Source organism: Azospirillum sp. NS33 (assembly GCF_059703765.1).
The window spans coordinates 108,578-160,992 of sequence record NZ_BAAKJB010000004.1 but is presented as its reverse complement, the minus strand read 5'-3'; the positions used below and the strand labels follow the sequence as shown (position 1 = coordinate 160,992).

58 protein-coding genes and 1 tRNA gene (2 of these 59 running past the window's edge) are annotated in these 52,415 nt (G+C 72.7%); 15 read left to right on the top strand and 44 right to left on the bottom strand.

Translation table 11 applies throughout. From position 1 onward, the window contains the following. The 5 genes in view from AC6H2I_RS05975 to sctD are tightly spaced (at most 37 nt apart) and all read right to left on the bottom strand, a layout consistent with a single transcriptional unit that may run on beyond the window. Positions 1–2,652 carry the 5' portion of a type VI secretion protein IcmF/TssM N-terminal domain-containing protein gene (locus tag AC6H2I_RS05975; RefSeq protein ID WP_497499668.1) on the bottom strand. Its footprint begins 198 nt before the window's first position, so only the first 2,652 of its 2,850 coding nucleotides appear in the window; it begins with the start codon at positions 2,650–2,652; its stop codon lies off the left edge, out of view. 1 nt (position 2,653) lies between these two features. Continuing rightward, complete coding sequence (locus AC6H2I_RS05970; protein WP_497499667.1) at positions 2,654–3,157, bottom strand: hypothetical protein; 504 nt, start codon at positions 3,155–3,157, stop codon at positions 2,654–2,656. 5 nt (positions 3,158–3,162) lie between these two features. Beyond that, complete coding sequence (locus AC6H2I_RS05965) at positions 3,163–3,402, bottom strand: EscF/YscF/HrpA family type III secretion system needle major subunit (protein WP_497499666.1); 240 nt, start codon at positions 3,400–3,402, stop codon at positions 3,163–3,165. A gap of 37 nt (positions 3,403–3,439) precedes the next feature. Beyond that, positions 3,440–3,661, bottom strand: coding sequence for an EscE/YscE/SsaE family type III secretion system needle protein co-chaperone (locus AC6H2I_RS05960; RefSeq protein ID WP_497499665.1), 222 nt, complete (start codon positions 3,659–3,661; stop codon positions 3,440–3,442). A gap of 3 nt (positions 3,662–3,664) precedes the next feature. Next, positions 3,665–5,059 (bottom strand): type III secretion system inner membrane ring subunit SctD, encoded by a 1,395-nt coding sequence (sctD, locus tag AC6H2I_RS05955; protein WP_497499664.1) that lies wholly within the window; start codon positions 5,057–5,059, stop codon positions 3,665–3,667. 131 nt (positions 5,060–5,190) lie between these two features. Between sctD and AC6H2I_RS05950 the strand changes: the two genes are divergently transcribed. Beyond that, a complete protein-coding gene (locus tag AC6H2I_RS05950; protein ID WP_497499663.1) occupies positions 5,191–5,661 on the top strand; it encodes a type III secretion system chaperone family protein in 471 nt (156 codons plus the stop codon). Next, entirely contained in the window at positions 5,661–7,436 is a 1,776-nt protein-coding gene (sctC, locus tag AC6H2I_RS05945; protein WP_497499662.1) for a type III secretion system outer membrane ring subunit SctC, read from the top strand. Before AC6H2I_RS05950 ends, sctC begins: the two co-directional genes overlap by 1 nt. 23 nt (positions 7,437–7,459) lie before the next feature. On the opposite strand, the gene AC6H2I_RS05940 is transcribed toward sctC, so the two are convergent. The 14 genes from AC6H2I_RS05940 to AC6H2I_RS05875 form a co-directional block, all read right to left on the bottom strand. After that, the gene (locus AC6H2I_RS05940; protein WP_497499661.1) at positions 7,460–7,879 is read right to left on the bottom strand and encodes a type III secretion system chaperone; all 420 of its coding nucleotides are present in this window, start codon (positions 7,877–7,879) and stop codon (positions 7,460–7,462) included. A 13-nt stretch (positions 7,880–7,892) separates the two neighbouring features. After that, positions 7,893–8,369, bottom strand: coding sequence for a type III secretion system chaperone (locus AC6H2I_RS05935; RefSeq protein WP_497499660.1), 477 nt, complete (start codon positions 8,367–8,369; stop codon positions 7,893–7,895). Between the two features lie 15 nt (positions 8,370–8,384). Continuing rightward, a complete protein-coding gene (locus AC6H2I_RS05930) occupies positions 8,385–10,841 on the bottom strand; it encodes an inositol phosphate phosphatase SopB (protein WP_497499659.1) in 2,457 nt (818 codons plus the stop codon). Between the two features lie 163 nt (positions 10,842–11,004). Further along, entirely contained in the window at positions 11,005–11,571 is a 567-nt protein-coding gene (locus tag AC6H2I_RS05925) for a DUF6692 family protein (protein WP_497499658.1), read from the bottom strand. 5 nt (positions 11,572–11,576) lie between these two features. Further along, on the bottom strand, positions 11,577–12,032 hold the full coding sequence (locus AC6H2I_RS05920) for a DUF305 domain-containing protein (RefSeq protein WP_497499657.1): 456 nt from the start codon (positions 12,030–12,032) through the stop codon (positions 11,577–11,579). Positions 12,033–12,050: 18 nt separating this feature from the next. Further along, positions 12,051–12,428, bottom strand: a complete 378-nt coding sequence (locus AC6H2I_RS05915; protein ID WP_497499656.1) for a c-type cytochrome — start codon at positions 12,426–12,428, stop codon at positions 12,051–12,053. 13 nt (positions 12,429–12,441) lie between these two features. Continuing rightward, positions 12,442–12,518: transfer RNA gene (locus AC6H2I_RS05910), tRNA-Pro, on the bottom strand. Between the two features lie 69 nt (positions 12,519–12,587). Continuing rightward, positions 12,588–13,049 carry a MerR family transcriptional regulator gene (locus AC6H2I_RS05905; protein WP_497499655.1) on the bottom strand — a complete coding sequence of 154 codons (462 nt, stop codon included), beginning with the start codon at positions 13,047–13,049 and terminating at the stop codon, positions 12,588–12,590. Between the two features lie 25 nt (positions 13,050–13,074). Then, on the bottom strand, positions 13,075–13,407 hold the full coding sequence (locus AC6H2I_RS05900) for an integration host factor subunit alpha (protein WP_497499654.1): 333 nt from the start codon (positions 13,405–13,407) through the stop codon (positions 13,075–13,077). Between the two features lie 111 nt (positions 13,408–13,518). After that, on the bottom strand, positions 13,519–14,493 hold the full coding sequence (locus AC6H2I_RS05895) for a beta-ketoacyl-ACP synthase III (protein WP_497499653.1): 975 nt from the start codon (positions 14,491–14,493) through the stop codon (positions 13,519–13,521). Positions 14,494–14,498: 5 nt separating this feature from the next. Further along, positions 14,499–15,551: a phosphate acyltransferase PlsX gene (plsX, locus tag AC6H2I_RS05890; protein WP_497499652.1), complete on the bottom strand. Its 1,053-nt coding sequence runs from the start codon at positions 15,549–15,551 to the stop codon at positions 14,499–14,501. A gap of 142 nt (positions 15,552–15,693) precedes the next feature. Then, positions 15,694–15,876, bottom strand: coding sequence for a 50S ribosomal protein L32 (gene rpmF / locus AC6H2I_RS05885; protein ID WP_497499651.1), 183 nt, complete (start codon positions 15,874–15,876; stop codon positions 15,694–15,696). Between the two features lie 109 nt (positions 15,877–15,985). After that, the gene (locus AC6H2I_RS05880) at positions 15,986–16,585 is read right to left on the bottom strand and encodes a YceD family protein (RefSeq protein WP_497499650.1); all 600 of its coding nucleotides are present in this window, start codon (positions 16,583–16,585) and stop codon (positions 15,986–15,988) included. A 143-nt stretch (positions 16,586–16,728) separates the two neighbouring features. Continuing rightward, positions 16,729–17,283 carry a ubiquinol-cytochrome C chaperone family protein gene (locus AC6H2I_RS05875; RefSeq protein WP_497499649.1) on the bottom strand — a complete coding sequence of 185 codons (555 nt, stop codon included), beginning with the start codon at positions 17,281–17,283 and terminating at the stop codon, positions 16,729–16,731. Between the two features lie 233 nt (positions 17,284–17,516). On the opposite strand from AC6H2I_RS05875, the gene AC6H2I_RS05870 reads away from it, so the two are divergent. Further along, the gene (locus AC6H2I_RS05870; RefSeq protein ID WP_497499648.1) at positions 17,517–17,981 is read left to right on the top strand and encodes an outer membrane protein assembly factor BamE; all 465 of its coding nucleotides are present in this window, start codon (positions 17,517–17,519) and stop codon (positions 17,979–17,981) included. A gap of 100 nt (positions 17,982–18,081) precedes the next feature. Here AC6H2I_RS05870 and AC6H2I_RS05865 read toward each other — a convergent pair whose 3' ends face one another. The 7 genes from AC6H2I_RS05865 to AC6H2I_RS05835 form a co-directional block, all read right to left on the bottom strand. Then, positions 18,082–20,193 carry a sodium-translocating pyrophosphatase gene (locus AC6H2I_RS05865; protein ID WP_497499647.1) on the bottom strand — a complete coding sequence of 704 codons (2,112 nt, stop codon included), beginning with the start codon at positions 20,191–20,193 and terminating at the stop codon, positions 18,082–18,084. A gap of 319 nt (positions 20,194–20,512) precedes the next feature. Then, on the bottom strand, positions 20,513–20,965 hold the full coding sequence (locus AC6H2I_RS05860) for a hypothetical protein (protein ID WP_497499646.1): 453 nt from the start codon (positions 20,963–20,965) through the stop codon (positions 20,513–20,515). Positions 20,966–21,210: 245 nt separating this feature from the next. Beyond that, entirely contained in the window at positions 21,211–22,209 is a 999-nt protein-coding gene (gene thiL / locus AC6H2I_RS05855; protein ID WP_497499645.1) for a thiamine-phosphate kinase, read from the bottom strand. Then, positions 22,187–22,756 (bottom strand): transcription antitermination factor NusB, encoded by a 570-nt coding sequence (gene nusB / locus AC6H2I_RS05850; RefSeq protein WP_497499644.1) that lies wholly within the window; start codon positions 22,754–22,756, stop codon positions 22,187–22,189. Before nusB ends, thiL begins: the two co-directional genes overlap by 23 nt. Before the next feature lie 53 nt (positions 22,757–22,809). Further along, positions 22,810–23,274 (bottom strand): 6,7-dimethyl-8-ribityllumazine synthase, encoded by a 465-nt coding sequence (gene ribH / locus AC6H2I_RS05845; RefSeq protein WP_497499643.1) that lies wholly within the window; start codon positions 23,272–23,274, stop codon positions 22,810–22,812. A 6-nt stretch (positions 23,275–23,280) separates the two neighbouring features. Then, a complete protein-coding gene (gene ribB, locus AC6H2I_RS05840; RefSeq protein ID WP_497499642.1) occupies positions 23,281–24,414 on the bottom strand; it encodes a 3,4-dihydroxy-2-butanone-4-phosphate synthase in 1,134 nt (377 codons plus the stop codon). After that, complete coding sequence (locus tag AC6H2I_RS05835; protein ID WP_497499641.1) at positions 24,411–24,998, bottom strand: riboflavin synthase; 588 nt, start codon at positions 24,996–24,998, stop codon at positions 24,411–24,413. The genes ribB and AC6H2I_RS05835 overlap by 4 nt, the downstream gene beginning before the upstream one ends. A 97-nt stretch (positions 24,999–25,095) precedes the next feature. Between AC6H2I_RS05835 and AC6H2I_RS05830 the strand changes: the two genes are divergently transcribed. Then, positions 25,096–25,602, top strand: coding sequence for a hypothetical protein (locus tag AC6H2I_RS05830; protein WP_497499640.1), 507 nt, complete (start codon positions 25,096–25,098; stop codon positions 25,600–25,602). Here the strand turns inward: AC6H2I_RS05830 and AC6H2I_RS05825 are convergent. Next, complete coding sequence (locus AC6H2I_RS05825) at positions 25,590–26,600, bottom strand: esterase-like activity of phytase family protein (protein ID WP_497499639.1); 1,011 nt, start codon at positions 26,598–26,600, stop codon at positions 25,590–25,592. The genes AC6H2I_RS05830 and AC6H2I_RS05825 overlap by 13 nt on opposite strands. Positions 26,601–27,001: 401 nt before the next feature. Here AC6H2I_RS05825 and AC6H2I_RS05820 point away from each other — a divergent pair, with 401 nt between their 5' ends. Continuing rightward, on the top strand, positions 27,002–27,601 hold the full coding sequence (locus tag AC6H2I_RS05820; RefSeq protein ID WP_497499638.1) for a sensor histidine kinase: 600 nt from the start codon (positions 27,002–27,004) through the stop codon (positions 27,599–27,601). Between the two features lie 23 nt (positions 27,602–27,624). Further along, entirely contained in the window at positions 27,625–28,191 is a 567-nt protein-coding gene (locus AC6H2I_RS05815; RefSeq protein WP_497499637.1) for a hypothetical protein, read from the top strand. 7 nt (positions 28,192–28,198) lie between these two features. Here AC6H2I_RS05815 and AC6H2I_RS05810 read toward each other — a convergent pair whose 3' ends face one another. From AC6H2I_RS05810 to AC6H2I_RS05790, 5 genes are read right to left on the bottom strand one after another with little or no spacing between them, the layout of a single operon-like run. Next, on the bottom strand, positions 28,199–28,654 hold the full coding sequence (locus AC6H2I_RS05810) for a MaoC/PaaZ C-terminal domain-containing protein (protein WP_497499636.1): 456 nt from the start codon (positions 28,652–28,654) through the stop codon (positions 28,199–28,201). After that, entirely contained in the window at positions 28,651–29,133 is a 483-nt protein-coding gene (locus tag AC6H2I_RS05805; protein ID WP_497499635.1) for a GNAT family N-acetyltransferase, read from the bottom strand. The genes AC6H2I_RS05810 and AC6H2I_RS05805 overlap by 4 nt, the downstream gene beginning before the upstream one ends. Then, positions 29,126–29,920 (bottom strand): PhzF family phenazine biosynthesis protein, encoded by a 795-nt coding sequence (locus AC6H2I_RS05800; RefSeq protein WP_497499634.1) that lies wholly within the window; start codon positions 29,918–29,920, stop codon positions 29,126–29,128. Before AC6H2I_RS05800 ends, AC6H2I_RS05805 begins: the two co-directional genes overlap by 8 nt. An 8-nt stretch (positions 29,921–29,928) precedes the next feature. Beyond that, the gene (locus tag AC6H2I_RS05795) at positions 29,929–30,336 is read right to left on the bottom strand and encodes a GNAT family N-acetyltransferase (protein WP_497499633.1); all 408 of its coding nucleotides are present in this window, start codon (positions 30,334–30,336) and stop codon (positions 29,929–29,931) included. Between the two features lie 4 nt (positions 30,337–30,340). Continuing rightward, positions 30,341–30,586: a DUF1127 domain-containing protein gene (locus tag AC6H2I_RS05790; protein WP_497499632.1), complete on the bottom strand. Its 246-nt coding sequence runs from the start codon at positions 30,584–30,586 to the stop codon at positions 30,341–30,343. Between the two features lie 248 nt (positions 30,587–30,834). On the opposite strand from AC6H2I_RS05790, the gene AC6H2I_RS05785 reads away from it, so the two are divergent. Then, positions 30,835–32,229 carry an aminotransferase-like domain-containing protein gene (locus AC6H2I_RS05785; RefSeq protein WP_497499631.1) on the top strand — a complete coding sequence of 465 codons (1,395 nt, stop codon included), beginning with the start codon at positions 30,835–30,837 and terminating at the stop codon, positions 32,227–32,229. 72 nt (positions 32,230–32,301) lie between these two features. On the opposite strand, the gene AC6H2I_RS05780 is transcribed toward AC6H2I_RS05785, so the two are convergent. Further along, on the bottom strand, positions 32,302–32,637 hold the full coding sequence (locus AC6H2I_RS05780) for a hypothetical protein (protein WP_497499630.1): 336 nt from the start codon (positions 32,635–32,637) through the stop codon (positions 32,302–32,304). Between the two features lie 282 nt (positions 32,638–32,919). On the opposite strand from AC6H2I_RS05780, the gene AC6H2I_RS05775 reads away from it, so the two are divergent. Beyond that, positions 32,920–34,227 carry a methyl-accepting chemotaxis protein gene (locus AC6H2I_RS05775; RefSeq protein WP_497499629.1) on the top strand — a complete coding sequence of 436 codons (1,308 nt, stop codon included), beginning with the start codon at positions 32,920–32,922 and terminating at the stop codon, positions 34,225–34,227. 40 nt (positions 34,228–34,267) lie between these two features. Here AC6H2I_RS05775 and AC6H2I_RS05770 read toward each other — a convergent pair whose 3' ends face one another. From AC6H2I_RS05770 to AC6H2I_RS05755, 4 genes are all read right to left on the bottom strand, one after another. Next, on the bottom strand, positions 34,268–35,440 hold the full coding sequence (locus tag AC6H2I_RS05770; RefSeq protein ID WP_497499628.1) for a glutathionylspermidine synthase family protein: 1,173 nt from the start codon (positions 35,438–35,440) through the stop codon (positions 34,268–34,270). A 184-nt stretch (positions 35,441–35,624) separates the two neighbouring features. Then, the gene (locus tag AC6H2I_RS05765; RefSeq protein WP_497499627.1) at positions 35,625–36,470 is read right to left on the bottom strand and encodes a DUF1194 domain-containing protein; all 846 of its coding nucleotides are present in this window, start codon (positions 36,468–36,470) and stop codon (positions 35,625–35,627) included. 141 nt (positions 36,471–36,611) lie between these two features. Further along, positions 36,612–38,048 (bottom strand): FAD-dependent oxidoreductase, encoded by a 1,437-nt coding sequence (locus AC6H2I_RS05760; protein WP_497499626.1) that lies wholly within the window; start codon positions 38,046–38,048, stop codon positions 36,612–36,614. Between the two features lie 35 nt (positions 38,049–38,083). After that, the gene (locus tag AC6H2I_RS05755; protein ID WP_497499625.1) at positions 38,084–39,196 is read right to left on the bottom strand and encodes a polysaccharide pyruvyl transferase family protein; all 1,113 of its coding nucleotides are present in this window, start codon (positions 39,194–39,196) and stop codon (positions 38,084–38,086) included. A 211-nt stretch (positions 39,197–39,407) separates the two neighbouring features. Between AC6H2I_RS05755 and AC6H2I_RS05750 the strand changes: the two genes are divergently transcribed. The 4 genes from AC6H2I_RS05750 (at position 39,408) to AC6H2I_RS05735 (ending at position 42,845) form a co-directional block, all read left to right on the top strand. Then, positions 39,408–41,363, top strand: a complete 1,956-nt coding sequence (locus tag AC6H2I_RS05750; protein ID WP_497499624.1) for an acetoacetate--CoA ligase — start codon at positions 39,408–39,410, stop codon at positions 41,361–41,363. 35 nt (positions 41,364–41,398) lie between these two features. Next, positions 41,399–41,899 carry a hypothetical protein gene (locus tag AC6H2I_RS05745; protein WP_497499623.1) on the top strand — a complete coding sequence of 167 codons (501 nt, stop codon included), beginning with the start codon at positions 41,399–41,401 and terminating at the stop codon, positions 41,897–41,899. A 228-nt stretch (positions 41,900–42,127) separates the two neighbouring features. Then, positions 42,128–42,403, top strand: coding sequence for an HU family DNA-binding protein (locus AC6H2I_RS05740; RefSeq protein ID WP_497499622.1), 276 nt, complete (start codon positions 42,128–42,130; stop codon positions 42,401–42,403). Positions 42,404–42,431: 28 nt separating this feature from the next. Beyond that, a complete protein-coding gene (locus AC6H2I_RS05735) occupies positions 42,432–42,845 on the top strand; it encodes a Ros/MucR family transcriptional regulator (RefSeq protein WP_497499621.1) in 414 nt (137 codons plus the stop codon). Positions 42,846–42,954: 109 nt separating this feature from the next. Here AC6H2I_RS05735 and AC6H2I_RS05730 read toward each other — a convergent pair whose 3' ends face one another. Further along, the gene (locus AC6H2I_RS05730) at positions 42,955–43,476 is read right to left on the bottom strand and encodes a GNAT family N-acetyltransferase (protein ID WP_497499620.1); all 522 of its coding nucleotides are present in this window, start codon (positions 43,474–43,476) and stop codon (positions 42,955–42,957) included. Between the two features lie 568 nt (positions 43,477–44,044). On the opposite strand from AC6H2I_RS05730, the gene rpoH reads away from it, so the two are divergent. Beyond that, on the top strand, positions 44,045–44,932 hold the full coding sequence (gene rpoH, locus AC6H2I_RS05725; RefSeq protein WP_497499619.1) for an RNA polymerase sigma factor RpoH: 888 nt from the start codon (positions 44,045–44,047) through the stop codon (positions 44,930–44,932). Positions 44,933–45,776: 844 nt separating this feature from the next. Here rpoH and AC6H2I_RS05720 read toward each other — a convergent pair. Beyond that, positions 45,777–46,061: a hypothetical protein gene (locus AC6H2I_RS05720; protein WP_497499618.1), complete on the bottom strand. Its 285-nt coding sequence runs from the start codon at positions 46,059–46,061 to the stop codon at positions 45,777–45,779. A 433-nt stretch (positions 46,062–46,494) separates the two neighbouring features. On the opposite strand from AC6H2I_RS05720, the gene AC6H2I_RS05715 reads away from it, so the two are divergent. Both AC6H2I_RS05715 and AC6H2I_RS05710 read left to right on the top strand, forming a co-directional pair. After that, positions 46,495–47,178 (top strand): LuxR C-terminal-related transcriptional regulator, encoded by a 684-nt coding sequence (locus tag AC6H2I_RS05715; RefSeq protein WP_497499617.1) that lies wholly within the window; start codon positions 46,495–46,497, stop codon positions 47,176–47,178. Between the two features lie 222 nt (positions 47,179–47,400). Beyond that, complete coding sequence (locus tag AC6H2I_RS05710) at positions 47,401–47,946, top strand: GNAT family N-acetyltransferase (RefSeq protein ID WP_497499616.1); 546 nt, start codon at positions 47,401–47,403, stop codon at positions 47,944–47,946. Between the two features lie 31 nt (positions 47,947–47,977). Here the strand turns inward: AC6H2I_RS05710 and AC6H2I_RS05705 are convergent, their stop codons facing one another. From AC6H2I_RS05705 to AC6H2I_RS05685, 5 genes are all read right to left on the bottom strand, one after another. Then, complete coding sequence (locus tag AC6H2I_RS05705; RefSeq protein ID WP_497499615.1) at positions 47,978–48,214, bottom strand: hypothetical protein; 237 nt, start codon at positions 48,212–48,214, stop codon at positions 47,978–47,980. After that, positions 48,214–50,499 carry a chemotaxis protein CheA gene (locus tag AC6H2I_RS05700; RefSeq protein ID WP_497499614.1) on the bottom strand — a complete coding sequence of 762 codons (2,286 nt, stop codon included), beginning with the start codon at positions 50,497–50,499 and terminating at the stop codon, positions 48,214–48,216. Before AC6H2I_RS05700 ends, AC6H2I_RS05705 begins: the two co-directional genes overlap by 1 nt. After that, on the bottom strand, positions 50,496–50,912 hold the full coding sequence (locus AC6H2I_RS05695; protein ID WP_497499613.1) for a response regulator: 417 nt from the start codon (positions 50,910–50,912) through the stop codon (positions 50,496–50,498). The genes AC6H2I_RS05700 and AC6H2I_RS05695 overlap by 4 nt, the downstream gene beginning before the upstream one ends. Then, positions 50,909–51,775 carry a CheR family methyltransferase gene (locus AC6H2I_RS05690; RefSeq protein WP_497499612.1) on the bottom strand — a complete coding sequence of 289 codons (867 nt, stop codon included), beginning with the start codon at positions 51,773–51,775 and terminating at the stop codon, positions 50,909–50,911. Before AC6H2I_RS05690 ends, AC6H2I_RS05695 begins: the two co-directional genes overlap by 4 nt. 115 nt (positions 51,776–51,890) lie before the next feature. Then, a protein-coding gene (locus AC6H2I_RS05685) for a HEAT repeat domain-containing protein (RefSeq protein ID WP_497499611.1) crosses the window boundary here: on the bottom strand, positions 51,891–52,415 show its 3' portion. Its footprint extends 84 nt past the window's final position; the window shows 525 of its 609 coding nt (coding positions 85–609); its start codon lies beyond the right edge, outside the window — the gene reads right to left on this strand; it ends in the stop codon at positions 51,891–51,893.

Sequence of the window (52,415 nt, the reverse complement as noted above, 5' to 3'; positions counted from 1 at the left end):
CATGGCGGTCGCGATGAAGCCGTCCAGCCGGGCGAGCGCCGCGCCGTCGCGGCCATCCAGCGCCGCCCCCAGGGCGATCCAGCGCGCCAGCAGAGGGCTGTCCGCCATGGCATCGGCGAAGCGGGCGTCCGCCAGCACCCCGGCGACCTCGCGCCCGCGGTCGCGGAACGCCGCCAGGCGGCGGCGCTGCTCGGCCAGGTATCCCTTCGGATCGGCCTGCGCCGCCGCTCCGAAGGCCGCCCGCAGCGGTGGGGAGCGGCCGTCCCAGCGCTCCAGCCCGACGCCCGCCCGGTAGGGGCCGACCGCCTCCAGCTCGCGGTCCAGGGTCTCCAGCCGGCGGTTCGCCCAGGTCAGCAGCACCCAGGCGGCGGAGTGCGCGGCGTCCTGGAGGCCGGCACGCTCCAGGGCGTCGACGGCACCCAGCAGGGCGACGGCGGGCACCTCGGCGTCGCCGGGCGGGGCCGCGGACAGGCGCCAGGCATCGGGAACCAGCGCCGCGAGGTGCGCCACCATCCCGGCGTCGGCCCGGTCCGCCAGCGCCTCCGCCCAGCCCTCGGGCAGGCGGTCGGCGAGCGCCATCAGGGCGGCGCGCTCCCGCCCCAGCCCGGCCATGCGGGCGACCACCGCGCCGTCCCAGGCGAGCCGCGCCATTTCCGCCGCGGCCGGCATCCGCAGCACCGCACGCGGCGGCACCGGATCGGTGAACAGGGCCATGCCGGCGGCAAGGCGGGTCGCGGCGGCGGTCCGCGCCAACGCGTCGAGCGGCGGGCGGGCGGCAGTGTCGAGACGCTGGAGACGCCGTTCCCCGGCCTCCAGCGCCGGCCGGCCGAGCAGCCGGAGCGACGCGGCGCGGCGGGTGTGGGCGCGCACCGCCTCGATCCGGGCGGCCATCGCCCGCACCCCGTCCACCGCCTCGTCCAGGGTGTCGGCGCGGCGTGCGAGGTCCTCGTACGGGTCCGGCGGCGCCAGCACGTCGGCGCCGCCGGGCGCGGCGATCCCCTGCAGCGCCGCCAGGACCAGGGCGTCGAACCGCTCCTGGGCCTGGGCCGCCCACCGCTCGACGGGCACGGGGTGGGCCGCCGCCGCCGCCGCGACCGCCGGGCGCACCCGCGGGTCCGCCCACACCGCCGCCTCGCCGCCCAGCGCCTCGGCGGCGAAGCGGCCGAAGCGGTTGCCGGCGTCGCGCTCTCCGGCGGCGAGGGCACGGAAGGCATCGAGGCGGCCCTCGAACGCGGCCAGCCCGTCGAGCCACGCCGCCAGGTCCACGACGTCCGCCCCACCGGCGGGCGGGCTGCGCAGCCCATCCCAGCGGCGCACCAGCTCGTCGTGCACCGCCGGAACGAGCCCGGCCAGCGCCGCCGCCGCGGCCGCCGCACGCTCCGCCCCGGCGTCGCCGAGCCAGGTCAGCGGCAGGAAGACGAAGCGGCTGGGCAGGGCCAGCGCCTCGGCCGCGGTCGCCACGGTGGCCGGGGCGGGCGAGGAGGCGTCGGCGAGCCGCACGCCCAGGTCATGCCAGCGCGCGGCGGCGGCGGCGGCGGCGGCGTGGTCGCCGCGCACGCCGTACGCGACGCCACCGGCCGCCGCCACCAGGGCGAGGGCGACCACCGCGGCGGCGGCGGTGCGGCGCACGCCCCCGGTCGCCACCGACAGGCTGTGGTCGGGCAGGATGCGCCGTGGCAACAGGTCGGCGCACAGGATGGGCCGGGCCGGCAGCCCGGCATCGGCGACCAGCGCCCCCGTGAAGGCGATGCCGCGCGGCAGGAACCGCCGCCGGCCCCGGGTCAGCCCGTCGACGAAGGCCGCCAGGGGGGCCCGCAGCGCCGCCATCTCGTCGGGAAGGTCGAGCCCCGGGTCGTCGGGTCCGCGCAGAGGGCCGGTGCGTTCCAGGGCGGCGCGGTCCAGCCCGGCCAGGACCGAGGCGATGGCGCGGTCGACGAAGCGCCCGGCGCCCGCGAAGGCGGTGTCGCCGGGCAGGGTCCAGCCCAGGATCTCGTCGTGGCGGCGCACCGGCTGGGCCGCCCAGAACGGGGCGAAGCCGGGCAGCAGGTCGCATTTCGTGACGATCAGGTGCACCGGCAGACGGCGGTGCAGCACCCGGCACAGGGCGTCGATCCGGTCGTGAAGGCGCTGGCCGTCGCGCAGCAGCTCGGGGATGCTGCGGGCGCGCGCGCCGTCCAGGTCGGCCAGCGACAGGGTGATGACCACGCCGCCCCACGCCGGGCGCGGCCGCACGGCGCGGACGGCGCGCACGAACCGCCGCCATCCTCCCCGCTCCTCCGGGCTGCCGGGCTCGGCGAGGATGACGCCGGCGTCGGGAACCAGGGCCACGGCGCGTTCGAGGGACCGAATCTCGATCGGCGGCCGGGGCGAGTCCGAGCCGGCATCGCCGCCCTCCCCGGCAGCGAACCCACACGCCTCGAGCAGGCACCGCCGCCCGCTGCCGCTGCGGCCAATGAACAGGAACCATGGAAGGGTCTCCCGCCACAGCTCCCCCGGCAGCGTGGCCAGCGCCCCGCCGCCCGGCTCGCTCGGCACCAGGGCGGCGGGCGGTGTGGCGGCGGGCGCCGGCGCGGGTGGCGGGGCGACCGGAACGGGCGGCGCGGCACCGCGCGGCGATGCGCCCCAGGCGAACGGGCGGAGCGGCAACCGCACCCTACCCTCCGGCCAGCAGCCAGGCGCCGCCGGCCAGCCCGGCGGCGGCGAGCGCGGCGGCGACGCGGGCCACCCACCGCCAGGGACTCAGGCGACGCGCATAGGGCAGCCGGTGCACGTCGGCGTAGGCGGCCGGGCACAGGGGCGCCAGCGGGTCGTTGCGGTCGGCACCGGCCAGCCGCTCCACCAGGCGCCGCCGCTCCTCCTCCAGGCGCGGCGCGCGCAGGAGATCGATGGCCACGAGGTACAGACGGCCATGCTCGCGCGCCAGCCCGGGGCCGACGAGCAGGCGGTCGACCCGGTCCGCCAGCGCGTCCTGGACGCGGTGGCGCGCCGCCTCGGTGTCGCCCCCCGAGACGTTGGCGAAGGTGCGGGCGAGCCACGCCACGTGTTCGTCGCCTTGTCCGTCGTCGACGGCCATGGCGGCGTTCGGACGCAACGCCGCCCGGAACGAGCCGACCAGCCGGTGCGCGGGCACCGGCTGGTCACGCGCGACCGGCAGCAAGCGGCTCACATCTTCTGGACGACGCCGCGCAGCGCGTCACCGAGGTTCTTGATCAGCGCGCTGTGCGTGCTCACCAGATTGCTCCACACCGTGGACTGCCGCTGCAGCTCGATCATCTGCGCGACGTTCTGCGGGTCCATGGATTCCGTCGTCTCCTGGAGCTTCTGCTCGGCGTCGACCGCCTTCTGTCCCATGGTCTGGCTGATCGACTCGAAGTTCAGCCCGGTTCCGGACACACTGCTCATGGCGCTCTCCCGTTGATGGGGGTTGGAAAAAAAAGGGTCAGGCCTGGCGAAGGTCCGTCCAGACCTTCGGAACGACCTCGCAGGCGGCGTCCAGCGCCGCCTTCATGGCGGTTGCCGCGGCGTACTCGGCCGGCGCCAGCCCCTGGTCGATCCGCCGCCTGGCGGTGGTGGCGGCGGCGGAGAGGTCGCCGACGATGCGGTCGCGCAACGCGCCTTCGCCATCGGCTTCGAGGCTGTGTTCGAGGTCCAGCAGCTTCATGGATCACGGGTCCTTGCGGTTGAGGGGATACTCGATGCGACGTCCGTCGTCCGACAGCACCAGGGCATCGGACCGGATCTCCAGAATGCGCAGGCCGTTGGGGAGGTCCTCCCCTTCGACGTAGCCGCGCCCGCCCTCCAGGATGAGGAAGGGCCGCGGTCCAAGCACGACGCTGCGCAGCGGCAGGTCGAGCGCCTCGTTGACGGTCAGGGCGGTGCGCACGGGAACGCGGTCCCGGGCCGACGCGGCGACGCCGGCGGCCAGCGCCGCCACCCGTTCGGCCTCCGCCGGCGACACCTCGCCGGACAGCGTCAGCCCCTTGGCGTCGCCGGCCACGGCGACCTCGGACAGGCCGGCATCGCGCAGCCGGTCGCGCGCCTCGCCGATCAGCTCCGACACGACCACCGTCCGCACCTCGATGCCGCTCAGCCCCGACAGCTCGCGCCGGATCTCCGCCACAGCGTCGGTCAGCGCGCGCCGCGAGTCCGCCACCCCGTCGATGCGCACCGCGCCGTCCATCGCCACCTCCACCGGCAGGTCCAACCCGTGCCCGGCCAGCGCCGAGCGCACCGACACCGCGAGCTGGTCGACCGCCACCACCTTCAGACTGACCGGCAGCGTGCGCATCCGTTCCGCAAGCGCGGCGCGGCGCTGCGCCGTGTCGATCCAGCCCTCCACCTGCAGCCTGCCGTCGCCGTCCTCGGCGATGCGCACCTGCAGCCCCGCGCCGCTCTCCCGCAGGGCGGCCTCGACCAGCGTCCGCGGCTCCGGCGCCGGCGGTTCCGGCGCGCCACGGCGCGCCAGATGCGTCACCCCGAAGACCGCGGCGACCAGCAGGGCCACCCCCGCCACCAGCACCGCGGGACGGAGCCGGCGGGTCGGCGGTTTGCCGTCCCCCCCGCCCGTCGCCATGCCCCTCGCCGCGCCCGCCGCCACCGCGCCCGCCGCCACCGCTCCCGATGGCGCGGCATCCGACAGGGGCAAGCCCGCCGCGCGCTGCCCCGTGGCCGGGGCCTCCGGGGACACGTCTTGCCCCGGCTCCGGGTCCGGCGTGGCAGCGGTGGACGGCGGTGTCTGCGGCACCGGGTCCGGCCACGCGCTGCCCGGCTTCCCGGCGCAGAGCTGGATCGGCCCCAGTGACACCACGTCCAGCAGCGGCAGGGCGGCCACCCCCGACAGCGCCCGGCCGCCCAGGCGGACCGCTCCGTCGAGCGGCTCGATGCGCAACCCGCCGCCTTCGACAAGGACGCGGGCGTGCCGGCCGGCCACGCCGTCGTCGAACAGCAGCACGTCGCACGCCTCGCCGGACCCGACGAGGATCGTCCCCGGCGCCAACCGGGCCTCGGCGCCGCGGTGGGCGCCGCTCAGCACCTTCAGCACCAGCTCAACCGTGTCCATCCACCCTCTCGCCTCGCCGCGGCGCCCCCTTCCGCTTTCCTTAGTGACAGTCTCCGCCGTTTCGTTCCAACGGAACCATCGGGCCAGCGGAACCATCGGGCCCCTATCGCCACTAAGCCTTACGGACGGCAATGTCGAGAGGCACGACGGTGACGGTGGACGAACTTGTGGGACAGATGCTGGCGTCGCGTGGCACGACCGCCGGACGCGACGCCGGCGGCGCGACCTTGCTTCTGGTCGACGGGCACGTCGTGCGGTGCGCCGCCCGCGCCGCGGACGGCCTGGAGCTGAGCGCCTCGGTCGGTCTGCTGCCCGCCGAGGACGCCGTCCGCGAGGCGCGGCTGGCGCGGCTCGCCCGCCTCAACCTGGCGCGCCAGGTCGAGGCACGGGAATCCCTCTGCCTCGGCCTTGACGGGCGGGAGGTCGTGCTGTACCGCTGGCAGGACGGTGTGTCCACGTTGCGAGCCTGGGAGTTCGAATCCATTTTGGAATCGTTTGGCGACGCCGTGGCCTTCTGGGCCCGCTCGATGCGCGAAGACGCCACCCCCGCCGGGCCCGCGCCGTCGTCGCCCTTCCCCCCCTTCGACATCCGGACGCGATGATGCCGTCAGGACGTTGGATTGCTGGTGTCGCCGCGGTTCTCTTCACGCTCGGGATGACGCTGGGTGGCGCAACAACGGCCACGGCGGCGTCGCCGCCCTGGCCGGCCACCTCCTACTCCTACTACGCGAACAACGAACCGCTGCCCGACGTCCTGCGCAATTTCGGGCGCAGCGTCGGGGTCCCGGTGGAGGTCAGTCCGGACATCCCGGGCACCGTCAGCGGCGGCCTGTTCGCCCCCACGCCGACCGACTTCCTCGACCGGCTGGCCGCGGCCCACAACCTCGTCTGGTACTTCGACGGCACGACCCTCTACATCAACACCGCCGCGGAGCAGGAGCGCCGCACCATCCGGGTGCCGGACGGCGACCCCACGGCGTTGCGCGCCAGGCTCGAGGCGCGCGGCCTGTACGAGCCGCGGTTCGGCTGGACCGCGTCGCCCGACGGCCGCTCGCTGTCCCTGTACGGGCCGCCGCGCTACGTCCAGCAGGTCGCCGCCGCCGCCGCGGTGCGCCCGCCACCGGCGCCGCGCGTGATCGAGGCCGACGTGCGCGTCTTCCCGCTGCAGCACGCCTGGGCCCAGGACCGCACCTTCTACTACCGCGACAAGCAGGTGGTTGTGGCCGGCGTGGTGACGCTGCTGCGCAACCTCCTGGACGGCTCCGCCGGCAGCCCGGTGACCGTCACGGCGCTTCCCGCGACGGTGCCCGGGCTGAGCGGCAGCGGCCGGCCCGCCCCCGTCGATGCCGCGCCGGCCGTCGCGGTGCCCGCCAGCCCCTACCCGCCCGGCGCGTACGGTGATCCCGGTGCGTACGGCGACCCCTTCGCGCCGGCCCCGCCGGTTCCCCCGGCGCCGGAGATCAAGGCGTCGATCCAGGGCGACGCCCGGCTGAACGCCGTGGTGGTCCGCGACCGCGCCGACCGCATGGGGATGTACGAGCGCCTGATCGCCAACCTCGACGTCCCGGTCGCGCTGGTCGAGATCGAGGCGGTGATCATCGACGTCAGCACCACCCGCAGCTCCGAGCTGGGCGTCTCCTGGGTCGGCACGCTGGGCAACGTCTCCGCCGGGTTCGGCAATCTGGAGAGCGTCAACCCCGACAGCAGCAACATCGCCGTCGGCGTCGGCAGCAACCTCAACTTCTCGACGCTGCTGGCCAGCGGTGTCGACCGCTTCCTGGCCCGGGTCAACGCCCTGGAGGCCGACGGCGACGCCGAGGTGCAGTCGCGGCCGTCGGTGCTGACGCTGGACAACCTGGAGGCCCAGCTCGACCTCAACCAGACCTTCTACGTGCGGGTGGCGGGGCGCGACGCCGTCGACCTGTTCCCGGTGTCGGTGGGAACCCTGCTGCGGGTCACCCCCCACGTCATCACCGGCATCGACGGCCGCCGCAGCATCCAGCTCGTGCTGGGGATCGAGGACGGCTCGCTGCTCGACCGCGAGGTCGACGACATCCCCGTCGTCCAGCGCAGCACCATCAACACCCAGGCCGTGGTCGGCGAGAACGAGAGCCTGCTGGTCGGCGGCTATTATCACCGCACCCGGTCCAACGGGCGCGAAGCCGTGCCGGTGCTGGGCGACCTTCCCCTGGTCGGCCTGCTGTTCAGCCAGCGCTCGCGCGCCGACAACAATTCCGAGCGCATGTTCCTGATCATGCCGCGCATCGTCCAGCTGGGCGGCACCCAGGCCGGCGCGGTGCCGCCCGCCGGCCCGCGGGCGCTGGTGCCGATGCCGCCGACCGTCCGGCCGCCGCCGCTGCCGCCGCGCCGCCCCTGACGGGACCGCGTCCCCCCGCCGCCTCAGGCGGCGGGGGCGAGGATCTCCGTGCGCCAGCGCTCCACTTCGTTCAGCACCCCTTCCACCACCCGCGCCAGGCCGTCGACGTCGCACCGGGCGAGATCGACCCGGCGGTGCACGACGACCGCCTCGGTCCGCGCGTCGACCGACAGGGTGGCGCCGCTGGTGGCGCCGCCGAAGAGGTTGGCGGCGAGCAGGCGGCGCAGGAAGGGCAGCCGGCGTTCGTCCTCCGGCACCGGCCCGACGGCGCTCATCACGTCCATCAATCCCGGCAGGGAGTCGTCGACCATGAACAGAACCTGGGTCATGTCGTCGACCGGCAGCAGAGCCACGCCCTGTCCGTCGAACGGCAGGGGCGCCACCCCGAGCCGGGTGGCGAGATCGTCCAGCAGCGTCTTGGCGGACTCGGGAACGGTGGTCATCGCTGGGCGCTCCTCAGCCACGGATCATCAGGAACGGGTCGGGGCCGGCCGGCAGGCCGCCCGGTCCGCCGGGGGTGTCCGGCTCGCCGCGGGTCAGGGCGCGCAACCCGTCGCGGCAACGGTCGCGCGCGTCGAGCAGGGCGCGCACGCCGGCCGTCAGGCGCTCGGCATCGGTGTCGGCGATCGGAAACGCCGTGTGCAGCACGACGTCGCCGAGGTTGGCGTCCAGCGCCAGAACGGGCTGGTCGGCCACCGCCCGCGGCGCGTTGCCGGCCAGCAGGCTGAGCAGGATCGCCTCCTCGTCGCCCGCCGGCAGCGGCCCCAGGGTGGTGTGGACGTAGAGGGTGTCGCCCCGGGGCTGGAACTCCAGCTCCACCTCGCCATCGAAGGTCAGGCGGCCGGTGCCGTGCGCGTCCTCCGGAAAGGGCGGCACACCGTTGCGTTCGGCGAAGGCGGCGTAGAGGCCCGCCAGATCGTGGGGAGCGGTCATCGCGCGTGGGCTCCGTTAGCTCTTGAAGAAGTCGGACAGGCCGATGAACTGGAAGTCGTTCTTCGCCAGCCCGATCTGGCTGTACAGGGCGTCGACGCCCTTCAGTTTGGAACCGGGACCGCCGGTGTTCAACGCCTGGATCTCGCGGCTGCCGCTGGATTCGACGAACGCCAGCAGGCGGCGCTGCTGTTCCGGCGTGCGCTCCTGGTCGGTGCGCGGCACCCGGCTCTCCAGGACCATGGTGGCCACCAGCTCCTTGGCCTCCACGTCCAGCTCGCTGGTGCGGTCCTTGCCGCTCTTGCAGTTCCACGCCAGCTCGGCGCCGGACCGGTTGACCAGCACGGCGAGGCGGCTGACCATCTTGTAGGGCTCGTTGCCCTCGGTGGCGTAGGACCCGTCGAGCCACATGCCGGCCACCTGCTGGGCCAGGCCGACGGTCTCCTCGCGGCGGCGCTGCAGGGGCTCGATCTGCGCTTGCAGGTCGGCGATCACGCCCTCCACGTCCGGGCGCATCTCCTCCGCCACGGTATCCCGTTCGGCGACGGCGATGTCGCGCTGGGTGGACAGGGCGGCGATCCGGCTGTCGAGGTCGTCGACGACGGCGCCGATGCGTCCGCCGATGCGGCCGCTCTCCAGCACCGCGTTGCTGCCGATGAGCTTGGCCATGGACGCGGTGTTGAGCTCCGGGTTGGCGGTGCCCCAGCCACCCAGCACCCCGCTCAACGAGCCGACGCCGCCGGCGTTGACGCCGAAGTTGAACATGGTGGCGTCGACCGTGACCCAGGCCTGGAAGGCGGCGCCGTCCTCGTCGCGCAGCGTCACCTCCATCGCGCCGGCCTCGTTGAGCGCCTGCCAGGCCGCCGCCTGCTCGCGCATCATCCGCTTCTCGTTGGCGTGGCCGACGTTGGTTTCGCTGTTGCCCAGGCCGCGGAACGCGTCGGGGGTGAGCAGCGACAGCGACACCAGGTCCACCTGCACCGGGTTCTCGGCGGAGCTGGTCTTGGCCGCGGCCATCTTGCCGGCGTCGCCGGTGACCATGGCGGTGACCGTTTCCATGGCGCGGTTGCGGTTGGCCTCGGCCCGCTCGCCCGGGTCGCCGATCCCATAGGCGCAGTGGACGCCGTGGCGGTAGCCCTTGAACAGGACCGTCCCGTCCTCGCCCCGCAGCTCCGAGCGCCAGAGGTTGACGGTGTGGTTGGCCTCGGTGCTGTCGTGGCAGCAGACGCCGCGGCCGCCATAGGCGTCGAAGACACCGCCCATCTCGGCCGCCGGTGTCTGGGTGCTTTGAAACTCCACGACGCGCCCCTGGTGGACCACGTTGACGGTGCGGTCGACGGTGCTCCAGGTCTGGTCGTTGAGGGCGTGGAGATAGTGGCCCTGGAGCGACTTGTTGATGGCGCCGACCCCCGCGTCCTCCCCCATGGCCTTGAAGGTGGCGGACAGGAATTCGGTCAGCATGCCCCGCTCGTTGAGGTGCTTGGAGCTCTCCGGCGGCATCCGGTCGAACTGCACGCCGTCACGGCAGAGCTGGCGCACCACCGCCTGGGCAGTGCCGAAGAAGGACGCGATGGCCCGGGCCTTGGATCCCGACAGGGACGTGCCCATCAGCTCCTTGACCTCGTCCTTGGCCAGCGGCGTGGTGTCCTGCCAGTCCTCGCCGAGGAAGGCGTCGCGCCGGTCGACCAGATCGGCCCGCAGGTCGCGCAGTTGCTCGATCTTGCCGCCCAGCCCCAGCAACGGCGCCTGCAGCCCGGTCGGCTGCGGCTCGGTGCGCAGCCGGTCCTCCATGCCGGCGATGCGTTCGTCGACCAGGCGGATGGCCGCGTTCACCTCCATGGCCTTGGCCTGGCCGATGGTCGCCCGCGTCGCCGGGTGCTCCGCGGCGGTGGTCTCGAGGTATTCGGCACGGGCGATGAGCTGCTTGGCCTGCAGGTCGAGCAGGCCGACCATCTCGCCGGTGGTGGCCTGCGCCTGGCCGGTCAACGCCCCGGCCTGGTGGTCCAGCCGCTCCATGGTGCCGCGCATCAGGGTGGCCATGCTGCGCAGCGCCGTCGTGTACTCCGCCATGGCGCCGCGGCCCTGGGGTTCCTCGCCGATCAGCCGCTGGGCGTCGACCACATCGTCCAGAGCGTTCTCGCACTCCCGCCGCAGCATGCCGGTGGTGTGCGCCGCCACGTCCCGGGCCAGCATGCCGGCCGCCGAGGTCTCCGGGTTGGCGCGCGCCAGGGCGGCCGTCCGGACCTCGTCGGTCGGCGTGAACTGGGTGGTCTGCGGGCGCACCCCGGTCAGGCGGTCGGCGAGGCTGCGCAGCAGCGACGGCGGCGAGGTGTCGACGGTGCGGTGGGTGTTCGCCCGCCCGGTGAGCACGGTGTCGCGCCCGAAATCATGGCGTGACTGCGGTGCATCCAGCGTCACCCCACCACCGAACCCCCGCACGGCGTGGCCGATGCCGTCTCCGATCCCCATGCCCATCGCGTTCTCCCGCTCTCGCCGACCGCCGGCAGCCGTGCCGGCCCTCTCTGCGACGTTGGTAACGCGACGGGCCGATCGGTTCCCGGTATCGTCGGCCCGGTCGTGCCGAGCGGCTCCAGCGGGTGCGCCCGCCGGCCCGCGGCCAACGGCGCGCCGGAGCGGGTCAGGGGGCGGCGCATTCCCAATAGCCGCGGTACCCGACGGTGAGTTCGTCGCCGATGGCGAACACCATGGTCGCCTCGCGCATCGCCAACCCTTCATCAAGCGGAGCCGGCTCCCCCGACGCCAGGGTCACGCCGATCCGGACCGGTCCCGCTTCCATGGCCAGTCCGCCCGACGGGGTTTCCACCGGCCCGGCCGCTGCGACCTGGGTGGCGGCGGGACCCAGCGGGAGCAACGATCCGTTGAGCTTGACGACGCCGCGGGTGGCGTCGCCGTCCGCGCCCACCCCCGCCGCCAGCACAGGCTCGCCCGCGCTGGTGTAATGAAACGCGCAGCGCGGGCCGGCGCCGACCGCCGTGTCGATCTCCGCGCCGTTCAGGGTCACCGGGTCCAGCGTGGGAATGTGCGCGCCCCTCAACACGACGTCCGCGTCGGCGATCGCTGCGGCGTCGGCGGGCCGTATGGCGGACACGGCGTCATCGCGCGCCCCGGAGTCTCCACACCCGGCCAGGGGCAGCAGGCCCGCCACCAGCACCAGCAGGGTTTTCCGCAATGTCGCCGGTCGCATGCCCATCAATCCCGTGCCTCCAGGTCGGCGGCCAGGAACCGCATCTCCGCGATTTCGCGTTCCTGGGCCTCGATGATCTCGTCGGCCAGCTTGCGCACGCGGGGGTCGCTGATCTGGGCCCGCTCGCTGGTGAGAATGGCGATGGAATGGTGCGGGATCATCGCCTTCATGTAGGCCACGTCGTCCACGGTCGCCTGGCTGCGCACCAGCCACAGGGCCAGGGCGAACAGCGCGGCCGAGCCGCCGAAGATCGCCAGGTTCACCGCCCGCTTCCTGTACATGCCGAGCATGAACGACAGCATGATCACCGCCATGGTCGATCCCATCACCAGGGCCATCCACGCCCGGGTCTCGCTCCAGAACACCTGCTCCCAGGCGTAGGTGTTCAGGTACATCAATCCGTACATCACGACCGTGGAGGTCACGATCATGGCGGCGAACCGCCAGTAGGACATCCCCATGGGCTTCATCCTCCGCTGTCAGTGGGCCGCGGGACCGCCGTCCGACGGCCCGGGCGGCGCCGCGCCGGCGTCGCGGAACCGGCCGGGCGTCAGGCCCGGCAGCGTCATCACAAACGCGGCGATTCCCCAGATCGGCGAATCGTCATGGATCGCCGCGAACGCGGGCATCCCCGTCATCTTGATGCCGTGCCTGACGATCCGGAACGCCTCCGCGGGTTGCAGATGCACCCCCTCGACGCGGAGCGGTGGCCCTGCGCGGCGAGCGTTCAGGAAAATCCAACACCGGTCGGTGGCCGTGGTTCCACGCGGCGGCCGGCCCTCCAGGAGGCCGCGCCTGGGGCAGCACCCGGACCATGAAAAAAGCCCCGAGGCGGCGACGCCTCGGGGCTTTAACACCCGGCCCGGGAAATGGTCGGAGCGACAGGATTTGAACCTGCGACCCCCAGACCCCCAGTCTGATGCGCTACCAAGCTGCGCTACGCTCCGTCAGCCCGGAACCGGTGTGGGCGGCATATATAGCCAGGGCGACGGCGCGGCGCAACCCCTGCGTTGCGCTCACCCGCCGTTTCCGTCAGCGGCACCGAGAAGGGCGCGCAGCGCCTTGAGCTCCGCCACCACCGCCTCGATCGCCTCGCGGGCGGCGTCGGACAGCCCGCCGGCGTCGGTCTCCTCGGCCTCGCCGGGAACCGCCGCGTCGGCGGCGGCGTCGTCCACCTCGTCCGGCGGCGGCGGCGGCGCCAGCCCGGCGGCGGGCAGCACGCCGCGGTGCTCGCGCAGCAGCCGCTGCACGCCCTTGATGGTGTAGCCCTCGCGGTAGAGCAGGCCCTGGATGCGGCGCAGCAGCTCCACGTCCTCGGGCCGGTAATAGCGTCGCCCACCGCCGCGCTTGAGCGGGCGGATCTGCGGGAACCGGGTCTCCCAGAAACGCAGGACGTGCTGCGGGACCTCCAGGTCCTCCGACACTTCGCTGATGGTGCGGAAGGCCGTCGCCGACTTCGCGGGTGCGTGGGGTCTCATGAACTGGCCGACTCCGCGCCCCGGATCAGGACGCCGCCTTCACGGCACCGGCTTCCTGCTCCGCCAGCCCCTGGTTGATGCGGTCCTTCAGGACATGGCTGGCCCGGAACACCAGGACCCGGCGCGGCAGAATCGGCACCTCCTCCCCGGTCTTGGGGTTGCGGCCGACCCGCTGCCCTTTCTGGCGGACCTGGAAGCTGCCGAAGGACGAGATCTTGACCATCTCGCCGCGGGCCAGCGCGTCGGCCACCTCGTTCAGCACATGCTCCACCAGATCGGCCGATTCGTTGCGCGACAGGCCGACCTCGTGATAGACGGCCTCGCTCAACTGGGCGCGCGTGACGGTGTGCTCGGACATCGCTCAGCCCTCTTCCCGCGAAGTTCGGGAAACGGTAGAGCGACGGCGGAACCCCGTCAATTCAAAAGCTTGGCTCAAGCCACCCGGTGCGCTCCGGGGTCTTTGCCGCCCCTACCAGCGCACCAGCGCGGCACCCCAGGTGAGGCCGCCGCCGATCGCCTCCATGAGGATGAGGTCGCCGCGCTTGACGCGGCCGTCGGCCACCGCCTCGGACAGGGCCAGCGGGATCGACGCCGCCGACGTGTTGCCGTGACGGTCGACGGTCAGCACCACCTTCTCCGGCGGCAGCTTCAGCTTGCGGGCGATCCCGTCGATGATGCGGCGGTTGGCCTGGTGCGGCACCAGCCAATCCACCGCCGACGCCTCCAGCCCGTTGGCGAGCAGGGCCTCCTCCACCACCTCCGACAGCTTGGTCACGGCGTGGCGGAACACCTCCTGCCCCTCCATGCGCACGCAGCCGGCGGTTCCCGTCGACGACGGCCCGCCGTCGACGTAGAGCAGGTCGTAGTAGCGCCCGTCGGAATGCAGGTGGGTGGACAGAACCCCGCGGTCGGCGGCGGTGCCCGCGCCCTCTCCCGCCTCCAGCACCACGGCGCCGGCGCCGTCGCCGAACAGGACGCAGGTGGTGCGGTCCTTCCAGTCGACGATGCGCGAGAAGGTCTCCGCGCCGATCACCAGGGCGCGGGTCGCCTGGCCGGTGCGCAGGAAGGTGTCGGCCACCGACAGGGCGTAGATGAACCCGGCGCACACCGCCTGGACGTCCAGCGCGAAGCCGCGGGTCATGCCGAGCCCCGCCTGGACCTTGGTCGCGGTCGACGGGAAGGTGTTGTCGGGGGTGGTGGTGGCCAGCACCACGCAGTCGATGTCGCCGGCGTCCAGCCCGGCCTGCTCCAGAGCGGCGCGGGCGGCGGCGATCGCCAGGTCGGAGGTCAGTTCCCCGTCCGCGGCGATGTGGCGCGAGCGGATGCCGGTGCGCTGGACGATCCACTCGTCCGAGGTGTCGACGCGGCGGGTGAGTTCTTGGTTGCTGACCGCGTTGGCCGGCAGGTAGGACCCGCAGCCGACGATCCGGGAACGCTTCAACATGGGTGTCAGACCGCCGCCGCCTTGGTGTCGGGAAGGGACGGCGCGTTGGCGAGACGCTGCATCTCTTCCATGATCTTGTCGTTGAACCGGTTGGCCGCGAGGTTCAGGGCCACACCGACAGCGTTGGCGAAGCCCACCGCGTCGGTGCCGCCGTGGCTCTTGACGCACACCCCGCGCAGGCCGAGGAACATCGCCCCGTTGTAGCGTCGCGGGTCGGTGCGGTGCTTCAGCTTCTTGAAGGCCGAGCGCGCCAGCAGATAGCCCAGCCGCGCGGTCAGCGAGGCCTGGAACGTGCGGCGCAGGAACTCGGTGTAGAGCTTGGCGGTGCCTTCCGCGGTCTTCAGCGCGACGTTGCCGGTGAAGCCGTCGGTGACGATCACGTCGGTGGTGCCCGCGGCGATGTCCGTGCCCTCGACGAAGCCGTGGAAGCGGCCGGGCAGCGGCATCGCGCGCAGGCGCAGCGCGGCACCCCGCACCGTCTCGTTGCCCTTCACGTCCTCCGACCCGATGTTGAGCACGCCGACGCTCGGCTCCGCCAGCCCCAGGACGGTGCGGGCGAAGACCGACCCCATCAGGGCGAACTGCACCAGGTTGTCGGCCGAGCACTCGGTGTTCGCGCCGAGGTCGAGCATCACGCTCTCGCCGACCTGGGTCGGGAAGAAGGACGCGATCGCCGGCCGGTCGATCCCGGGCAGCGTCTTCAGCACGAACTTGGCCATCGCCATCAGCGCCCCGGTGTTGCCCGCCGAGACGACGCAGGCCGCACGCCCCTGGGCCACCGCGTCGATGGCGAGCCGCATGCTCGACTGCCGCCCCGCGCGCAGCGCCACGGACGGCTTGGCGTCGGCCGCGACGGCGTCCGTGGTGTGCACCACCTCGGATGCCGCCCTGAGCGTCGGCAGCTTGTCGAGCAGCGGCACGATGCGCGCCTCGTCGCCGAACAGCAGGTACTGCACGTCGGGGTGACGTTCGCGGGCGATCTCCGCTCCGGCAACGACCATGTCGGGGGCGTGGTCGCCACCCATGGCGTCGAGGGCGATGGTCAGGCGCTGGCTCACCTCGGACGGACTCCCTGCTGCCAACGAAGGGGCTGCCACCGACGGGGCTGCCACCAAAAGGCGCACCGGCGGTCCCGCGGCGTGACGCCACCCTGGTGCCAGGACAGCGGCGCCGGGCCGCCCTGCCGCCCGGACAGCGGCATCAAGCCGCGGTGGTCTTCACCACTTCGCGCTGGTCGTAGTGACCGCACGACCCGCAGACGTGGTGGGGGCGCTTCAGCTCACCGCAGTTCGGGCACTCGGCGTGGCTGTTGGTCGACAGGGCGTGGTGCGAGCGCCGCATGTTGCGCCGGGACTTGGAGGTCTTCTTCTTGGGAACGGCCATGACGGTATACTCTCATATCATTGGAAAAGGCGGCCCGAAAAGGGGCCGCCTGACGCGAGCCGCATTCAATACGGCAAACCCGCGCCAAGGGCAAGCACGTTCCGCCCGCTCACCGGGGGGCTTTCCAGCGCTCCAGAACGGCGAAGGGATTGGGCCGCGCCGCCGCGCCGTCCTCCTCTCGGCCCTCCTCGGGGGCCACCTCGTCCGCGGCCTCGAGCGGCGCCAGGCCGGGGGCGCGCGGGTACGGGTCGAGCGCCAGGGAGAGGTGCTGCGCCGTCAGTTCGCCGATGTCGATGCGACCCCGCTCCATGGGCTCCGGGACGTCCTCGTCCAGCGACGCCGCGTCGAACTCGACGTCGATCTCGTCACCGGCCTCCGGGACCAGCGTCTCCGGCGCGAACAGCGCCTCGAAGTCCTCGGTGACGGTGGCGCGCACCGGCTCCAGAGACACGACGCAGGTCTGCACCACGTCGGCGCTCAGCGCCCCGGTCACCCGCACCATCTCCGCCCCGGCACGGCGCAGCCTCACCGTCGCCTCCAGCCGCTCAACGGCCTCCAGTTCGAAGCGCCGCGCCAGGGCGTCGCGTTCGGACGGGCTGGCCGTGATCCGTTCCACCACGTCGCCCCGCCCGACGCGCTCGGACTGGACGACACGCGAGAACTCGGCCGCCTTCGTGCCACGGGCCGTGCCGTGCGTACCCTGCTCCATCTCCCAACCCCGTGCTTGCGTGGTCCCCGTGGCCGCGTCGCGATCGCCCGCGACTCAACCACACATCCCCGGCGAAGAAAAGCCGCCGCGCGGCACCGTCCCCTGGCCTGGTGCAACAGGACGCCGCCGCGCCGGTTCGCCGCCTAGCCCGAATGCTCCACCCGCCGCGGCGCGGCGAAGCGGATGTCGCCGCGCAGCAGCGCGTCGAGCGGCTGCGCCGCCAGCGCCGCCACCTGGTCGCGGATGTAGCCCGCCAGCGCCGCCAGGGCCTCGGCGTCGGTGTCGTGCACCGTGCCGTAGAGGTTGTTGTCCAGGGCGACCTCCAGGGCGCGCGGGTCATCCGCCGCGAGCGCCCGGTCGTAGGCGGCGATGCGCCCGGTGACGGCGCGGATCATCATGGTCACGCGGCGGCCGATGCCGCTGTCGCCCACCCCCATCTCCCGCAGGCCGCGGTCGAAGTCGATCATCATGATGTCGTAGAGCTGGCGCGCCCGGGCGTTGGCCGCGGCCCCGTTCCCCTTCAGGCGGTGCATGGCCAGAAAGACGTGCAGCGCCACCAGGTCGAACCGGCCGTCGATGGTGTCGGGCACGGCGAAGTCGCGGTAGAACGCCTCCTGCCGGGCCTGGGCGACGAGGGCGGCGTACAGGCCGGTGGTGGCGTCGATGTCGCGGCGGCGGCGGAACAGGCGGTCGAACACGGGACGGGGACTCTTCCGGTCAGCGGGTCAGGTCAGCGGGTCAGGCGGGCGGGCGCCCCGGGGGGCCCGAAGGGACGGCCGCCCAGTGGCCGCCCTGTGGTAAACCGACTCGAGCGCGCACCCGCCGTTGACAGTGACGAGCGCGCGGTGCGATGGTCCCCTCATTTGGGCCGAAGGGGGTATGCCGTCAAGCGTCGCCCGCGCCCCAGCCCAGGGAAAACGAGCTGATCACCATGACGAAACCGATCCACGCGCTGGTCGCGCTGAGCCTTGCCGGTCTCGCCGCCACCGCTTGCGCGCCGACCGTCGCCACCCGCGGCAACATGGCCGACGCCGAGCAGATCGCCGCCATCAAGGCCGGCGAGAGCCGCCGCGAGGATGTGGCGGCGCTGCTGGGCACGCCGACCCAGGTCGGCACCTTCGACCACGACGTCTGGTACTACATCGGCCAGCGCACCGAGAAGACCGCCTTCTTCGACGCCGATGTGGTGGAGCGCAAGGTGGTGATCGTCGCCTTCGATCCCGCCGGCGTGGTCAAGGAGATCCAGCAGCTCGACGCCGCGGCCGGCCAGGAGATCGAGATCGTCGACCGCACCACGCCGACCCACGGCCGCGAGATGACGTTCCTGGAGCAGATGCTGGGCAACTTCGGCCGCTTCGGCGCCAAGGAATCCGGCAAGGGACCGGGCGGGCTCTGACCCGGCGCCGCCGGCACCCGGGAGCGTCACCGGACGCGAGCGTCACTGGAGATGGGGAGAGGCCGGGCCAGCGCCCGGCCTCGTCCGTTGAGGCCCGGCGTCAGCTCAGCTTGGCGATGATCGCCAGCAGCAGCAGCGCCACGATGTTGGTGATCTTGATCATCGGGTTCACCGCCGGGCCGGCGGTGTCCTTGTAGGGGTCGCCCACGGTGTCGCCGGTGACCGCCGCCTTGTGGGCGTCGGACCCCTTGCCGCCGTGGTGCCCCTCCTCGATGTACTTCTTGGCGTTGTCCCAGGCGCCGCCGCCCGACGTCATGGAAATCGCGACGAACACCCCGGTCACGATGGTTCCCAGCAGCATGGCGCCGAGCGCGGAGAAGGCGTCGGCCTGGCTGGCCACCGCGTTGATGACGAGGTAGAGCGCCACCGGCGCCAGCACCGGCAGCAGGGACGGCACGATCATCTCCTTGATCGCCGCCTTGGTGAGCATGTCCACGGCCCGGCCGTAGTCGGGCTTGGCGGTGCCTTCCATGATGCCGGGGATCTCGCGGAACTGGCGGCGCACCTCGACCACCACCGCTCCCGCCGCGCGCCCCACCGCCGTCATGCCCATCGCCCCGAACAGGTAGGGCAGCAGGCCGCCGAACAGCAGGCCGATCACCACGAACGGGCTGTCGAGTTGGAAGGACACCTCGACATTCGGGAAGTAGTGCTTGAGATCCTGGACATAGGCGGCGAACAGCACCAGCGCCGCCAGCCCGGCGGAGCCGATGGCGTAGCCCTTGGTCACCGCCTTGGTGGTGTTGCCGACGGCGTCGAGGGCGTCGGTGGTGACGCGGACCTCCTTGGGCATCTCGGACATCTCGGCGATGCCGCCGGCGTTGTCGGTGACCGGCCCATAGGCGTCGAGAGCCACCACCATGCCGGCCAGGGCCAGCATCGTCGTGGCGGCGATGCCGATGCCGAAGACGTGGGCCTGGCCATAGGCGACGATGATGCCGGTGCAGATCACCAGCACCGGCAGCGCCGTCGCCTCCATGGACACCGCCAGACCCTGGATGACGTTGGTGCCGTGCCCCGTCTCCGAGGCGCGGGCGACACTGCGCACCGGGCGGTAGGCGGTGGAGGTGTAGTATTCCGTGATCCACACCAGCAGCCCGGTCACCGCCAGCCCGACCAGCGAGCAGACGAACAGGTTGGTGCCGGTGATGCTGACCGTCCCCGCACCGCTCATCATCGGGATCGGCGCGCTGAATCCGAACATCAGCAGGGTGACCACGAAGATCAGCGCGCAGGAGATCACCGCCGACCCGAAGAAGCCCTTGTAGAGGGCGGCCATGATGTTGTTGCTGGGCCCCAGCTTGACGAAGAAGACGCCGATCACCGAGGCGATGATGCACGCGGCGCAGATCACCAGGGGATAGAGGAGCAGGGTGCGGACGACGTCACCGGCAAAAAAAATCGCCGCCAGCAGCATGGTGGCGACGATGGTGACGGCGTAGGTCTCGAAGAGGTCGGCGGCCATGCCGGCACAGTCGCCGACATTGTCGCCGACATTGTCGGCGATGACCGCGGGGTTGCGCGGGTCGTCCTCGGGAATGCCCGCCTCCACCTTGCCGACGAGGTCGGCGCCGACGTCGGCGCCCTTGGTGAAGATGCCGCCGCCCAGGCGGGCGAAGATCGAGATCAGCGACGCCCCGAAGCTCAGGGCCACCAGGGCCTCCAGCACGTGGCGCAGGTCGGCCGGGTTGGCGAGGTCGTAGAGCGCGGACAGCGCCGCGAAATAGCCGCCGACGCCGAGAAGCCCCAGCCCGACCACCAGCATGCCGGTGATGGCGCCCGACTTGAAGGCGATGTCCAGGGCCTTGGCCAGCCCCTCGGTCGCCGCCTGGGCGGTGCGCACGTTGGCGCGAACCGACACGTTCATGCCGATGTAGCCGGCCACGCCGGACAGCACGGCACCGATGAAGAAGCCGATCGCCACGGTGACGCCGAGGATGGCGCCGAGGATGACGAGGATGACCACGCCGGCAATGGCGATGGTCGTGTATTGGCGGTTCAGGTACGCCCGGGCGCCTTCCTGCACCGCGCCGGCGATGGCCTGCATGCGCTCCGAGCCGGCAGGAGCCGCCATGACCTCCTTGCCCGCGTACGCACCATACGCCAGCGCCAGAACGCCGCAGGCGATCACAAATATGAACGCAATTAGCATACGATCCCCCGACAAATATTGTTCCGGTCTGAATGTCCATCGCCGCCGCGCAAGACGAGGCGGTGATCAGGCCGGGTTTTTCGCCAAAGAGCATGCTACGCCGGACAGCCCTTTGCAACAGCGGCAAGGCCGGCGCTCACGCGGCGAAATGGCCGGGGAAGGCCGGCGGCGGCCCGGAGCAGCGCCGCGCAAATATCCTGTTCGCCATAGGCCATTGCCGATGGCCCGTTCTTCTGGGCATCATTCTGACAACGGAAAGACCGGCCGGCGCCGGTCGTTTGCGGCGCAGCGAAAAGCCGGGGTGGCAACCCGGCGGATACTACAGATTGCGCTGTGAGACGACCTGGATCAGCACATCGTGGACGATGGCGGCGCTCAGCGTTTTCTCCGCGGCCTCGCGCAGCTTGGCCTTCAGAGCGCCGATGTCGACGATCTCGCCGCGCAGGATCGAGCCCTCGTCGAGGGCTTCATACAGGATGCTGATGAAGGCGTCCTCGAGGCGGGGGACGTTGGCCTGGGCGATCGGCTGCTTGTCCGCGATCACCTCGACGGTGAGCGCGATGGTGATGAACTGCCGCACCCGGTTGTCGCCGATCACCGGCACGGTGAACGGCTTCATCCGCACATAGGAGGTGACCGGCGGGGGCGGCGGGGGCGGCGGCTCCGCACCGGGGTCCTTGCCGACGATGTACATCTCGTACAAGGTCCAGCCGCCAAACGCGGCACCACCCAGCAGCAGCAGGCCGAACACCAGAACCACCAAGGCCTTCATGGCCGAACACCCCCGAGTCGCGAACCGTGCGCCGCCCCACCATGACGGCGGTTGCCTACCATCGCGTTAAGCAGACCGGCGCGTTCAGCAGACCGGCGCGTTCAGCAGACCGGCGCGTTCAGCAGACCGGCGCGTTCAGCAGACCGGCGCGTTCAGCAGACCGGCGCGTTCAGCAGACCCGCGCGTCCAGCGGGCCGGGCCGTTGCGAGCCCGCCATCCCTCGGCTCCGTCGCGGCGGACCCGCGTCAGAAATGCACCCAGCCGCCCCCAGGCAGGGCGAGCGGTGCGCCGTCCGCCCCGCGCACCGTGACGGTGCCCGCCGCGCCGTCGCACAGGCGGCCGATCTCGGTCACCGCGACTCCGCAGGCGTCGGCGAGAGCGGCCACGGCGTCGCGGCGCTCCGCGGCCGCGGTGAACAGCACCTCGTAGTCGTCGCCGCCGGTCAGCGCGCGCGCCAGCAGCGCCGGGTCGCCACCGATCACGGCGCGGGCGGCCGGTGACAATGGCACCCGCGCCGCCTCCACCTCGGCCGCACAGCCGGACTCCTCGGCGACATGGGCGAGGTCGGCGACCAGCCCGTCGGAGACGTCGATCGCCGCCGACGCCAGCCGCCGCAGACCGGCGCCGACGGTGAGGCGCGGCTCGGGCCGGCGCAGGCGGTGCAGCAGGTGGGCCCGGGCCGCCGGCTCGGCCACCTCCAGCTCCCCCAGCGCCACGGCCAGGCCGAGGGCGGCGTCGCCGATGCTGCCGGTGACGAACACCGCGTCGCCCGGACGGCCGCCGGAGCGCGGCAGCGCCTGGCCCGCGGGCACCAGCCCGAAGGCGGTCAGCGCCAGGGTGATCGGCCCCCGGGTCGACACGGAATCGCCGCCGGCCAGGGCGATGCCGTAGCGGCGCTGGTCCTCGCCGAGGGCGGCGGCGAAGGCCGCCAGCCACGCCTCCGGCAGCTCGCGCGGCAGCGCCACCGCCAGGGTGTAGGCGTAGGGTTCCGCGGCCATGGCGGCGAGGTCGGACAGGTTGACTCGCATCAGCTTGGCGGCGATGTCGCCGGGCGGGTCGTCGGGCAGGAAATGGATGCCGGCCACCATGGCGTCCATGGTGACCACCAGCTCCGTCCCGTCCGGAACGGCGAACACGGCGGCGTCGTCGGCCAGCCCGCGCGCCCCCGGGAAGCCGGCGGCGAGCGGCCGGAAGTGGCGGGCGATGCGGCCGAACTCGCCGTCAGGCGTCGCCGGCGGCGTCACGTCCGGGAACCGGCTGTTGCAGCTCGTCGGGGCGCAGGACGCGGGCGACGTGGTCGAGCACGCCGTTGACCATGCCCGGCTCGCGCCCGGCGAAGAAGGCGTGGCCCACGTCCACGTACTCGCTGATGACGATGCGCGGATGGACGTCGCGGTGGACGAACAGCTCGTAGGCGCCGGCGCGGAATATGGCGCGCAGCAGCAGCTCGACGCGCTCCAGCGGGAACTTCGGCGACAGCGCGGCGGTGACCAGCCCGTCGACCTCCTCGCGCCGGTGGGCGGCACCGCGGACGATGTCGGCGAACAGCTGCGGGTCGGCGGCGACGAACTGCTCGCCATCGATCTCCTGGCCGAGCCGGTGCTTGACGAACTCGCCGATCACCGGCTCCACCTCGGCGCCGGTCAGCTCGATCTGGTACAGCGCCTGCACGGCCGAGAGGCGGGCCGCCTTGCGCCGCGCCTTGGCCGAGCCGCCCCCGGTCTTCTTCGCCCCGGTCCTCCGGTTGCCGCGCCGCGCCTTGGCGTGGTCGGCCGCGTCTTCGTTGCTCATGATGTCTTGGAACTGCCTGGAATGCTCAAGGGAAGTCGGGGTTTTCGGCACCGTCACCGCGGATAGAGGCGGAATTGGCGCTTCAGCTCGATCATGTCAAGACAGGCACGGGCCGCCAGGGCGCCGCGGTTGCGGCCCCCGGTGGCGGCCCGCAGCCATGCCTGCTCGCGGTTCTCCACCGCCAGGATGCCGTTGCCGACCGCCAGGCTGTGGCGCAGCGTCAGGTCGTGCAGGCCGCGCATGGCCTCGGCGCAGACCAGGTCGTACTGGATCGTCTCGCCGCGGATCACGCATCCCAGGGCGACATAGCCGTCGAAGCGCCGCCGCGCGGTGTAGACGTCCATCGACCGGACGGCGATCTGCACCGCCGCCGGGATCTCCAGCGCGCCGGGCACCGGCACCCGGTGATGGGTCGCACCCTGCTTGCCCAGTTCGGCCAGGGCGCCGCGCACCAATTCGTCGGCGATGTCCTCGTGGAAACGGGACTCCACCACCATGATGTGCGGCGCGTCGCTCATCGCCGGTCACTCCGGCTCCGGCCCGCCGCCCGGCACGGCCCGCTGGCCGACCACCGTCAGGCCGTAGCCCTCCAGCCCGATGATCGTCTTGCGGCGGTTGGTCAGCAACTCCATCTTGCGCACGCCGAGGTCGAGCAGGATCTGCGCGCCGACGCCGTAGTCGCGCAGCTCGGCGCCGCTGGCGCTCTGCCCCTCAAGGCGCGCCCGCGCCACCGCCGAGAGGCCGGTCGCCTGCGGCTCGCGCAGCAGCACGAGGACGCCGCGCCCCTCCTTGGCGATCAGGTCCATGCAGGCCTGCAGTTCGCCGTCCCGCCCGGCGGAGCGGTCGCCCAGCACGTCGTCGAGGACGGAGAGCGCGTGCATGCGCACCAGCACCGGATCGTCGCCGCTGATGTCGCCGCGGACCAGGGCGATGTGCTCGGCGTAGGCGACCTTGTTGACGTAGACGTACATCTGGAAGTGGCCGCCGAAGCGGCTGTCCAGGGTGCCGGCCAGGCGCTGCTCGACGATGGTCTCGGTGCGCCGGCGGTGGGCGATGAGGTCGGCGATGGTGCCGACCTTGAGGCCGTGGAACTGGGCGAAGGTCACCAGGTCCGGCAGGCGGGCCATGGTGCCGTCGTCGTTCATGATCTCGCAGATCACCCCGGCCGGGGTCAGCCCGACCATGCGGGCGATGTCGACCGCGGCCTCCGTGTGGCCGGCCCGCACCAGAACGCCGCCGTCGCGGGCCAGCAACGGGAAGACGTGGCCGGGCGTCACCAGGTCCTCGGGCCCCGCCGCGTCGTCGATGGCGACCTCGATGGTGCGGGCGCGGTCGGCGGCGGAGATGCCGGTGGTGACCCCCTCGCGCGCCTCGATCGAGACGGTGAAGGCGGTGTGGTGGCGCGACGCGTTCTGCTGCGCCATCAGCGGCAGCCGCAGCTTCTCGATGCGCTGGCGGTCGAGCGCCAGGCAGATCAGGCCGCGGCCGTGCTTGGCCATGAAGTTGATGACCTCCGGCGTGGCCATCTGCGCGGGAATGACGAGGTCGCCCTCGTTCTCGCGGTCCTCGTCGTCGACGAGCACGAACATCCGGCCCTGGCGCGCTTCTTCGAGCAGATCCTCGGCCGAGGACAGATAGGAGTGGTATTCGGACGTCATTCTTGACCCACCAGCCGGGCGACGTAGCGCGCCAGCATGTCGATTTCCATGTTCACCCGGTCACCGGGCGCGAGGGCGCCGAAGGTGGTGGCGCCCTGGGTGTGCGGGATGATGTTCACCCCGAAGCGGGCGCCGTCCACCTCGTTGACGGTGAGCGAGACGCCGTCCAGCGCGACCGATCCCTTGGACGCGACGTACTTTGCCAGCGCGGGCGGCGCCTCGAAGGTGTAGCGCACGGACTCGCCGTCCGGGCGCAGGTCGACCACCGTGGCGACGCCGTCGACGTGGCCGGACACGATGTGCCCGCCGAGCTCGTCGCCCACCTTCAGGGCGCGCTCCAGGTTGACGGCGGTGCCGGGCCGCCAGGCGCCGAGCGTCGTCTTCGACAGCGTCTCGGCCGAGGCCTGGACGACGAACCAGCCCGGTCCCTTGGCGACGACGGTGAGGCAGACGCCGCTGTTGGCGATGGACGCGCCGATCGGCACCGTCTCCATGGCGAAGGCGGTCTCGATGGTGAAGCGTGTGTCGCCCTGCCTCTCCACAGAGCGCACACGGCCGACGTCGGTGACGATTCCGGTAAACATGGCGCGGACTGTAGCAGGTTTTGCCGCGGGCGGAAGCGGCGAGCGCGCGGCACCTACGCTTTACGCCATAGCCTGCCGGGCGTATCCTCGGGCCACCATGCACCGCCTTCTCACCGCATTGGCCTTGGCGCTGCCGCTGGCGGCGTCGCCCGCCGCGGCCACCGATCTGCACCGCCTCTTCGAAGACCGTTGCCAGTCCTGCCACGGCCATGCCGGCGATTTCGCGCGCTCGGTCCTTGGCCGGGACGACGGCGGCACGGCAATGGGCGGTGCGGTGGCGCCGGGCCCCAGGCGTGACCTCGTCCGTTTCCTGGAGCGCCACCGGGGCGGCCTGCCATCCCAGGACGCGAGCGGGGTCGTCGCGATGCTCGAGGCCCAGGCCGCGACTCCGCCCCTCTACCAGGAGCGGTGCCGGGCGTGCCACGACCGCGCCGCCGACCTCGCCCGCGCCGCCCTGGTCCGGCGCGACGGCGTGCTGGTCGGGCGCTACACCGGGCGCCCCGTCGCCGCGTTCCTCGCCGGGCACGGCCGGCTGTCCGACGCCGAGGCGGCCGGCATCGTCGCGCTGCTGGAGCGGGTGGAGCGCGAGGTTCACGGCCCCTGACGGGGCAGCGCGAACAGCGCCACGATCGTTCTCTGCAACGGGCTGAAATTGTCGTCGGAGACGAGGTAGAGCAGCGTCTCGCCGCCGGCCCCGGCGACGGCGGCGATGCCCTCGAAGTTGTCCACCAGCAGCGGCAGGCCGAGGCGCGCCACCTCGTCGCCCTCCAGCACGGCGTCGCGGTCCCAGGCGCCGGCGGCGACCCGGACCACCCGGATCTGCCAGCCGCCGAACAGGGAGACGGCGCGCTCCAGCACCAGCAGGTCGCCGGACGGCGCGACCGCCGCCCCGGTGGGGCGGAATCCCGGCGCGGCGCGGTAGGTGAGCGCCCGCCAGTCGCCGGCACCGCGCAGGGGGGCGGCGGCGATCCAGGCGCGCCGCGCGGCGACGCCGTCGTCGGCGCCTTCCTCCAGCACCAGAAGGCGCCCGTCGGCGAGCGGCGCCATGGCCTCGATGCCGCCGTTGCGCGGCGCCCCGTCGAGGCCGGGGGGCGGCGGCAGCCGCGCCGGCGCAGCGCCGGCGGCGCCGCGGCCGAGCCCGGGGGGATAGCGCAGGATGCGGTGGTCACGCTCGAACGCCACCAGCCAGCCGCCGCCGGGCAGGCGCTGGATGTCCTCGGCGTCGGCCGACCCGCCAGGGCGCGGCAGCCGCCGCGTCTCCAGGCCGTCGACGCCGGACAGCCGGCCTTCGGCGTCGTGGCGCAAGCGGCCGAACACCACGAAACCGCGGTCGCTGACCGCGGCGAACCGGTCGCCGTCGAGCAGGGCGAGGCCGGACAGCCCGCCGATGCCGCCGCCGCTGACCTCGACCGCGCCCCGGAACTCCAGCCGGCCGACGACGCGGCGGCCAGGGTCCCCGGGGTCGAGCGCCATGACCCGCGTCGTCACCCCGGCGCCGGGGTCGGCGGTCCCCGAGACGGCGGTCGAGCAGCCGGTGGCGAGCAGAAGCGCGAACGCCAGTCGGCGCATGCGCGGGGTGGACACGCGGTGGTGATGGACCATGGCACCACTCAACCATGCCTGCGCCGGGGGCGAAACCGTCTCGTCCGGTCGCCACCGTGGCCGGTCCGCACCGCCACCGCCGCCACCGCCACCGCCACCGCCACCCATTTGCACCCGGCGCCCCCGGCCACCGGCGCGTACGCCATCCGGACGGCGTCGCCTGCCCCTTCGGCCGTTCTATGGCACCGGAACTACCTCGTTTGAGCACCCCCAGACCCGCCCCGGAGTGCATAGATAAACGTCTGTTGCCCGACGGTCGCCGCCCGCGCGGCGCCGCAGGACCCTATGAGTACAGGTTGAGGTCGATGCGCTTCACGTCCGTGCCGGTCGCCGCCCCCTCGGATCAAGCCGCGGGCCCCCCCGCCGCCCCCGGGTCGCCGGAGAGCGCGTGGGAGGCCCGCGTGAAGGCGCTGGAGGCGGAGATGCGCGAGCTGCAGCACCGCGCCAAGAACAGCCTTCAGCTCGTGATCAGCCTCCTGAAGCTCCAGGCCGGCCGCATCCGCGACCCCGACGCCCGGATCGCCTACGAGCAGACCCTCGTGCGCATCGAGGCCCTGGCGATCCTTTACCGCCAGCTCCACGAATCGGGCAGCGGCACCCATGTGGATCTCGGCCGCTACGTCCAGGCGCTGTGCGAGGCCGTCAAGGCGGGAACGCCGGGCGGGCTGGCCAGCGTGCCGGTGACCGTCGACGCCGAGCCCATGCAGATCGGGCTCTACGAAGCGATGCCGCTGGGCTTGATCATCGCCGAGCTGGTCTCCAACAGCCTCCACCATGCCTTCCCCGAGCAGGGCTGGATCACGGTGCGGCTGAACCACGCCGGTGACGGCCGCGGCCGGCTGGAGATCGAGGACAACGGCAGGCCCATGCCGGCGGGCTTCGACACCACCTCGGACGACGGCCTGATGCTGGCCGAGGCGCTGGCCGCCCAGCTCGGCGACACGCTGTCGACCGACAGCGATTCCACGGGGACGACGGCGGCCGTCCGCTTCCCGCTGTAGGGTCGGACCGGCCCGCGCCCGCCATGCCCGCCCCCGACGACGACGACGCGTCCCGCCTGACGCCCGAAGAGGTGGCCTTTCTCCTGGGGGGCGGCCTGGGCGGCGGCGGCCTGTCGGCCCAGGCGCTCGAGGCGCTGCGCCGCCGCAACGCGCGGGCGAACGCGCGGCGAACGGCGCGCCGCCGCGCCGATCCCGCCTATGCCGAGGCGCTGCGCACCGCCGACCGGGCGCGTCAGAGGCGCCGGCGCGCCGCCCTGCCGGCCGGCCAACCGGCCGCCGCCGCGGCGCCGGTCCGCCTGCCCGCGTTCACCCCCTTGGAGGCGGCGCGGCGGTTGGAACGCCACCTCGCGACCGTTCGCACCCCGGCCGCGGCGCAGCTGCGCGGCAAGGCGGAGCGGGTGCAGCGCTGGGTTGACGGCTTCACCGTGTACCGCCACCTCGCGGCGTCCGGCGCCCGCCCCACCCGCGGCGCCATCGCCGCCGCCTTCCGTGCCATGTTCGGGGTCTCGCTGACGCCGTCCCAGGTGCAGAAGCTGCGCGACCGCGTGGAGGCTCTGGCCGCCCCGGGCGGGCCGTGGCATGCCGGGTGAGCGGCGGTCAGGCCGGCGCTGGCGCACGGCGCGCCACGATCTGGTCGATGGCGACGGTCAGCACGGGGTCGCCCTGCTGGTTGGTGGTGGTGTAGGCGCAGCGCACGGTGCCGCGGTCGCCGCGCCGCGACGGGCGCACGGCGACCACCTCCACCCGCACCCGCAGCGTGTCGCCGGGGCGCACCGGGCGCAGCCAGCGCAGCTCGTCCGCCGCACCGCTGCCCAAGCTGGTCCCGGCCAGGACGCCGGTCGCCAGGAACAGCCGGAAGGTCAGCGCCAGGGTCTGGAACCCGCTGGCGATCAGCCCGCCGAACGGCCCGTCGGCGGCGGCCACGGCGTCGATGTGGAAGGGCTGCGGGTCGTACAGCAGGGCGAAGTCGACGATCTGCGACTCCGTCACCGTGACCCCGGCGGTCTCGAAGACGTCGCCGGTCTGGAAATCCTCGAAATGCCGCGCCGTCATGCCCCGCCCCCGTCGAGCCGGCGCTCATAGTACACCACACCGGCCAACGGGTTCTCATAATAGGGCGCGATCTCGACGAAGCCCAGGGCACGGTAAAGGGCGTTGGCGGCGGTCATGGTCGCCAGCGTGTCGAGCCGGATCGCCCGGTACCCCAGGCGGCGCCCCGCGGCCATCGCGGCCTCGGCCAGGCGGTGCCCCGCCCCGGTGCCGCGGAACGCCGGGCGTACGTACAGCCGCTTCATCTCGCAGGCATCGGCGGCCAGCGGGCGCACGCCCACGACCCCGGCGACGTCTTCGCCGGACCACGCCAGCAGCAGCGCGCCCCGTGGCGGCGCGTACGCGCCGGGCAGACCGGCGAGCTCCGCGTCGAAGCCCTGGAAGCACAGCGAGACATTGAGGGAGCGGGCGTACTCCAGGAACAGGGCACGGACGTGCCCGAGGTCCCCGGGTCCGGCCGCGGCAACCGAGAGGTCAGACACGGATGTGTCCCTCCAGGTAGAGAACCGCCGCGCCGGCGATCCGCACGCGGTCGCCCGCCAACTCGCAGGACAAGGCGCCGCCACGGGCCGACACCTGGCGTGCCTCGATGCGGGAACGCCCGAGTCGCTCCGCCCAGTAGGGCACGAGCATGCAGTGGGCGGCGCCGGTGACCGGATCCTCGGGGATGCCCACCGACGGCGCGAAGAAGCGCGACACAACGTCGACCCCTCCCGTGCCCGGGGCGGTGACGCACACCGCCCGCCGGTCGGTGGCGGCCAGCCCCGCCATGTCGGGGCGCAGGCCGAGAACGGCGTCGGCGCTGTCATAGACGACGAGGTAGTCGCGCCCGCCCCGCACCTCCCGCGGCATCGGCCCGCCCAGGGCCGCCAGCAGACCGGGATGCGGATCGGCCACCGGCTCGACCGGGCGGGCGGGGAAATCCAGCACGTAGCGCCCGTCCGCCCGGGTGACGGTGAGGGTGCCCGCCTGGCGCGTCCGGAAGGTCAGGGTGGCGGGGCCGTCCGGCCGCAGGATGCGGTCGACGACGAACGCGGTCGCCAGGGTGGCGTGGCCGCACAGCTCGACCTCCACCATCGGCGTGAACCAGCGCAGCTCGAACCCGTCGCCGTCGGGCACGATGAACGCGGTTTCCGACAGGTTGTTCTCGGCCGCGATGGCGAGCAGGCGCTCGTCGGACAGCCAGCCCTCCAGCGGCACCACCGCCGCGGGGTTGCCGGCGAACACCGCGTCGGCGAAGGCATCGACCTGGAAGATCGGCAGGCGCATGGTGGGCCTCACGGGCTGGTGGTGAACTGGAAGCAGTTGGGGTGCCGGCCCAACCCCGCCGCCTCGTAGAAGGTGACCGCGGCGGGGGCCGCCAGCAACAGGCAGGTCACGCCCTCCCCGACCGCCGCGCGGGTGCGCCGCATCAGCTCCCGCCCGATGCCGCGCCCCTGGTGGGCCCGGTCGACGGCGAGGTCCGAGAGGTAGCAGCAATAGGCGAAATCGGTGACCGAACGGGCCACCCCGACCAGTGCACCGTCGGCGCGGGCGGTGACGATCAGCCCCGCCCCGCGCAGCATGGCGGCGATGCGCGCCCGGTCGCCCACCGGCCGGCGTTCCGCCAGCCCGGAGCGCTCCAGGACGCCGACGAAGGCGTCGGCGGTGAGATCGGGTTCGACGGCGTAGACGACGTCCGTCATCCGCTCACTCCCGCCAGGCCGGCTTGCCGGCCTCCCCTTCCGCTTCGGCACGGGTGATGCCGATGTCCTTCAGAAGATGGTCGTCCAGCCGCATCAGCGCCTGCCGCTGGCGCCACCGCTCGTTGGCCGCCATCGCCCGCTCCAGCGCCCACAGCAGCGGGCGGACGGTCAGGGCACCCACGACGCGAACGGAGGCCGCGAGGAGCGACGGGGACGGACCGGTCGTGCGGGCGGCTTCGTTGGTGCGCATGGGACCCTCCATTGTCAGCGCGGGCGTCTCAACCAGACGGAGACAATGCGGAGTATGGCAACACAATCAGGCCCGTCAACCGTCGAATTGTCACCAGTACATTCCCGACCTAGGATGTGTTTTTGCGGCAACACCCTTGGTTTCAGGCGTTTTCTCCACGCAATGCGCCACACCCAGCCCAGCCATGCAAAACAGTGACAATCACGCCCCTCTTGCGTCGATCCCGCGAATCCCGCCATATTGTCACCATGACAAATTGGCACCCCGAGATCGCCGGGCGCCCCGGCCCGCGCTACCGCGCCATCGCCGACGCGCTGGCCGAGGACATCGCCGCCGGGCGGCTCACCCCGGGAACCCGGCTGCCCACCCACCGCGAACTCGCCTTCCGGCTGGGCGTCACCGTGGGGACCATCACGCGGTCCTACGCCGAGGCGGAGAAGCGGGGGCTGCTGGGCGGCGAGGTCGGCCGCGGCACCTTCGTCCAGGACCCCTCCAGCGCCCACGCCGACCCGTTGAACTGGCACCTTCCGACCGAGACCTCCGCCGTCGACATGACGGCGGTCACCCCGTTCCTGCCGGACGGCGCCGCCGCTCTGGCCGCGACCCTGCAGGCCATCGGGGCCTCCACCGACGGCTTGGGGCGCTTGTTGGAGTACGTGCCCCACGCCGGGCTGCCGCACCACCGGGCGGCGGCGGCGCGGTGGCTGGCCCGCCAGCACGGCGTCGAGATCGCACCGGAAAGCCTCATCATCACCCCCGGCGCCCAGAACGCCCTGGCCGTGGCCCTCGCCGCCCTCACCCGCAACGGCGACGTGGTGCTGGCCGAGCGGCTGACCAACTACGGCACCAAGGCCGTCGCCGCCACCTTCGGCCTGCATCTGGAGCCGGTGGCCATCGACGACGACGGGCTGGTCCCCGACGCCTTCGACGCCGCCTGCCGCCGCCTCGCCCCCAAGCTGCTCTACCTCGTGCCGACCTTGCAGAACCCGACGGCGTCGGTGATGCCGGCGGCGCGGCGCGAGGAGATCGCCGCCATCGCCCGCCGCCACGACGTCATCATCATCGAGGACGACGTGTTCGGTTTCCTGGTCCCCGGCGTCCGCCCGGTGCAGACCATCGCCCCGGACATCACGGTCTACATCACCAGCCTGTCCAAGAGCCTGGCGGCCGGGCTGCGGGTCGGCCACCTGGTGGTGCCGCCCGGCCTCATGCCGCGCATGGAATCGGTCGTGCGGTCGCTTCACTACTGCGCGCCGCCGCTGCCCAGCGAGGTGGCGACGCGGTGGATCCAGGACGGCCAGGCCGACCGCTTCGCCGAGCGCCAGCGGGTCGAGACCGCGGCCCGGCAGACGCTCGCCCGGTCCCTCCTTCCCGCCCCGCTGCTGTGCGGGCACCGCGGTTCGCAGCATCTGTGGCTGACGCTGCCGGAGCCGTGGCGCCAGGACGACTTCCTCGCCGAAACCACCCGGCGCGGCGTGCGCCTGACCGGCGCGGACACCTTCGCGGTGGGACGCAACGGCACGGTGCACGCCGTCCGCATCGGCCTGTGCATGCCCCGCCACCGCGACGACGCGGCGCGCGGGCTGCGGGCCATCGGCGAGGCCCTGGCGGTTCCCGCCTCGGCGGCGCTGTCGATCGTGTGACCGGCGGCGGCGGCGGTCAGCGCCGCCCGTCACCGAGGCGGCGGTCAGCGCCGCCCGTCGCCGAGGCGGCGGTCAGCGCCGCCCGTCGCCGAGGCGGACGCAGTCGTGCTCGTCGCTGCCGGGCTCGGCGAGCCCGCCGTTGGAGGTGCGGTAACGGGGATCGTCGCACCGCCCGTTGTGGGCGTACTGCATGCTCCAGCGTGGGTCGCCCCAGGCCGGGTGGTCGGCGTTGCTGCGCGCCGCGTAGCGCAGCGCCGACACCGGGTGCACCGCGCCACCGGCCGCGGCGGTGTCGCCGTCCAGGTTGCAGGCGCCGAGCGTGCCGGCGGCGAGGCAGAGGGCCAGCACCGCGGCGCGCGGCGCGCGGCGGGGGCGATGCTGGGCGGTGATGGCGGTGATGAGGACCATGGGTGACGCCGGTGTCCGGAAGGGATGCTGCACCGCCAACAAACACCGGGTGCGCGATTCTATTCCAAGCCGGCCCGCGGCCCGCCGCCGCATCGGCGGTCCGCCGCGACGGGGACGCGGGCCAGCCGTCCCGGAGGTGCCGCACCACACCGTGCTGCCTGCCCTGCGCGTTGCGCCGCAACATCAGATTGCGGCGCCGCGAAACATTTCGTAAAATGGCCGGAACCTTTGTTACCGATGCGCAGCCAGTCGTGGCCGAGCCCATCACAGCGGGAGCACTCCATGGAAACCGTTTCGAGTCGCCTCGGTTTCACGCAGAAGCTGGTCGTTCTCAACATCGTCGGTACAATTGCGAGCTGCATCGCCATCCTGATCGGCGCGATCCATTTCCTGACCTCGGAGATGCGCCAGGCGACCCTGGACGCCGGCATGCCGGCGACCGAGTTCGACTCCCTCGCCGTCACCCTGGAATGGCGCATCGCCATCGTGTCCCTGGTGGTCGGCCTGGTGGTCTGCGTCGCCACCTACTTCTACGTGAAGGGGCAGATGGCCTCGCTGCACCGGTTGGCCGAGGTGATGGCGGCGCTGAGCCGCAAGGACTTCACCGCCACCGTCCAGGACACCGACCGCGGTGACGAGATCGGCGTCATGGCCCGCGCGGTCGCCGGGTTCCGCAGCGCGCTCAAGGAGGGCGAAGAGGCCGGACGCCGGCAGCGCGACGGCGAGGCCGAACACGCGCGCCGGCGCACCGACATCGACCGGGCGACCCAGGACTTCGCCGGCAAGATCGACGTCGTCGTCCAGGCGGTGTCGTCGTCGGCGTCGCGCATGCAGGGCAACGCGGAGCGCCTGTCGCGCAACGCCGAGGAGACCCAGTCGGCGGTGATCGCCGTGTCCGCCGCGTCCCAGCAGGCCTCCGCCAACGTCGAGACGGTCGCCGCCGCCGCCGAGCAGCTGTCCGCCTCGATCGGCGAGATCAGCCGCCACGTCGGTGAGGCGACCCAGGTCGCCGACCGCGCCGTCGACGAGGCGAAGACCACCAACGCCACGGTGCAGGGGCTGGCCGACGCCGCCAACCGGATCGGCGAGGTGGTGAACCTGATCAACGACATCGCCAGCCAGACCAACCTGCTGGCGCTCAACGCCACGATCGAGGCGGCGCGCGCCGGCGAGGCCGGCAAGGGCTTCGCGGTGGTCGCCCAGGAGGTCAAGAACCTCGCCAACCAGACCGCCAAGGCGACCGAGGACATCCAGAGCCAGGTCGGGTCGATCCAGGGTGAGACCCAGCGTGCGGTGGGGGCCATCACCACCATCGTCGACACCATCCGCCGCATCAGCGAGATCACCACGACGGTGGCCGCCGCGGTGGAGCAGCAGGGCGCGGCGACCTCGGAGATCGCCCGCAACGTGCAGCAGGCCTCGGCCGGCACCCGCTCCGTCACCGGCAGCATCGGCGGCGTCGACCGCCAGGCACGGGAAACGGGGTCGAGCGCCGAGGAGCTGCTGTCGGCGGCCCGCGATCTGATGGGCGAATCGCAGAAGCTGGGCCGCGAGGTGTCGAGCTTCCTCACCATCGTGCGGCGCGCCTGATCCCGCCCGCCGGCGTGTGGGCGGAGGTCGGAAAACCCGCTTAGGGCCGGAACAGGTGCGGCACCACCGCGGCGTCGGCCCCCACCCGCGGGTCGGCGCCCTCGCGGACGCTCATCCCCAGGCACTTGTCGCCGACGATCCACGCGTGGATCACCGCGTGAACGCCGTCCTGCTGGAACAGCGGCGGGGTTTCCATCCACAGCCAGCCCCCCGGCTCGGTGACCAGGGGGCCGCTGTCGGAGACGGCTCCGCCGGCGACCGTGAGCCGCTCGGTGGGACGGTCCAGGCCGAAGAAGGACCGCACCGTCAGCGCCTCGCCGCCGGGCAGGCCGGCCTCGTCCAGCGTCGCCCGGCACAGGTTCGGATGGCCCGGGTAGCGGTCCCACATCAGCGCGGCCACGGCGTGGTTGGAAAACGGCCAGCGCCACGCCGGCTCCAGCACCGTCATGCCGCAGGCACGAAGGTTGGCGGCGGCGGCGGCGGCGGCCAGTTCCTCCCAGGGGTGGACCTTGTGCAGGCAGGCGATGGCCTCGCCGTCGGCGCTGCGGAACCGTCCGCCGTCCCACGCCACGCTCTGCAACGGCACGACCCGCGCCGGCAGCCCCGCTTCCGCCGCGGTCGCCGCCAGGTAGGCCGCCTCCCCCTCGCGGACGCCGTCGGGCGTGGCGCAGGCCACGTGCACGCCGAGGCGGGCCGGCCCGCCATCGGCCGCCAGCTCCTCCCAGCGCTCCACCAGGCCCTCGTGCAGGCTGTTGAACTGGTCGGCGTCGGCCGCCTGGGCCTCGCGCCAGTTGCGCTGGATGATGGCGGCGGCGAACAACCCGTCGGGCACGTCGTAGTTGCAGCCCAGCAGCTTCAAGGAGTCCCGGCCGTCGTAGGCCAGCGTCAGCCGGCCGACCAGACCGCCGGCACGCTCGTCCACGCCGCCCTGGCGCCAATAGTCGGACCACCCGGATTCCACCAGGCGCGCCGCCTCGCCGCGGATGCCCATCTCGTTCAGCCGCCGCTCCAGCACCACCCGGCGGACCGTGTCGCGCAGCATGCCGTGCAGTTCGTCGGCGACGCTTTCGATCAGATCGATCTGCTGGGCCGTAAACTCGTAGCGCACGTCCTCGCGCCACAGGGCGCCGGCCCCGACCGCGGCCATGCCGAAGGGATAGCGGACCAGCCCCGGGCGCCAGTTGGCGCGCGGCATCACGGGAACACGGCGCATGATCGGTGTCGTCCCCCGTCCCGGCTAGGCGGCGCCGCGGCCGGCGGAGGGCCGCACGCGCACCGCCTTGGCGGCGACCGGATGGCGGGCGTTGGACGGGCGCACGGACGATCCTTTCGGGCGGGTCACGGAAGCGGCCGGCATCATTCCCACCCGGCCGGGCCGGCACAAGGGGAATGGTGGCCTATTCCGTTCCGGCAAGCCGGCCCGGCCGAAGGATCGGCCCCGGGACCGGCTCCCGCGCCCCGGCCTGCGGGGCCGCCATCGCCAGCCGCTCCGTCCGACCGGACAGCAGCTCGAGCAGGAGCTTGCGCTGCAGCGCCTCGCCGAAGGCGGCGACGCCGCGGGCGCCGATGAGGAAGCTGCCGGCGCCGCCGATGACGTCGCGGCGGTAGAAGTCGAGCGGGCCGCCCAGACCCCACACCGGCCCGGCATAGGTGATGCGGCCGTCGAACGTGCCGCGCGGCCGGTCGTCGACGATCGGCAGGGCGTTGATGGTGATCCCCGCGGCGACCGCCGCGTCGCGCGCGCCGGCGCTCCGCCCCCCGTCGCTCTCGTGGTCGCTGGCGATGTCGATGACCATGCGCGCCCGGCCGAAGCCGCCGTCGGTCAGCAGGCGGGTGGCGTGCCGCAGGGCGCCGGCCATCGCCGTGTTGCCGGCGCTGGAGCGCTGGGCGGCGGCCACCGCGTCGCCGAACGCACGGGCCGACTCGGTGTCGCGGAGCACACTCCACCCGGCCACCGTCGCGACCTCGCCGGCGCCGGAGAACTCCACATAGGCGGCGGCGACGCCACCGGGGTGGCTGGCCAGGGCGGCGACGACGTCCGGGTCGCGGAAGGCGGAGCGGTAGCCCTCCTTGACCATGGCGAACTCGTCCTCGTCCATGCTGCGGGACACGTCGGTCAGCAGAACGATCGCCAGATCGACGGCGGCCGCCGGACGCGCCGGCAGCGCCAAGGCCACGGCAATGGCACCGGCCAGGGCCGCGGTGGCGAGACACGGCGCGGGCCGGTATGCGGGACTGGGCATGGACGCCTCCGGACGGGCGGTGGCACGTCCTCGCGGGCGGCGCACCGGGCGTTGCGATCGGCCATCCTACGCGCTGCCGGCGGTGGCCGCCACGCTCCCTTGCTCCGCCGCCGGGCCCTTGCTCCGCCGCCGGACCCTACTCTACTCCGCCGCCTGATCACGGGGCGGGCGCAGCAGGGCGCCCTGGCGCAGCAGTTCGCGCTGGATCAGCCCCACCGGCACGCCGCGTGCCGGCCGGCCGGTGCGGGCGGCGAGCGCGCCGCACACCCCGGCCGCCTGGCCGGTCGCCACGCAGGTGGGCGTCACCCGGTAGGACGAGTGGGCCTCGTGGGTGCCCGAAATGCAGCGTCCCGCCACCAGCAGCCCCTCCACCCCCCGGGGCACCAGGGACCGCATGGGGATCTCGTACCACTCCCCCGGCTTGACCCGGCGCAGGACGGTCCCCCGGCCCTTGGGGTTGTGGATGTCGACCGGGTAGGTGCCGCGGGCCACCGCGTCCTCGAACTTGCGCGCGTCCAGCACGTCCTCCACCGTCATCGTGTACTCCCCGGCGACCCGCCGCGTCTCGCGCACGCCCACGGCGACGCCGCTCTGGCAGACGTAGCTGTCGGAAAACCCGGGCACGTATTTCTGCATGAACGCGACGATCTGCGCCATCTGCTGCCGGCTTTCCCATTCCGCCCGGGTGAGGTCCCACACGCTGGTGCCCAGCACGCCGGTGACGCGGGTGGAGTTCAGCGCGACCTCGCCCTCCTGGGTGGTGGCGAAGAACAGGATGTCCTCGCGCGGCAGGTCGAGGTCGCCGGCCGCCGCGGCCCGGGCCACCAGATCCCACAGGCCGTGAACGCCGCGCCATTGCCCCGGGTTGGCCCGCACGTACTCGAAGAACGCCGGGCGCTGGAAGCGGGCCAGCCGGAACATCAGGGTCATCGGCTGGGTCAGGCCATCCTCCTCGCGGCCGACGGCGTAGTCGCAGCCGGCCTGGGCGGCGACGTCGCCGTCGCCGGTGGCGTCGACGATGGTGTCCGCCTCGATCACCACCGGCCCCGACTTGGTTTCGAAGATCACCCCGCGGGGCCGGTCGCCGTCCAGCAGCACGCCGGAGGCGAAGGCGTGCAGCAGCACCCTGACCCCGGCGGCGTCGATCACCTGCTGGAGGGTGTGCTTGAGCACCTCCGGGTCGAAGGGCACGGTGAAGCCCGTGTCCATCGATGGCGGGATGCCGCCATGGTTGGCGTACAGCCGCTCCAGGATGGTCGCCAGCGCGCCGCCCACCACCGCCTCGCCGGGGGGGTGGTCGTTGGGCATCAGGTTGGCGTTGACGGTGTCGGCGACCGAGCCCTTCTGGGTGTAGAAGGACATCCACGGCATCACCAGCGCAGCCGTCGCGTTGCCGCCGAGAAAGCCGTAGCGCTCCACCAGCACCGTGTCGGCGCCGGCCTGGGCGGCGCCGAGCGCAGCGCCGAGCCCGGCCGGGCCGCCCCCCACCACCAGCACCTCGCACCGGCCGGCGCGCACCGCCTGGCGCGGCGGCAGGGTGACGCGGTCGGCGTCGGGCGGGCAGGACAGAACAGGCACGTCGTCTCTCCTTCGTGGCCGAAGCCATGCAACAGTCAAGCGACCTGGGCGTCGCGGGCGAGGACGCCGCGGCACGCCAGCGCCGCGGTGCAGCGGGCGCGCTCCTGCAGCCCCGGCACGCGCGCGCGCAGCAGCGCCCTCTGCTGGTCGCGGTGGTCCCACAGGCGGTCGAGGTCGGCCAGGAAGGTGCCGGCCGTGGTCGACAGCGGCCGCGGCTGGACGCCCAGCGACACCAGGAAGTCCGACACCTTGGAGGCGTAGGGCAGCGAGATGAACGGGGTGCCCGCGACCGCGGCGAAGATCATGAAATGCAACCTCATGCCCACCACCAGGTCGAGATGCTGCATCAGCCCCATGACCTGGCGGGGCGTGTAGCTGTAGGGCAGCAGGCTGGCCTGCTCGGCCCGCACCATGCGGCCCATCACCCGGTGGGATTCGCGCACGTCCGCACGCTCCATCGGAACGAACACCACCGTGGCGTCGAACCGCTCCACGATGTAGTCGGCGGCCTCGGCCAGAAGCTGGTGGTAGGCCGCCTCCGACAGGTCGGGCGCCGCCACCCCCTGCTCGCGCACGGACATGCCGACCAGCGGCCGGTCGCGCGGCACCCCGGCCTCGGCCAGCATGGCGCCGGTGAACGGCTCGGCGGTCAGCAGAAGGGCCGGGTCGGCGGTCACCACCACCGGCACCTCGACCCCGATCTCCTCCAGCAGGTGCCTGGCCGAGGCCTCGCGGACGGTGATGCCGGCCATGCGGTTCATGCCGTCGCGCACGGCGTTGCGCTCCATCTGCCCCTTCAGCGGGCCGACGCCGATGGCGAAGGTGTAGGTGGGGACACCCTTCTGCTGGGCGATCACCGCCTCGCGCAGATAGGTGTGCGCCTCCGCGTCGTAGAGGATGCCGCCGCCGCCCAGCAGCAGCAGGTCGAGGCGCTCGACCTCGGGCGCGATCTCGTCGCGCATGGCGTCGCGGGGGTTGACCACCCGGTCCACCGCGTGGTTGCGCCTGGTGTGCTCGGCGTCGCGCGAGAACACCACGATCTCGACCCCCGGCACGGTGGCCCGCAACTGCTCGATCGCCGCGGTGAGGATCGCCTCGTCGCCGAGGTTGAGTCCGCCATAGGACCCGGAAATGCCGATGACCGCCATAGCTGTCCCCCTCCGTTGCGCCGCCCCCTCGAGCGGGACGCGCCCGCCCCAAAGGGGCAAAACCCCGGGCCCCGGCGAAGGTTCCGCGCACCCTGCGGCAGCGCACAACAAACCCGCCGCGACCGCCGCGGTGGTCGGTTCCCCCCGGCAACGGATTGGTCTACAAGTGATCCGGACCCCAACGAAAAAACACGCGCGCGAGAGGATGGACATGGTCGAGACCCCCTTGTGGCAACCGTCGGACGAGCGCATCGCGGCGTCGAACCTGGAGGCGTTCCGCACGGCCGCCAACGCGCGCTTCGGCCTCGCCCTCACGGACTACGACGCCCTGTGGGACTGGTCGGTGGCGTGCAAGGAGGATTTCTGGCGCCTGCTGTGGGAGTGGGCCGGCGTCGCCGGCGAACCCGGCCCGACCACGCTGGTCGACGGCGACCGCATGCCCGGCGCCCGCTGGTTCCCCGACGCGCGGCTGAACTACGCCCAGGCGGTCCTCGCCGGGGCGCCGGCCGGCGACGCCGTGGTGTTCTGGGGCGAGGACAAGGTGAAGCGGCGCTGGACCGGCGCCGAGCTGGCGGCCGAGGTGTCGCGCCTGCAGCAGGCGCTGGCCGCGGCCGGGGTCGGCGTCGGCGACCGGGTCGCCGCGTACATGCCCAACATGCCGGAAACGCTGGCCGCGATGCTGGCGACCGCCAGCCTGGGCGCCACCTGGTCGTCCTGTTCCCCCGATTTCGGCGTGCAGGGCGTGGTCGACCGCTTCGGCCAGATCGAGCCGACGGTGCTGTTCGCCCCCGACGCCTACTGGTACAACGGCAAGGCCCACGACGTCCGCGCCAAGCTGCGCGAGGTGCTGGAGAGCCTGCCGACGGTCACCCACACGGTGGTCGTGCCCTATGTGGAGGCGGACCCCGACCTGTCGGGCATCCGCGGCGGCGTCGGCTACCACGCCTTCACCCACGCCCACGCCGCGGCCGCCCCGACCTTCGTGCCGGTGCCGTTCGACCACCCGCAGTTCGTCCTGTACTCCTCCGGAACCACGGGCAAGCCCAAGTGCATCGTGCACGGCGCCGGCGGCACCCTGCTGCAGCACGTCAAGGAGCACCGGCTGCACTGCGACGTGAAGCCCGGCGACCGCCTGTTCTACTTCACCACCTGCGGCTGGATGATGTGGAACTGGCTGATGACCGGGCTGGCCAGCGGCGCCACCCTTCTGCTCTACGACGGCTCGCCCTTCGCCCCGGACGGCAACATCCTCTTCGACTACGCCGACGCCGAGGGCATGACGCTGTTCGGCACCTCGGCCAAATACATCCAGTCCCTGGAGAAGGGGGGGCTGGAACCGGCCCGCACCCACCGCCTGGACAGCCTGCGGGCGCTGACCTCCACCGGGTCGCCGCTGATGCCGGAAAACTTCGACTACGTCTACCGCGCCATCAAGCGCGACCTTCACCTCGCCTCGATCTCCGGCGGCACCGACATCGTCTCCTGCTTCGTGCTCGGCAACCCGATCGCCCCGGTGTGGAAGGGCGAGATCCAGACGCGCGGCCTCGGCATGGCGGTGGAAGCCTACTCCGACGACGGACACCCCCTGCGGGGCGAGAAGGGGGAGCTGGTGTGCACGCGCCCCTTCCCGTGCATGCCCGTCGGCTTCTGGGACGACCCGGACGGCGCCAAGTACCACGCCGCCTACTTCGCGCGGTTTGCCAACGTGTGGACCCACGGCGACTTCATCGAGCAGACGCGCCACGGCGGCTGGGTGATCTACGGCCGCTCCGACGCGGTGCTGAACCCCGGCGGGGTGCGCATCGGCACCGCCGAGATCTACCGCCAGGTGGAGCAGTTCGACGAGGTCATGGAGGCCGTGTGCATCGGCCAGGAGTGGGACGGCGACGTGCGCGTCGTGCTGTTCGTGGTGCTGCGCGAGGGACTGGCGCTCGACCAGGGGCTGCAGGACCGCATCCGCCAGCGGGTCCGGGCCAGCTGTTCGCCGCGCCACGTGCCGGCGAAGATCGTGCAGGTCACCGACATCCCGCGCACCCGGTCCGGCAAGATCACCGAACTGGCGGTGCGCGACATGGTGCACGGCCGCGCCATCAAGAACACGGAAGCGCTGGCCAACCCGCAATCCCTCGACCAGTTCCGCGACCGCGACGAACTGGCCGATTCCTGAGGCCGATCCCGGAGGCCGGCACTGGCCGGGCGGGAATGGCCGGGCGGGCGCTGTTCCTCGACCTCGACGGGGTGCTGGCCGATTTCGACCACGGGGTGCGTGCGGTCACCGGCCACGCGCCCGACCGTCTGACGAAAGCGGCGATGTGGCGCGCCCTGGCGCGCCACCCCGCGTTCTTCGAGACCCTGGCCTTCATGCACGACGCGCAGGACCTCTGGGCCTACTGCGCGCCGCATCGTCCGACCATCCTCACCGGCCTGCCGCTGGGATGCTGGGCGTCCGCCCAGAAACGGCGCTGGGTGGCCCGCATGCTGGGCGCCGACGTGCCGGTGATCACCTGCCTGACCCGGGACAAGCCGCGCCACGCCCGCCCCGGCGCGGTGCTGGTCGACGACCGCGCGGCCAGCCGCGCGGGATGGGAGGCGGCCGGCGGAACCTTCATCCTGCACACCGGCGCGCGCTCCTCCATCGCCGCCCTCGCGGCGATCGGCTTCCGAGTGGCGGGCGGGATAACCGATTCGCCCGCCATGCTGTGACGCCGGCAGCACAGATGCGCACCTCGACTGGTCCTATTGCGCCGCAGCACCGCCAAACCGCGACGCCACGCCGCAATCCTTGATGCATCCGCGCCACACGTGACCAAAGAAGACCGATTCGCCAGTAAATTTCCAGTTGCTTGATCACGCTTGCCTCTTGTGCTGCTGGTATCCTTCTGTCAAGAACAGCGAAATCCGCATGCCAATTGCATTTGAGGGAGTGCTTTCATGAATCAGGCCGAGCTGATCGAAACGGTCGCGACCACCGCCGGTATCAAGAAGACGGAAGCCGCGAAGGTCGTGCAGACCGTCTTCGAGGGCATCAGCGGCGCCCTCGGCCGGGGCGAGGAGGTGCGCCTGGCCGGTTTCGGCATCTTCGAGGTGGCCGAGCGCGCCGCCCGCGAGGGCCGCAACCCGCGCACCGGGGAGGTCGTCCAGATCGCCGCGTCCAAGGCCCCGAAGTTCAAGCCGGCCAAGCAGCTCCGCGACGCCGTCAACGACTGATCCCCACCGGCAGAAGCGGAGAACTCCCATGTCCATGATCGATCCCAGCGAGCTGCAGGCGCTCACGGCCAAGGTTGTCGCCGCCTACGTCGGCAACAACGCGGTGGCGGTCAGCGAGCTGCCGTCGTTGATCGGGAGCGTCCAGGCGGCCTTCCGCGGCCTCGGCGAGGATCGCAGCGCGCCGGCCAAGACCGAGCAGGCGCCGGCGGTGCCCATCAAGAAGTCGGTGACCCCCGACTTCATCGTGTGTCTCGAGGACGGCAAGAAGCTGAAGATGCTGAAGCGCCACCTCAAGACCGTCTACGACATGTCCCCCGACGACTACCGGGCCAAGTGGAGCCTGCCTCCGGAGTACCCGATGGTGGCCCCCAACTACGCCAAGGCCCGGTCGGAAATGGCCACCCGCCTCGGCCTCGGCCGCAAGAAGGTGGTGCAGGACTGACCCGCCCCTCCCCGTCCGGCGGTCCGGTCGCGCGGGCGCACCCCTTGCCGGGGGTGCGCCCGCCGGCGTTTCGGGCACCCGCGTTGCCGGGACGGGGCTGCGGCCGGGCTCAGGGATTGCCCGGGAGGGAGTCGCCGGAGCCGAGCGGCCGCTGCATGACGACGCTGTCGATCCAGCGGCCGAACTTCCAGCCGACGGCGCGCAGCAGCCCGGCGTGCTCGAAGCCGTGGCGGCGGTGCAAGGCGATCGACGCCGCGTTGCCGCTGTCGCCGATCACCGCCAGCATTTGCCGGCACCCCGCCGCGGTGCAGCGCTCCACGATGGATCCCAGCAGGGCGGAGCCGGCGCCGAGCCCGGTCCGGTCATGGGCCACATAGATGGAATCCTCCACCGTGTGCCGGTACGCCGCGCGCGGGCGGTAGGGGCCGGCATAGGCGTACCCCACCACCACGCCGTCGTGCTCGGCCACCACGTACGGCAGCCCGCGGCCCAGCACGTCGGCGCGCCGGCGTGCCATCTCCGCCACGTCGGGTGGCACCTCTTCAAAGGAGGCGATGCCGGTGAGGACGTGGTGTGCGTAGATCGCCTGGATGACGTCGAGATCGTCGGGCTGGCTGTCACGAATGCGCATGGTGGTTCCTGAACGGCGCACCCCGGCGCCGACGACACGGAATAGGTCCGACAGCCTAACATGGCCATAGGTGGTGCGAAGCGCTTTTCCCCTTTGCACCCCCCGCGCCGCCCCCCATATGCCCGGCCGGTTCCCGCCGCACCACTCCGGTGATTGCACGCCACCCGCCGGAGTGCTCCTCCCGCCGGCCGGCGGCGCGAACGTCCGGGTCCCCGTCCCCACCACCTTCCAAAAGTAAAGATCGGCGCCCGACCTCTGCCGAAGGTCAGAGCTGCTGTTTAGTTGAGGTGATACAATGCATCACCTCACCTGGAGGTCTTCGTCTTCGACACTTTGTCACGGATATACGCCAAAAAACGCTTCTACACTCCCGTTTACAGGGTTGCGTTCCTTTCGAGTGCGGGTCACATTGGGGACGTCTAGGGGACACAACGCGCACAATTTCGTAAATTCGCACAACAACAACCGTCGAGAACGGCGGCAGTACTGAGCGATGATTGTTGCAATCGATGAACGGCCAACAGCGAAGGTCCCCGGACCTGCAGGGCTGGAAAGAGGAGGCATCGGAGTGCTCAAGAAACTTCTGGTCGGTGAAAACGCCAGCCTGTCCCGCTACGTCGAAGAGTCCAAGCGCTACCCGATCCTCGCGCCGGACGTCGAGCACGGGCTGGCGGTCGGCTGGCGGGTTCGCGGCGACGTCGTCGCGCTCGAACACCTGGTGGGCAGCCACCTCCGCCTGGTCATCAAGATCGCCCGCGGCTTCGCCGGCTACGGCCTGCCGCTGGTCGACCTGGTCGCGGAGGGCAACGTCGGCCTGATGCAGGCGGCGCAGAAATTCGACCCGGAGCGTGGCTTCCGTTTCGCGACCTATGCCACCTGGTGGATCCGCGCGGCGATCCAGGAGTACATCCTGCATTCCTGGTCGCTGGTGAAGATGGGCACCACGGCGGCCCAGAAGAAGCTGTTCTTCAACTTGCGCCGCCTCAAGAGCCGGCTGGCGGAGTTGGAGCAGGGCGACCTCTCTCCGGCCACCGTCACCGCCATCGCCACCGAGCTGGGCGTGCCGGAGAACGAGGTGGTGGAGATGAACCGGCGCCTCGCCTCCTCCGACAGCTCCCTCGACGCCACCTTGAGCGCCGACGGCGAGACCAACTGGTTGGACCTGCTGGCGGACGACCGGCCGAGCCAGGAAACCCTGATCGCCGACGCCGACGAGATGGCGCTGCGCCGCCGCCTGGTGGGACAGGCGCTGGAGCGCCTGGACGACCGGGAGCGGCGCATCCTGTTCGAGCGCCGGCTGCGGGACGACCCCTCCACCCTGGAGGCGCTGAGCCAGCAGTTCTCCGTGTCGCGCGAGCGGGTCCGGCAGATCGAGGTGCGCGCCTTCGAAAAGCTGCAGAAGGCGGTGCTGAGCGCCGCCCAGGCCCTGCGCCGCCCGACCCACGTCGCCGCCTAACGCCCCGCCCCTCTCCAGCCCCGTCATCGACCTTCAGGCCGGCAGCCGTTCCCGCGGCGCCGGCCTTTCCTTTGCCCGCGCGCCGGCCGGACACGGACGGCGGCCCTGCCCCACACAGCCCAAACCCGCGGCCCAAACCCGCGGCCCAAACCCGCAGCTCAAGCCGTGGCCGTGACCGCAAGGGGCACACCCGCACCCTCCCGGCGCGGCATCGGCGAGCGGCGAGGCCGTCGCCGCAGACGCGCACGCGCACGCCGGTGCGCGTGATCATGGGGATGGGGGTCGGGACGACGCGGCACGGCCCCGCCCCGGGACGCCCGCGGCGGGGGCCACACGGCGGAGCCGGTTGCCGGGTGCACGGCGCCGCCCGGGCCCGTGCGGCGGATCCCTGGTCGCGGCGGTGGCGATTGGTGGCGGGGGGCCAGGCCATCGCCCGCGCCGGCCCCGCCCTCCGGGCCATTGGGGCCGACCATTGGGCCGACCATTGGGCGGGCCATTGGGCGGGCCATTGGGCGGGCCATTGGGCGGATGTTGGGGCGGGCCATCAGGCCCGGCCATCGCCGACGCCGACGCCGCGGTGGGGAAGGTGCGGCCGCCGTCGGCCGGCATCGGGCCGGGGGGCGCGGCGGCGGGAAGACGCCCCAGGGGGCGTTCGCGCGCTGCACCGGTCCGGGGCTGACAAGGGCCGAGTCACGCGGTCGCGCGCGGCGTTCCGGATGGGCCTGTTCCCGGCCAGGCGCCTGGTTGGCGTGGCGCGACACCGCCCATCGGCGGCCCGGGGCGCGGCACCGCCGTCACCCGGGCCTGTCCGGGCTCACCCGGGAGCCCGTCAGGACGGTGCGCCTCAGCAGGGCACCGTCTCGCAGGGACGGAAGCGGAAGTCGCCGGTCGCCACCGCAGGCCGCTGCGCCGTCCGTCCCTTCGCCCCCGCCGCCATGGCGCGCGAGCGCAGCATGTCAATGTAGGCGGCCGCCCACTCCATCGCCTCGGCCCGCTGGCCGGCGGCGACCGCGAAAGAGGCCTCGAAAATGGCGTCCAGGCATTCCTGGTCATCCAGCAAGTCGATGCGCGCCGCATCCAGAACTTTCTTGACCCCGGCGGGCATGGTCTCGAAGGCAACAACCGTCATGGCTCGGTTCTCCTCTTGCGTGGTCATGCGCCCTGTGGCGTCGTCCGGGATCAACGCTAGCCCCGAGACGCCAAGGCGGTCAATGCGGGCAATGGTAAGAGAGCGAGTCGCAACCGCTTCGGCGTCTTATGACCTCGGCCGATGCCCCCTCACCCGACGGCCCGGGGCGGAACGGAGCGCCGCCGCCCGCGGTCGACGACCCCCGGCATAGGCGGTTCGTCCGAGCGGGCCCTATCCCACCCTCCTTTCAGCGTGCGATGGCCTTGGCACTACTTCCTTTTCCGGCGCCACTCGCGACCAAAAGCGGACTCGTGCGTACACGAAATCGCGGCTATCTCCTGAAAGCACGGCAGGCGTCCCCGTCGGTACGGCTCGAAGGGGCGCCTGGATCAGCGGACGCAATCTTTTTCAAACTGACAGCAGGTGACCAGCGATGAACGCCGCACATGTTTTCCTCATCGATTCGAACCGGCTCTTTCGCGAGGGGATGAAGCGGCTGTTCGACAACTCGCCCTACAGGGTGGTTGGAGAAGCCGGTTGCGCCCGCGACGGCTTGGCGGCCCTGGATGCCGCGGCGACGCCGCTCGACGTGGTGGTGATCGACCCGGGCAACGGCGGCGACGAGGTCGACGCGCTGCGCGCCCTGCGCTCCCGGCTGCCGCAGACCCGCATCGTCGTGCTGGCCGACGCGCTCAGCACCCACCGCCTGTCGGAGGCGCTGAACGCCGGCGCCGACGGCTACCTGACCAAGGACATCGCGTCGGAATCGCTGATGCAGTCCCTGAAGCTGGTGATGATGGGCGAGAAGGTGTTCCCCACCCACCTCGCCGCCATGCTGGTGGGCGGCCGCGGCAGCGAGCCGGAGCCCCACGTCTCGGGCGGCCGCAAGGGCCTGTCGCCGCGCGAGGTGCAGATCCTGCGCTGCCTGCTGAGCGGCAACTCCAACAAGATGATCGCCAACCACCTCAACATCACCGAGGCGACGGTCAAGGTCCACCTGAAGAGCCTGCTGCGCAAGATCAACGCCTCCAACCGCACCCAGGCGGCGATCTGGGCGATGAACAACAACATCGCCGAGCAGCCCGCCGCCGCGACGGCGGACAGCGCCGTCAACTGACCGTCGCGGCGGCCCGGCCGTCCGCCGCCCGCAACCGGCCCCGCCGACCACCGTGATGGTGGTCGGCGGGGCCGCTGCCGTTCTGAGGTCTGCCGGTGCCGTTTTCAGGGCTGGTCCGCCCAGGGCCGGGGCGCGCCGGCGCAACGCCCCGCCTGGAACGCCGGCACGGGCCACCCGGTTGGTACGGGCACCCGTTCCTGCACCAGGGAGACCCGCCGACCCATGGGCGACGACGCCGTACTGGACCACGCCACCCTGGCGGTGCCGGCGACCATCCGCCGGTGTTGCGCCGCGGATCTTGCCGCCCTGGAGTGGTTCGGAGAGTTCACGCCGCACCGCCACCTCATCGAGCGTGCGTTCGCCATGCAGGAGAAGGGCCAGGGCTGCATGATCGTGGCCGACATCAACGGCTTTCCGGCGGGGCAGGTCTGGGTCGATTTCGTGCGCAAGGGGCGCAGCCGCCGCGCCACCCTGTGGGCCGTGCGCGTGTTCCCGGTGTTCCGGCGCTGTGGTCTGGGATCGCGCCTCGTCCTCGCCGCCGAGCGTGCGGTGGCCGCGTACGGCATGGCCACCGTGGAGCTGGGGGTCGACCGCGACAACCTCGCCGTCGTCTCCTTCTACGAGCGTCTGGGCTACGAACCCTGCGGGACGGAGCGCGGCCGGTGCGCGTACCGCACCCCCGACGGCCGCACCGTCACCGTCGCCATCGACCAGATCCTGCTGGCCAAGCGCCTCGGCCCCGGCGCGGTCCGCCGCGCCGCCCAGTGAAGCGCCGCCCAGTGAACCACCGGCGGACCGGTCACGGCTGAAGGAGGGGCGCCACCCAGCGCGCCAGGAAGGCATCCTCCGGCGGGGCCGCCAGCGCCGGGCGGGCCGCCAGGAGGACCTGAAGCACCGCGGTGTGGAGGGCGGCGCAGCGGGCGAGGTCGACCGCGCCGTCCGGTGTCGCGGTCAGCCATTCGGCCAGGGGAAGGGCCTCTTCCACGCCGCATTCGCCGTCCAGCCGGGCCGTGCGTCCGTCATAGCGGATCGCCATCACAGCAACTCCCTGGGATCGAGCACGGGGACCAGGCGGCCGTCGCCCAGCTCGGCGGTGCCGCTGGTGCCTTTCAACCCGGCGAGCACGCCGGTCAGCGGCTTGAGGACGGCATCGAGGCGCTCGTGAACGGCGTCCACCGCCAGCCCGACCGGCTCGCGGTCGATCCGCAGCACCAGAACGGTGAGATCGCCCGCCGCCTGCGCCGGCTCCAGGCCGAGCAGACGGGGCAGGCGGAACAGCGGCACCGTGGCGCCGCGCAGCGCGAATCCCTCGGCGTGCTTCAGCCGCTGCACGGCGGCGGCGGGAACCCGGGCCACCTCGCCGACCAGGGCGGTGGGGATGCCGAACAGCGCGCCGCCGGCGGCGACGACCATCAGCGGGGTGATGACCATGGTCAGGGGAAGCACGAGGACCACCCGGGTGCCCTGCCCGGGGGTCGAGTCCAGGTCGATGCGCCCGCCGATTCCGGCGACGGCGACCTGTACGGCGTCCATGCCGACGCCGCGCCCGGACACGTCCGTCACCGACCCGGCGGTGCTGAGCCCGGGCAACAGGACCAGCGCCAGCGCCTCCCCCCGCGTCATGGCGGCGGCCCGCGCGGCGTCCACGGCGCCGGCCGCCACCGCCTTGGCCAGCACCCGGTCGGCGTCGATGCCGGCGCCGTCGTCCGCCACCTCGACGAGCACGCGGTCGCGGTCCTGGCGCGCGCTGAGTCGCACGCTGCCGGTCCGCGGCTTCCCGGCGGCGACGCGGCGGTCCGGCGACTCGATGCCGTGGTCGACGGCGTTGCGCACGAGGTGGAGCAGCGGCTCGCCCAAGGCGTCGAGCACGTCCTTGTCGGCCTCCGTGGCCTCCCCCTCCACCCGCAGGTCGACCTCCTTGCCGAGGCGTCCGGCCAAGTCCCGCACCAGGCGCGGCAGCGGCCGGAACACCTGGCTCATCGGCACCATGCGCAGCCGCAGCACCGCATCCTGCAGCGCCATCACCAACCCGCCCACCTCCTCCTCCACCTCGCGCAGGCCGCGCGCCAGCGCCCGGTCGGCGGCGTGGCGCGCCAGCACCGGCAGGCGGTTCTTGGCGATCACCATCTCGCCCACCAGCGCCAACAGGTGGTCGATCCGTTCCGGTGGCACCCGGACCGAGCGCCGGGCCGCCGCGGTGGCCGGGGGCGCCGGAAGCCGGGCCGCCACCGCGGGCGGCGTTGCCAGCGCCTCGGCCAGGGCGGCGAGATGCCGGGCCAGCGGATCGGGCCGCGCGGCCGCCCGGGCGGCCGCGGCGGCGGCGTCGAGCCCCGCCACCGCGTCGCCGCGGCCGAGCGCGGTCAGGATGTTGGCGGCCGCCCGCGCGGTGGCGGCGATGCGCGCGTCCAACGCCACTTCGGCCGGGTCCAGGGCCAGCGCCCGTCCCTGGTCGCGCAGCAGCGCCGCCGCCACCGCGGCGGCGGTCGACACCCCCCGCCCCGGGCCGCCGGCAGCGGCAGCGGCGCCCGCAGCGGCGCCCGCAGCGGCGCCCGCGGTGGCGGACAGCCGGCTGCCGGCGACGCGGGCCGCGGTGACGGTGGCGTAGCGCACCTGGTCGGGGGCGGTGCGGAAGGCGGGCGCGATGGCGTCCTCACCGGCGGTGCTGAGCAGGCGGAAGCGCAGCCGGCATCGATAGGGGTCGAGCGCCGCCACCTCGGGCCAGGGCGCCGCCGCGGCGACGCGGACGACGACCAGACCGGGCACCCGGCGCACGAAGGCGAGCGGATCGTCGCCGTTGAAGAAGCACTCCTCGTCGGGGTCGTAGACCACGGCGGTGAACGGCCCGGGGTGGGGGGCGACGGCCCGCTCCTCCTCCGCCGTCAGCTCCACCACCCAGTCGAAGTCGGCCGGCAGAACCGCCACCCCCTCCCCGTCCGCGGCGGTCGGCCCGCCCGCCAGCGCGCCGCGCAGGGAACGGGCCGTCATCGCCGCGTCGTCCGGCAGGTCGCCGCGTGCCTCGATGTGGTCGATCCAGCGGGACGCCTGGTCGAGCACCGCGAACAGGCCGTCGACCAGCGCCGCCTGGAGCGGCACGGTCCCGTCGCGCACCCCCCCGAGCACGTCCTCGGCGGCGTGGGCCAGTTCGGTGAAGGCCGGCCAGTCGAACAGGCCCGTGGCGCCCTTGAGGGTGTGAACCGCGCGGAACACCTCGTTCACCGCCCCCTGGTCGGCGGCCTCACGCTCCAGGCGCAGCAGCCCGGCGTTGGCGGTCTGCACGAGTTCCCGCGATTCCACGAGGAACTGCTCGAACAGCGGCGTCATGGCGCGCCCTCCGCCGCGAGGCCGGCCGGCCGGCCCGACAAGAGGCGCGCCGCCAGCACCAGGGCCTCCGGCCGCACCGGCTTCACCAGGTGGCCGCCGGCACCGGCGCCGAGCGCCCGGAGCCGGTCATCCTCACGGGATTCCGTGGTGATCATCAGGGCGGGCACGGTGGCGAGCGCGGGATCGCGGCGCACCGCCCGCAGCATGGAATAGCCGTCCATCTTGGGCATGTTGACGTCGACGATCAGCAGATCCGGCGGGTCGGCCAGCGCCTTCTCCAGCCCGTCGATGCCGTTCACCGCCTCCGCCACGGTGAAGCCGTCGGCCTCCAGCACCTGGCGGGTGTAGGCGCGCACGGTGACGGCGTCGTCCACCACCAGCACCCGCACGGCGGCCGCGGCGGGGCCGGTCACGGGACCCCTCCGGCCGGCTTCTGGTAGACGATCGCGTCGGGAAACTTGCGCGGCACGAACAGCGAGGACATGCGACTCATGCTCTCCGAATGGCCGAGGAAGACGAAACCGCCGGGGGCAAGGGCGTCGTAGAACATCGCGGCGGCTTCCCGCCGCCCCAGATCGTCGAAATAGATCAGCAGATTACGGCAGAAGATGACATCGAGCGACCGAAACCTGCGGACCTGGGAGGAATCGGTGATGTTGACGTGGGAGAAGTCGATGGACCGGCGGAGATCCTCGACGATCCGCCAGCGCCCGCCCCCCAGGGCGGTGAAGTAGCGTTCGATCAGCGGCGGCGGCACGTTCTGCAGGGACCGCGCCTCGTAGACCCCCTCCCGGGCACGGGCCAGCACCGCCGAATCGATGTCGGAGGCGTACAGCTCGACGTCGTGGGAGTCGACCTGCTCCCACCGCTCCAGCAGCGACAGGGCGATGGAGTACGGCTCCTCGCCAGTGGAACAGCCGGCGGACCAGATGCGGATCGGCGTTCCCCCGGCACGCTCCCGGGTCAGCTCCCCCAGCACCGAATGGACGAGGCAGTCGAGCTGGTACTGCTCGCGCAGGAAATAGGTCTCGTTGACCGTCATCAGGTTGACGAGGCTCTGCAACTCCTCGCCCGACGCCTGGTAGCGCAGCAGGTCGAGGTAGTCGGCGATCCGCCGCACGCCGCACGCGGCCATCCGGTCGAGGAGTCGCCGCTCCACGAAGTAGCGCTTGTTCTCGGCGAACGAGAGGCCGGCGTGGGTGCGCAGGATCGTGCACAGCGCGTCGTACTCGGACGGCGACGCCACGGACGCCGGGCGGGCGCCGGCGGGCGTCACACGATCCTCCGGCACACGGTCCTCCGCCGTATGGTGCTGCGCCACAGGGCCCGGCGTGCGGGGGTCGGCCGCGGTGGCGGCGCGGCGCGGCGCGCCGGCGGGCGGGATGCCATCGTCAGGTCTCCCGGAAGCGGCGGCAGGCGGCCTCGATCACGTGACCGAGCATGGGATCGTCGGGGAAGCGGCCCTGGAGGCGCTGCAACACCGGAACCACGTCGGGGCGGGCGGCCTCCACCAGCCCCTCGACCGCGGCGAGGCAGACGTTCACGTGCGGGTCCTCCTCGACCACCCGGGTCAGCCGCCGCAGCCGGTCGTCGTGGGGGATCTGCGCGACGAGTTGCACGGCGAAGATCCGCAGGTCGGAGTCCGGGTGCTCCAGCAGCGGTTCCACCAGCGGCACCACCACCTCGGCCGGCATCTGCTGCAGCGACTCCAGCGCGCCGCTGCGCACCGCGGCGCCTTCGCTGGCGAGAAGGGGCAGCAGGCCGGCGACCGCGTCGGCCGTGCCGATCCGGACCAGCGCCGTGAGGACCGCCTCGCGCACCCCGGGCTCCTCCTCCACGGCGAGGCGGTCGGCCAGCGGGCGCGCCGCCTCCGGCCGCCCCGCCAGCGCGTGGGCGCCCTGCCGGCGCTCCGCCGC

What these genes read in the sequence shown, in the direction of transcription:
- AC6H2I_RS05950 (WP_497499663.1), top strand. Translation starts at nt 5,191, where the DNA reads ATGTCGAGAGGCACGACGGTGACGGTGGACGAACTTGTGGGACAGATG.
- AC6H2I_RS05895 (WP_497499653.1), bottom strand. Translation starts at nt 14,493, where the DNA reads ATGTTGAAGCGTTCCCGGATCGTCGGCTGCGGGTCCTACCTGCCGGCC.
- AC6H2I_RS05905 (WP_497499655.1), bottom strand. Translation starts at nt 13,049, where the DNA reads ATGAGACCCCACGCACCCGCGAAGTCGGCGACGGCCTTCCGCACCATC.
- AC6H2I_RS05825 (WP_497499639.1), bottom strand. Translation starts at nt 26,600, where the DNA reads ATGGTCCATCACCACCGCGTGTCCACCCCGCGCATGCGCCGACTGGCG.
- AC6H2I_RS05770 (WP_497499628.1), bottom strand. Translation starts at nt 35,440, where the DNA reads ATGCGCCGTGTTCCCGTGATGCCGCGCGCCAACTGGCGCCCGGGGCTG.
- AC6H2I_RS05750 (WP_497499624.1), top strand. Translation starts at nt 39,408, where the DNA reads ATGGTCGAGACCCCCTTGTGGCAACCGTCGGACGAGCGCATCGCGGCG.
- AC6H2I_RS05765 (WP_497499627.1), bottom strand. Translation starts at nt 36,470, where the DNA reads ATGCCCAGTCCCGCATACCGGCCCGCGCCGTGTCTCGCCACCGCGGCC.
- AC6H2I_RS05800 (WP_497499634.1), bottom strand. Translation starts at nt 29,920, where the DNA reads ATGCGCCTGCCGATCTTCCAGGTCGATGCCTTCGCCGACGCGGTGTTC.
- AC6H2I_RS05775 (WP_497499629.1), top strand. Translation starts at nt 32,920, where the DNA reads ATGGAAACCGTTTCGAGTCGCCTCGGTTTCACGCAGAAGCTGGTCGTT.
- AC6H2I_RS05900 (WP_497499654.1), bottom strand. Translation starts at nt 13,407, where the DNA reads ATGTCCGAGCACACCGTCACGCGCGCCCAGTTGAGCGAGGCCGTCTAT.
- ribH (WP_497499643.1), bottom strand. Translation starts at nt 23,274, where the DNA reads ATGAGCGACGCGCCGCACATCATGGTGGTGGAGTCCCGTTTCCACGAG.
- AC6H2I_RS05940 (WP_497499661.1), bottom strand. Translation starts at nt 7,879, where the DNA reads ATGACCACCGTTCCCGAGTCCGCCAAGACGCTGCTGGACGATCTCGCC.
- AC6H2I_RS05790 (WP_497499632.1), bottom strand. Translation starts at nt 30,586, where the DNA reads ATGCGCACCAACGAAGCCGCCCGCACGACCGGTCCGTCCCCGTCGCTC.
- AC6H2I_RS05835 (WP_497499641.1), bottom strand. Translation starts at nt 24,998, where the DNA reads ATGTTTACCGGAATCGTCACCGACGTCGGCCGTGTGCGCTCTGTGGAG.
- AC6H2I_RS05710 (WP_497499616.1), top strand. Translation starts at nt 47,401, where the DNA reads ATGGGCGACGACGCCGTACTGGACCACGCCACCCTGGCGGTGCCGGCG.
- AC6H2I_RS05700 (WP_497499614.1), bottom strand. Translation starts at nt 50,499, where the DNA reads ATGACGCCGCTGTTCGAGCAGTTCCTCGTGGAATCGCGGGAACTCGTG.
- AC6H2I_RS05705 (WP_497499615.1), bottom strand. Translation starts at nt 48,214, where the DNA reads ATGGCGATCCGCTATGACGGACGCACGGCCCGGCTGGACGGCGAATGC.
- AC6H2I_RS05925 (WP_497499658.1), bottom strand. Translation starts at nt 11,571, where the DNA reads ATGCGACCGGCGACATTGCGGAAAACCCTGCTGGTGCTGGTGGCGGGC.
- AC6H2I_RS05880 (WP_497499650.1), bottom strand. Translation starts at nt 16,585, where the DNA reads ATGGAGCAGGGTACGCACGGCACGGCCCGTGGCACGAAGGCGGCCGAG.
- ribB (WP_497499642.1), bottom strand. Translation starts at nt 24,414, where the DNA reads ATGACGTCCGAATACCACTCCTATCTGTCCTCGGCCGAGGATCTGCTC.
- AC6H2I_RS05730 (WP_497499620.1), bottom strand. Translation starts at nt 43,476, where the DNA reads ATGCGCATTCGTGACAGCCAGCCCGACGATCTCGACGTCATCCAGGCG.
- AC6H2I_RS05935 (WP_497499660.1), bottom strand. Translation starts at nt 8,369, where the DNA reads ATGACCGCTCCCCACGATCTGGCGGGCCTCTACGCCGCCTTCGCCGAA.
- AC6H2I_RS05720 (WP_497499618.1), bottom strand. Translation starts at nt 46,061, where the DNA reads ATGACGGTTGTTGCCTTCGAGACCATGCCCGCCGGGGTCAAGAAAGTT.
- AC6H2I_RS05830 (WP_497499640.1), top strand. Translation starts at nt 25,096, where the DNA reads ATGCACCGCCTTCTCACCGCATTGGCCTTGGCGCTGCCGCTGGCGGCG.
- sctC (WP_497499662.1), top strand. Translation starts at nt 5,661, where the DNA reads ATGCCGTCAGGACGTTGGATTGCTGGTGTCGCCGCGGTTCTCTTCACG.
- AC6H2I_RS05920 (WP_497499657.1), bottom strand. Translation starts at nt 12,032, where the DNA reads ATGGGGATGTCCTACTGGCGGTTCGCCGCCATGATCGTGACCTCCACG.
- AC6H2I_RS05960 (WP_497499665.1), bottom strand. Translation starts at nt 3,661, where the DNA reads ATGAAGCTGCTGGACCTCGAACACAGCCTCGAAGCCGATGGCGAAGGC.
- AC6H2I_RS05865 (WP_497499647.1), bottom strand. Translation starts at nt 20,193, where the DNA reads ATGCTAATTGCGTTCATATTTGTGATCGCCTGCGGCGTTCTGGCGCTG.
- AC6H2I_RS05860 (WP_497499646.1), bottom strand. Translation starts at nt 20,965, where the DNA reads ATGAAGGCCTTGGTGGTTCTGGTGTTCGGCCTGCTGCTGCTGGGTGGT.
- AC6H2I_RS05745 (WP_497499623.1), top strand. Translation starts at nt 41,399, where the DNA reads ATGGCCGGGCGGGCGCTGTTCCTCGACCTCGACGGGGTGCTGGCCGAT.
- rpmF (WP_497499651.1), bottom strand. Translation starts at nt 15,876, where the DNA reads ATGGCCGTTCCCAAGAAGAAGACCTCCAAGTCCCGGCGCAACATGCGG.
- AC6H2I_RS05815 (WP_497499637.1), top strand. Translation starts at nt 27,625, where the DNA reads ATGCCCGCCCCCGACGACGACGACGCGTCCCGCCTGACGCCCGAAGAG.
- AC6H2I_RS05785 (WP_497499631.1), top strand. Translation starts at nt 30,835, where the DNA reads ATGACAAATTGGCACCCCGAGATCGCCGGGCGCCCCGGCCCGCGCTAC.
- AC6H2I_RS05795 (WP_497499633.1), bottom strand. Translation starts at nt 30,336, where the DNA reads ATGACGGACGTCGTCTACGCCGTCGAACCCGATCTCACCGCCGACGCC.
- AC6H2I_RS05930 (WP_497499659.1), bottom strand. Translation starts at nt 10,841, where the DNA reads ATGGGCATGGGGATCGGAGACGGCATCGGCCACGCCGTGCGGGGGTTC.
- nusB (WP_497499644.1), bottom strand. Translation starts at nt 22,756, where the DNA reads ATGAGCAACGAAGACGCGGCCGACCACGCCAAGGCGCGGCGCGGCAAC.
- AC6H2I_RS05780 (WP_497499630.1), bottom strand. Translation starts at nt 32,637, where the DNA reads ATGGTCCTCATCACCGCCATCACCGCCCAGCATCGCCCCCGCCGCGCG.
- AC6H2I_RS05965 (WP_497499666.1), bottom strand. Translation starts at nt 3,402, where the DNA reads ATGAGCAGTGTGTCCGGAACCGGGCTGAACTTCGAGTCGATCAGCCAG.
- AC6H2I_RS05755 (WP_497499625.1), bottom strand. Translation starts at nt 39,196, where the DNA reads ATGGCGGTCATCGGCATTTCCGGGTCCTATGGCGGACTCAACCTCGGC.
- AC6H2I_RS05735 (WP_497499621.1), top strand. Translation starts at nt 42,432, where the DNA reads ATGTCCATGATCGATCCCAGCGAGCTGCAGGCGCTCACGGCCAAGGTT.
- AC6H2I_RS05870 (WP_497499648.1), top strand. Translation starts at nt 17,517, where the DNA reads ATGACGAAACCGATCCACGCGCTGGTCGCGCTGAGCCTTGCCGGTCTC.
- AC6H2I_RS05715 (WP_497499617.1), top strand. Translation starts at nt 46,495, where the DNA reads ATGAACGCCGCACATGTTTTCCTCATCGATTCGAACCGGCTCTTTCGC.
- AC6H2I_RS05740 (WP_497499622.1), top strand. Translation starts at nt 42,128, where the DNA reads ATGAATCAGGCCGAGCTGATCGAAACGGTCGCGACCACCGCCGGTATC.
- AC6H2I_RS05810 (WP_497499636.1), bottom strand. Translation starts at nt 28,654, where the DNA reads ATGACGGCGCGGCATTTCGAGGATTTCCAGACCGGCGACGTCTTCGAG.
- sctD (WP_497499664.1), bottom strand. Translation starts at nt 5,059, where the DNA reads ATGGACACGGTTGAGCTGGTGCTGAAGGTGCTGAGCGGCGCCCACCGC.